Raw genomic sequence first — 57,671 nt, forward strand, 5'->3', positions numbered from 1 at the left:
TATTTTCCGCTTCAGCATGATCTTTTAAAAATATCTTCGGGCTTTGTGTCACTATTAGATAGAAATCTTCATAGAGCTCTTTTTTGAGATCATGTTTTTCATCATTAAGATTTCGTGCAAGATAAGAAAAAAGCTTATCAATGAAACCGGCATCTGTATAACGGAGGTCAGTTTCAGTGATACCAAGATCTTGAAGAGCAGTAATTATTGCATCTTTTTGAGCAGAAAAGAGTTTTTCATCAACATCAACAAATTTTGTTGATATTTTTCCAGACCCAATATTGTGTATGTTGAAAGACAATGCGAGAGAGAGCATGCCTTTTTTTTCATCATAAGAAAAATCAATTTTTTCTGAAAGATTAATGTGTTCAAAACCCATTTTTTTGAAGAGTTCTAAGTCTTTTTCTTCCATTTTTTTAGGCAAAATCGAAAGATTATTAAAAGATACTAAAAGATTCTTGGGTATAGGATGATTCCACAGGTTTTGTTTAAATTGAAATGATTCAAATGCTCCTTGAAACTGTGGCGTATAAATGGCAAGGTTACTCATTTCTGCATCAGCGAAGGTAATGGGGGATAGGCTATCTACGATAATGTCATATCGTGCTTTTTTTCCAGATTTCTGATGATTTTCTTTTTTTGTGTTAAGGTAATTTTTGATCAATTTTCCAGGCGTCTGTTCGGATGGTTTCATTTTCAAACCAGATGTTTTAAGTGAGCCAAGAGAGAAAGAGATATTTTTCTCTTCTCCTTCAAAAATATCGACCATTACGTTTTTAAAAGAAATGGGACCAATAATGTCTTTTCCTTGATTAATAGGATTATTTTTTCCCAAAATGACAGAATAGATGTAGTTAACGACGTAGTTAATGTCGATATCACGTGCTTCTATTGTACCACTTTTGGTTATAAAATTTACAGGTTTGGCGTCATTTTTATCTGCCATGTTAAAGTTCATGTTTTTGATGCTAACAGAACGAATGCGACCATTTTTAAAATCAGAAAGCTGAAAATCCTTTATCTCAAGTTTTTCAGTATGCTTGTCTCGATTCTCTACAAAAAGACGTATATCCGGGGCAACAATTGAAGAAAGCTCAATACGCATAATGGTTTGTAGAAGCTGTGATGCAATAGTTTTATTCTTTTCTTTTAAGGATACGCTCTTAAGAGAGATTTCAGGAATTTGTATATGAAGATCATCATACTCTAAATCAACATTATAAAGTGTAAAGCTTCCAGGGATGAAGAAAATAGGAGGGCGAGCAGAAATGGCACCAACTTTAAGTGAGGTGCCTGCAGGCGCTGGTAGTGTAACATTTGTTAAGTTGGCTTTGCCAATAATACTGATTTCAGATGTTTCTGCCTTTATAGAATAGCGGGCTATTTCTCGTTTTACAAAACTATCAAGGTAAGGTTTTGTCGCATAAAAACCACCAACAATTATAATCACTAGAATAACAATAAATCCAATAACACAAGTCAGCCAGTATCTTAGATGACTCCGATATCCACTGTTAAGATTATCCATCATTTTTTTCTTTCATTTTATGTTATTCTGTGATGAGAATGAAAATATTTTTTAACAACAACAAAGAAGATACCAACACTGTATACATCAGTTTCTACTTTCACCCTCATTTCATATATAGAATCATTGCCAATCTTTTTTGGCAATATGCTTTCATAAAATGTCAACAATTTTCCTTGACTTCAGCATCTTATAACAAACCCTATATAGGAGAGTATATATTGATCACAACTTGTATTGCTTTAAATCATTATAACGTTGTGTCCAATATATCTTGTCGCTGTTTGTAGAAATAGTTAAAACATAAAAGATAGTTGTTGTTCATTCTAGTCTAATGGGGAGAGATGGGTATCATGACAGAAAATCAAATAATGGCTTTTTCTATTATTGGTCTCATGATGGTCGTTTTTATTTGGGATCGATTTCGTTATGATCTTGTCGCTATTTGTACATTACTGATCTCTTGTGCTGTTGGGCTTGTCAGTCCGAAAGAGGCATTTAGCGGTTTTAGTAATGATATCGTTATTATTGTGGGGAGTGTCTTTGTTGTCAGTACTGCTGTATCACGTTCTGGTATAATGGAATTTATTATTCAACGGATATGGCCAGATGTCAAATCAGTGCGGCTTCAATTGGCTTTCTTGGTTACTTCTGTCGTGGTTCTATCAATGTTTGTTAAAAATATTGGTGCTTTGGCGATTATGATTCCAATTGCTTTTCAATTTGCTCGTCGTTCTCAAGTATCACCATCCGTCTTTTTGATGCCAATGGCATTTGGTTCTTTGCTAGGTGGCTTGATGACTCAGATAGGGACTTCCCCTAATGTTGTTATTTCAGCTATGCAAGAGCGTTTGGCAGGGGTTCCTTTTACCATGTTTGATTTTACACCAGTTGGTGCAGCTGTTGCTACTGTTGGCGTCTTATATTTGATTTTTTGTTCTTGTCTTTTACCTGCGCGTGTCCGTTCAGGGGTATCCTTTGATGATGCTATTGATATTCGTAACTATGTTTCAGAGGTGCATATTCCAACAAATTCACCGATTATAGGAAAAACCATAGTTGATCTTGTTAAGCCATCAGGTGGTGACGTCATGGTGGTTCAAATCATCAGAAACAAAACATCTATTTCGCCATTGCCAGACTTTATTTTATCTGAAAACGATATCGTTTTGCTAGAAGGTTCTCATACAGGTTTAGACAGCGTGATGAATTCTGCTCGCTTAGAATTTTTTACGGATCGAACTATTTCTACGGGGGACAAAGACAGCGATATGAATATTATTGAGGCCGTTGTTACACATAATTCGCCTCTTATTGGTATGAGTGCAAAGGAATTTTCATTATTTGATCGCTATGATGTGAATTTTCTTGCGTTAAGTCGTCAACATGAAAGAATACGGGGAAGGCTTGGTGATATTGTTTTCCATCTTGGAGATGTAATTGTTATGCAGGGGCAGGATATGATTATTCCAAATTTATTGAGGGAATTAAAATGTTTGCCTTTAGCAAAGCGTAACATTGTGTTTGGTAATTTACGGCATGGTTTTGTCTCTTTAGCTGTTCTTTTTATAGCGATTATTTTTACAGCTTTTCATATTGTTCCGGTTGCCTTTTCTTTTTTTTCTGCTGCAGGTGCAATGGTTGTTTTTCGAGTTTTGCCAGCACGTGATTTGTATCAGGCATTAGATGGTAAAATATTAGTATTATTAGCGACTCTTATTCCTGTGAGTGAAGCGCTAGAGAAGACAGGGTGCACAGATCTTATAGGTCAGTGGCTTAGTCAATTAGCAGTATTTTTCCCACCATCTGGTGCATTAGCACTTATGTTAGTTACAGCTATGTTGGTAACACCATTTTTGAATAATGCGGCGACAGTGATGATGGTAGCACCAATCGCGTCAAGTTTTGCTCATTCCCTTCATTATAAGCCTGAAGCTTTTTTGATGGCTGTTGCAATTGGTGCGGGGTGTGAGTTTCTTACACCTATCGGACATCAAAGCAATATGCTTGTGATGGCACCAGGAGGATATCGGTTTAGCGATTACCCACGTTTGGGGGCTCCATTGGCAGTATTGATAGTCATTGTTGCTGTTCCAATGCTTATGTGGATTTGGCCATTACAGTAAGATATTTTTAAAAATTGTAGAGACCCGATCATAAAAGATCATTATAGGAAGATAAGGTGAAGAGATATACTTTACATTAAATAAAGAGGCTTTTGGAGTTTTGGTTTTGTATGGTACGTTATCACAAAATAAAGAATTCCTTTTATTCTGGAACACAGCGCTTTTTTTTATTTTATTATAGATATTTTGAATTGTGAAACGTGAGCTATATTTGAGGATATTTTTAATAAATGCGCTTTTCAATATCGTAATACTGTACTTAGTATTTTGATAAAGACAATATAACCGTTTCTTTTAAGGTTTTTAAAGGTGGTTTCTTTACCCAATAATGAACGAGGGAAGGCTACAAGTAGTTCTTTAGATTACGGGATGGCATGCGTTGTGAGTATAAAGATTTATGATAACTTTTTGATAAAATTACAAGGATATAAAGACTGTAAGATGAACCAAAAGATAGTTACATCGTTGTGAGTTTGATATTGTTGCAAAAGCTTGAAAAATTCAGATACATATTGATTTTTTAAAAAATAAACTAGAAATTTTAGGTTTTTCGTGAATTAGGGCTACCATCTTTATTCATTTATGCGTAAAAGCACAGAAAGTAATTTTTTTCCAAGGTATGATATATGTCGTATGATAGTTTTATTGCTGAAGTTAATGCAGAATTTCGTCAAGAAAAGGCTCTTGCTTTTTGGAGACGTTATGGTTTTTCAATTATTGCTGCCATCATTGTTTTTGTGCTGATGATTGCTGCTTATCAAATTTATCATCATTGGCAAATGAAAAGAGCTGAACATGTTGGTGATACATTTGTCAAAAGTCTTAATTTTGCGGATACACACCATTTTGATGAGGCGATGAAACAATTAAAAAATGTTAAAGATTCTCATTTTGGAGGATATCCTTTTCTTGCTCGTTTGCGTGAAGCTTCTTTATTTATGGAACAAGGTAACGTTGTTAAATCAGTAGAGATTTTTGATTCTGTTGCAGCTGATGAAAAAGCACCACAAATTTTACGGAAAGTTGCCAAAATTCGTGCAGCTTATATTTTGGTTGATACTGGTACTTTGGAGGATGTCAAAAAACGTGTCAAAGATATGGCAAATGATATTGATCCTATGCGTATGTCTGCAAGAGAGGTTTTGGGTTTAGCTGCATATAAAGAAAATAAGATAGATGAAGCGGTTGATTATTTTCAGAAAATTTCTGAAGAAGGTGCTCTAGGGTTAAGAGTAACAGATCGGGCTCGAATTATGCTTGAGCTTATACAAGCCGAAGGCAGGGCAAATAAGGAATAAATTTATGAGCCTGACCATTGCTATAGTTGGTCGCCCCAATGTTGGGAAATCAACGCTGTTTAACCGTTTGGTTGGGCAAAAATTGGCTTTAGTTGATGATAAGCCAGGTGTGACACGTGATCGGCGTATTCACGCGGCAGAACTTCAAGATTTGCGTTTTGATGTGATTGATACGGCAGGGTTAGAAGAAGCGGGTGATCATACACTTGAAGGTCGTATGCTTTTTCATACAAAAGCTGCGATTGATGAAGCAGATCTTATTTTATTTGTGTTTGATGCAAAAAGCGGAATAACACCAATTGATTTAAATTTTGCCTCGCTGGTGCGTAAGGCAGGAAAGCCGATAGTGCTTGTTGCCAATAAGTCTGAATCAAAAGCGGCAACGGGGGGAGAATATGAGGCGTGGTCATTAGGTTTGGGTGAGCCTTGTCCAATATCTGCTGAACATGGTTTGGGGTTTGCGGATCTTCATGATGCAATTATAGATGCTATTGGTAAAGAGCGTGCTTTTGGCAACAAAGACGAAGAAGAATATATTTCTGTACAGTCTGCATCTATCGGTGGTGATGTGGATGAGTGGTCTGTTTATGATGAAACCAAGCCCATTCGAATTGCAATTGCGGGGCGTCCAAATACAGGAAAATCAACTCTTATCAACAGTATGTTAAAACAAGATCGGTTGTTAACAGGACCTGAAGCGGGGCTTACACGTGATTCTATTTCAGTAGAATGGGAATGGCGCGGTCGCCATATTAAACTTTTTGACACTGCAGGTTTGCGTCGAAAGTCAAAAATTCAAGAAAAATTGGAAAAACTTTCTGTTGCAGATACTTTACGTGCAATTCGTTTTGCAGAGGTCGTGGTAATCGTTTTTGATGCAACTGCACCTTTTGAAAAGCAAGATTTACAAATTGCTGATCTTGTAATTCGCGAAGGACGGGTTCCTCTTATTGCTTTTAATAAGTGGGATCTTATTGAAAATACTCAGGAAACATTGATTGATTTTCATGAAAAATGTAGTCGTCTTCTTCCTCAGGTCCGTGGTTTGAGAGCCGTCCCTTTATCAGGCCAATATGGTCAAGGGGTTGATAAGCTGATGGAAAATGTCATGATGATGCACCGTGTATGGAATCGCCGTATTTCAACAGGGAAATTGAATCAATGGCTTGAAACTGTTATTGCGCATCACCCGCCACCTGCAATTTCAGGGAGAAGACTTAAGATTAAATATATAACACAGGTTAAGACACGTCCTCCTGGATTTATGATTTCTTGTTCGCGACCAAAGGTAATGCCTCAATCGTATTTACGTTATCTTTCCAATGGATTGCGTGATAGGTTTGATATGCTTGGTGTTCCAATTCGCATATCGTTACGAGCATCGGATAATCCTTTTGCGGCACGTTCTAAAAAGAAATGATTTCTTCTGTTTTTTAGTAAATAAAATCTGCAGTAAAGATAAGTTTTTCATGAATCATTGTGTTTGAAGATTGAAAACCAATGAGTTGAATGATATCATGTTATGCATAAAACATAGAAAATCGATATGTTAATTGTATCTATTTTATATGAATCCATTTAAGAAATCACACTTTTGTATGTGATTGAATTGCTCCTGTATAAACAGGGTATAAAAAGCAAATTATGATGCCAATCTTATAATGCATGTAAACGTTTAAATGAAATGTAAAGATGCTATCATTCATAACATTTTATAATACATTATTTAGAATAAAACTCGATAGTTATTATTAGATACAATCGTTTGAAATTATCGATAATATAAATTGTATAGGTTTAAGATCACCTCTTGCTTTAATGATTGAAGTGTTAATTGCATGATAAAATCAAAATTAACGATCGCTAAAATTGGTGAACGTAAAGTAGAGAGTTTTTAGAACAGCATTATCATAACACCAAACGTTTTAAAAAAGCGAGCAAAAAACGTTTTAAGAGTTGCAGTTTAAAAACATTGGGCCCCAGATTTGAGGACACCTACTTTTAAGATAAGCGAATAGAAAAATCTTTGAATGTTTCTAAATGTTTGTTTGAAAAGTTTTCTTTTAATACCAAACAATCCAAATTTGGATTTGTTTTTTAGATAAAGTAGATAAATATTAAAGTTTCTCTCAAGATAACACTCCAGAATTTTGGGTAGTTAATTTTGCCAATACAAATATACAAAAGTTCATGTGCAAAGAAGTTGTTTTTTTGTAAAATGAAAGGGCGCTTATGAGAGCTTTTTTCAATGAATGTTTAAACGTTTAGAGCCATAAATGAGGTATGTTATAAAAACATTTAAAACTAATATTTTATAACAGTTATAATTTTATTATCCTTTTATTTGCTTTAAGAAGCATTTCACTTATGAAAAAAAGTAAAATCTAGATTTAACAGTAGAGCAAATTCAAAGTCTTACGTTTTATAAAAGCAGTTTTTTATTTGTCTTATGAAAAGCGGCTTTGAAAAACAGTCGTTATAAGCGTCAAAAGAACGTATTTTGTTACTTATTCACTCAGCATAATTTTGAGCTTAGTATTTTGAAATATTTTAAAAAAAGTATTTTGATAATGTACTTTGTTTCTTTAAGGATAGAAATGCTATAAGAGATAAAGGCGCTATAATTGATCGATTTTATAGCAAAGAATCATATGTATCATTTGCATTCCTTTTGATAACTTTTCATCTCTAGAATAGAGAGTTTGCGATATTGATACATTTTGTATACTAGAAATCCATTGTTTAGTTCATATTTAGTTATCATTTAAAAGCCGTGTTACGTCAATTGGTACAGCTTTCTTTTTAATTCTCTCTTTTATGATGGGTTTATAGTCATAAGAAAGGTATCTCCTATGCCTTGGGATAATATGAGATCTTTGCATTGCATAGACATGACTATAAATTTGAGAAAAGTGATATATTTTGTATTTTTATAAACCTGTGCAAGACCATACACACATGTATTATCATAAACCCAACAATTGTCTTCATGAGAGAGATTGCTTTTATTTTTAATACCTCCCCAAGGCTGCTAATCTTGATATCATCAAAATCTCTTCATGTAAGGATGCGATAAAGCTTTATAATATGCTTTGTAATCTTATTTTTCATTTGTTTGATTTCATCGGTTGATTCATATTTTTTAGTCATAATAAGGTCTCGCATAATCTCATGTATTAAACATTTGATAAAATTTGGAATGGAAAATTGAGATTGAGAGAATATTTCTAAAGTTGAGAAGAAGAGCAGAAATAGTTTGCTAAAAATAAGGCAGCAATGCATGATCACGCAAGCGATGATGATTATTTTAAGATGCATGAGTAATTGAAATGTATAAATTGGGAAAATACGTTATTTATGTGATAAATTGTGAGAGACTTCTTTTAGCGTCTTGACGAATAAATTCAGGAACAATATGATGCTTACAATTTTGTGAGATACGTCTTTATTCTGCTTTTTGACTAAGGAGCTGATTATGGCGAAGGGCGATGGACCCATTGTGCCACAGAGAGAGGCTGAAGAGAAAAAGCAAGGGGACTGTTTTCATTCAGAGGATCTAGAATGTCGTAGTCGAAAGTTAGGTTTGGCTTTAATGCGTAAAGAGGCATTAAAGAAGCGAGGTTATAAGAAGAGGGGGGGAGAACAGCAAGGGGGGCTTGCACGTGCAGTCAAGCTTTCTAGTGAGTTTCTAGCAAGTATTATTGTTGGTGTTGTTTTGGGGTTGGGGTTTGATAAAATAGCAGGTTCATTGCCATGGGGATTGGTGTTTTTTCTTTTTCTTGGATTTGCTGCTGGTGTATTAAGTATTCTTCGGTCTGTGGGGTATATTGCTCCCAGTCAATTAGGGCAAAAAGGCGTATTGCGCCAAGGCAAAGGAACCAATAAAAGGTTCGATAAATGAGGTTGATGTGACATCGTACGCTCCAGATCCTGTTCATCAGTTTGAGGTTTCACGGCTGATTAATATTTCTATAGGAAATATGGATTTGTCGTTTACAAATGTATCATTTTTTATTGTCGCTACAGTTGTTGTAACTTCAGTTTTTCTCTTTATCTCATCATCAAGTCGTGGATTAGTTCCAACACGGGTGCAATCTCTTTCAGAGATGGCGTATGAATTTGTAGCGTCAACTTTGCGAGAGTCAGCTGGCGTGCAGGGGATGCAATTTTTTCCTTTAGTTTTTTCTCTATTTACTTTTATTTTGGTTGCTAATTTTATTGGTCTTTTCCCTTATTTTTATACGATTACTTCTCAGATTATGATTACCTTTTCATTGGCAATGTTGGTAATTTTGACGGTGATTGGCTATGGTTTCTATAAGCATGGGGGCAGTTTTTTGAAACTGTTCGTTCCCAGCGGGGTGCCTGTTGTGATTTTGCCTCTTGTGACGATGATTGAGGTGATTTCTTTTCTCTCTCGTCCTATCAGTCTCTCTCTGCGTCTTTTTGCGAATATGCTTGCTGGTCATATTACTCTCAAAGTGTTTTCTGGCTTTGTTGTTTCAATGATTGGGGTAGGCATCATAGGTGTTGGCGGTTCAATTTTACCGCTTATCATGACCGTAGCGATTACTGCTCTTGAGTTTTTAGTTGCATTTCTTCAAGCTTACGTCTTTACGGTTTTAACTTGTATGTATCTTAATGATGCAGTTCATCCAGGACATTAATAAAATTGGCGGTTTCCCGTCGAATAGTGCAATTTCGCTTTAAAGGAGAATAATATGGAATTAGTGCTTGCAGCAAAGTATATTGGTGCTGGTCTTGCTTGTTTTGGTATGGCAGGAACGGCTTTAGGCCTTGGAAACATTTTTGGTAGTTACCTTTCGGGTGCATTACGTAATCCGTCAGCAGCCGATAGCCAGTTTGGTCGTCTTGTTTTTGGTTTTGCTGTGACAGAAGCTTTGGGTATTTTTTCATTGCTCGTTGCTTTGTTACTTCTTTTTGCGGTTTAATCAGCTTCAAAAGGGTATGGTGATTCTCTTATGAGAGGAAAGTATGCCCTTTTAGCTTTTAGCAGAGAGAGTTAGCCAATCATCATTGATTTTATAGGGGACCTTATTAAGTTGTTTGAAGGATGAAAGAGATGTTTATTTCTAGAGCTTATGCGCAGGCAACTGAGACTCCGGTAGGACATATAAAAGATGCGGTAGGGCATGCAGATCGTGTGTTCCCGCCTTTTGATTTTGTGCATTTTGGTTCGCATTTTTTTTGGTTAGCAATTTCTTTCGGGCTTTTTTATTTCTTTATTTCTCGAGTAATTGTACCGCGTATTGGTGGTGTTATTGAAACACGTAGAGATCGTATTGCATCTGATTTGGATCAGGCAATGCGTATGAAGCAGGAAGCAGATACTGTGGTTGAAATTTACGAGCGAAAATTGGCAGAAGCTCGCTCGCAGGCTCATATTATAGCGCAAGTGGCAAGTGAAGATTTAAAAGAAAAAGCTGAGCTTGAACGAAAGAAAATTGAAGAGAATTTAGAGAAAAAATTAACAGATGCTGAAAAGCAAATAACAAAAATTCGGGATAAAGCTATGCAAAATGTTGGTTCTATCGCTGAAGAAGTGGCTCTTGAAATTGTTAAAAAATTGATTGATGTCAATATCAGTAAAGAGGAAGTTCGTTTAGCTATTAAAGTTGCGGATTACTAAGGAATATAAGAATGACGGATACTTTTTGGGCTTTTGTCGGATTAGTTCTTTTTTTAGCTCTTTTGGTTTATTTCAAAGTTCCACAAATGGCTGTACAATATCTTGATGCGCGAGCGAAACGGATCAAGGATGAACTTGATGAGGCTCTTCGCCTTCGTGAAGAAGCGCAGGAAGTTTTGGCTGAATATCAGCGTAAACATGCAGAAGCAGAGAAAGATGCGCAAGAGATTATTGCGGCAGCTAAACATGAGGTTGCAGCTATTATCGCTGAGTCTCGTGTAAAAGCAGAAGAATATGTAAAGAATCGCAATAAATTAGCAGAGCAAAAAATTGCTCAGGCAGAAGCTGATGCAATACGGATGGTTTCTTCAACGGCTGTTGATTTGGCGGTTTCTACTGCTCGTACGCTTATTGCAAAAGAATTGGATTCTGATAAAGCGAATGAACTTGTTAAAGAGTCTCTTTGTGATGAGTCCCTTAACAAAATGAAAGCATATCTTAATTAATAGCATTTCGAGATGCTTAAGGAACGGATCTTTCAGTAGTGTAGTTTTTCTCCAAGATGGAGGAATTTTCTTTAGATGTTATTCTTTATAAGGAGGCATCTCTTAAGCTTGTCTTTCAGTGTTTTTTGTGAAAGCTATAATGAAAGATTCTACAGGGTGTTGCTATCTTAGCTTGAGGGTATAAGATTTCACCTTCATTTATTAATTATCTTAAAATATTAGGGCTGTTCTTATATTGAAATAGTTCATAAGAAGTGTGTTTGTACTTTTATTTAATATGTAAAACGATAATTTATTATTATAAATCAATATGCTATTGTTTAAAAAATACAAAAATTTTTAATTAATTCTTATAAATTTTATGATTCAATCGGACATTGATAAAAAATTTAGGATACTTGCTGAGGGACTAGCTCTATGGAGAAAACCATTTTACCCTTTAGAGGTGTCTTACAATTCTTGATTTGAGGATTATAATAATCCTAAAAAGTTTAAATAGTTTGGTACTTTTTACAGTAGTAGTAATACTAAAATGGAAACGGGAAGAATAGACAATATATCTGCTAATAAGGTCATTAACAAAGAAGATTTTTTTTGAAAATCAACATATTCCACACAAAAGAATATATAAAATATTTATTTTTATACTCTTTCAATAAATTAGAGTTCATTTCGCGCATACATAATTTAATCAAAAATAGGAAGACGATCGCAAATAACATAAACTGTAAGCGCATCATAACAATAATCTGATATGCAACCATATAATGTGTATGTAAAATACACACTTTATGTACATACGTAAGCATTTTTATAAGTGCTAGCAATTATATTATTATTCAATAAAAAATAGTTCTAGAAATCAATATTAGCATATCAATTTTTATATGATTTGTTTTCATACATACAATGATTATATCGACCATCAACATGACGAAATTTAGTTAAAATAGGTTTCTTGTATTTTCGAAAGATGTATGATTGTTATAAAATCATTCTGTTGTGAAATTTGGTTAATCTCTTGCTTATTGCATTTAGGAGTTTTTATTATAGGTTCTAAAGTAAATAGATTATTTAAAACTAAGAATATTAATTTATGCTGTTTTTTCATTATTTACGTTATGAATTTTATAGACGACTTAAAATTGTCTCATGCTTTAAGCTGGGGAACATAGTATTTTTTATATTCAATAATAAAAATACGAGAGAATAGAGAAATTCTATTTCTATTAGCTAATAAGAGCTAAGTTTAGATAATAAGTTTTGAAAAATCAGCGACTGTTTGTGTAAGGGCGTGAACGCGTTTGAGAAGAGCAAGGCGGTTAGAGCGAATATTGGCATCTTTGTCATTTACGAATACTTTTTCGAAAAATGCATCGATAAATTTTCCGAGTGGTGCTAGCGTGTCAAGTGCGTATGGTAGATTTGCTGTATTGATGTGATCACGAACCTTACTTTCTACCTCAATGATTGATAGATAGAGTTGTTTTTCTTCTGTTTCAATAAAGAGTTCAGGATTAATTTCGTTTTCTATTATTGTATTTTTTTGAAATTCATTTTCAAGAATGTTTACAATACGTTTTACAGCAGCTAAAAAACGGCTTCCATCACTTCTATTAATAAAAGAGATGACTGCTTCGACGCGGTGTGCAATTGATAAAAAATCATCAGAATTTTTGCTTAAGATTGCTTCAATAGCGTCATGACGAGCGCCTTCCTCTTTAAGGTAGATTTTTAAACGGTCATGAAAAAAAGATAGCAGATCTGATAAAATATGCTCTGTTTTTTCTGGAAGGAGATTCTGAGTATTTTCTATTTGAGATTCTTCACATTTATTTTTTTGTTGCAAGAGAAGATTTGTTGCCTGACGAAACAGTGGTATAAGATTGATCTGCCAATTATGCAAAAGTATAATCCTAATAACTCCCAATGCTGCTCGTCTTAATGCATAGGGGTCTTTTGAACCGGTTGGTTTTTCATGAATGAGCCAAAAACCAACAAGCATATCAATTTTATCAGCAAGTGCAACTGTTATGGCAAGAGGTTCTTTTGGAGTATGATCTGTTGGTCCTAGGGGCTTATAGTGATCTTCGATTGCTTCAGCCACGCGAGGATCTTCTCCTTGAAGAAGAGCATATTTTCGTCCTATTATCCCTTGTAGCTCAGGAAACTCTCCTACAACTTCTGTTTGTAAATCAGCTTTCGCAAGTACTGCGGCACGTTTAGCTAAGAGAGGATCTGCTTGAATGAGATGGGCAATTTTTTGTGCGAGTGTTGCGATACGTTCTACTCTTTCACCTTGAGTCCCTAATTTTGCATGAAAAGTTACGTTCAAATGATCAAGTCGTGCTATTCTTTGATCGAGAGGCTTCTTTAAATCAAGATCAAATTTTTTTACAGAAGATTCTAAGTTTTTGATATCGGGCAAATCACGTTGGTCTGTTTGCCAAAAATAGAGTGCATCGGAAAGACGAGCACAAACAACTTTACTATTTCCCTTAGAAATTTCTTTACCTTCATCGCTTGCAAGCATATTAGAAACGAGTACAAAATGATGAGAGAGCTTGATCTTTTCACTCTGTTTACAGGTTACAAAATATTTTTGATGTGTCCGAATGGTTAAGCGAATAATTTCAGGAGGGATATCAAGAAAAGATTGGTCAAAACTCCCCATAAGTACAACAGGCCATTCAACAAGTCCTGCAACTTCTTCTAAGAGAGCACTGTCTTGAACAAGTTCTAAACCGTTTGCAAAACAGAGATTTTGAGCATCAGCTAAAATAATATTTTTTCGCCTTTCGGCATCAAGAATGACTTTATGAGTTTCAAGTTTGGCAATATAGTCATCAAAGCGGCGGATTTGAAGTGGCTTTCCATCGCTTAAAAAGCGGTGACCATAGGTAATATTGTTGCTTGTAAGAGAACCAATAGTAAATGGAACAACTTGAGTTTCACCAATTTCTGGTCCAAAGATGCAGAGAATATTCTGCAAGGGGCGTATCCATTTTAGAGCTCCACTTTTGGCTGAATCTTTACCCCAACGCATAGATTTTGGCCATGGAAAGTTACGGATAATATCTGGTAAAATATCAGCAATAATTTCTTCTGCATTTCGGCCTTTTTTGATGGTTTTTGCGATATAAAAATCGCCTTTTTTCATATCATGTGCAATCTCTGCTTCAGAAATATCGCGCAATCCTGTTGAGCGTAAAAAACCATCAATCACATGTTGTGGTGATTTCGTACTAGGGCCTTTACGCTCTATATGAATATCTTTTGAATGTATAGAAAGACCGCGGATATCTAGTGTGAGACGACGGGGAGTCCAATATTCCCGAGCTGCTTTATATGTCAATCCTGCATTTACGAGTTGATTGGTAACAGATTTTTTGAGGTCTGCAGCAGCTTTTCGTTGCATACGCGCAGGGATTTCTTCACTGAAAAGTTCAAGAAGAAGATCAGACATTAGGCTTCTCCTTTAGGGTGCATTTGCCCAGCTTCTGTAAGCAAGAAAGCTTCTCCACAGCGGCGTGCGAGATCGCGAACGCGAAGAATATAACTTTGTCGTTCAGTTACAGAAATAACGCCACGCGCTTGCAAAAGATTAAAAATATGACTAGCTTTAATACATTGGTCATAGGCTGGAAAAACACACAGATGTGGGCCATTTTCTTTATTTGGTTTTCCAGCTTCAAGGAGTGCAATACATTCACGTTCTGCATCAATAAAATGTTGGTGTAGCAACTTGGTATCAGCAAATTCGAAATTATAGTATGAATATTCCTGTTCTGCTTGTAAAAAAATATCTCTATAACTTATCTTGTTTTCTCCATCTAAACCATTAAAGTTAAGATCATAAACATTATCAACACCTTGGATATACATTGCTAGGCGTTCAAGCCCGTAGGTAAGTTCTCCTGAAACTGGAGCACACTCAATGCCGCAAACCTGTTGAAAATAAGTAAATTGAGAAATTTCCATTCCATCGCACCAGCACTCCCATCCAAGTCCCCAAGCACCAAGGGTTGGACTTTCCCAGTCATCTTCAACAAAGCGAATATCATGAAGTTTTGTATCAAGTCCGATGGCTTGTAAAGACTTGATATAAAGTTCTTGTAAATTTGGAGGAGAGGGTTTGAGGAGAACTTGAAATTGATAATAGTGCTGTAAACGATTTGGATTTTTACCATATCGTCCATCAGTTGGGCGTCGAGAAGGTTGGACATAAGCCACTTTCCAAGGGCGAGGTCCTAGTGAACGCAGTGTTGTGGATGGATGAAAAGTTCCAGCTCCGACTTCCATATCGTAAGGCTGCAAAATTGCACACCCATAATGCGCCCAATAATTTTGCAAAGTTAAGATAAGTCCCTGAAAAGAATGTTTGGGATTGAGATGTTCAGGCAGTTTCACGCTTTATACTCTTTAAGGTTTGATCAATAAGCAGCAACTAAAGAAATTTTATCCTCTATACTTGTCTATTGTTTCGTGTGTTTATGGTCAAGCATTGTTATTTATCGCAAGCCAAATTTTAATTTTTTCTCTATACTTTTAGAGTCCTTTGCTTTTCCATCAATTGCATGATTCCACTGAAATATTGCTTCACGTTTGCGTCCAACTTGCCAATAAGCATCGCCTAAATGATCATTTAATGTTGGATCTCCAGGTTGAAGTTTGACGGCATTTTCTAGTATTTGAACAGCTTTATTATATTGTTTAAGCTTGTAATAATTCCATCCGAGAGAATCTAGAATGTAACTATTTTGCGGTTGTAGCGAAGAGGCTTTTTGTAGCATATGGAGCGATTCTTCAAGTTTTTGATTACGCTCAACAAGTGAATAGCCTAGATAATTAAGGACTTGTGGTTGATCAGGAAAAAAATCAAGTGCTTTTCGCAGGTCAACCTCAGCTTTTGTCCATTGATCTAAACGTTCGAAAGCGATACCGCGCTGATAAAAGAGTTTCCAATCATCGCGTTGAAAATTTTTAATCTGTGCAATAGCTTGATTCAGGGTTTGAGTGGCTTCGAAAAACTTTTTATCTTGCATATAAAAAGAGACAAGCGTTGTCAAAATGTAACGATCATAAGGAAATTTTTTCTTTAATGATGTAAGTAATTTGATAGCTTCATTGTAATTATTGTTATTTGCAAGAAGGAATGCAAGCTGAAGTTGTCCATCTTTATAATAAGGTGACTTCGGTGATAAGGCGTAATAAAGTTTAATTGCTTGGTGAGGAGCACCTAATTTGGCAGAAATATGTGCGAGTTGAAACAGTGTTGCATCATTTTGAGGATACAAAGCTAAAGATAATTGTTTGAAAATGCGTGCAATGCGTCCAGAGTTTTTGTGATCTAGAGTTGTTCCAAAGCCGTATAATACTTCGCCTACCCCCTGTTGAGGTGTTTTAACAAACCTTTCTAAGAAAGCACTTTTTTCGATTTTTTCTCGGACATTTTTGAGGACTTCTCGGCCTGACAACATTTGTTCGCCGTGCTTAATCGTTTGAATAGCTTGATTGCGCATGTTATGACGCAATTGGAATGAGGCGTATGCTAGGACAACACGTTCATAGGTATTGGGGGCCATAAGAGCTCCCTGCTTATTACTGAGTGCTTGAGTAAAATATTTTTTTGCATCTTTTGTACGGTTTGCTAGGTCATTCATAAGTGCGAGATGATAATGTATAAAAAGGTTATACCAGGCAGGTCCTTTGATCTTTTCAAGATTAGCGATTGCTTGAGATCTCTGTCCAGACCCGAATGTGATCCAAGCACCGATGAGTTCAATGACTGGATTATTGAGTTCAGGGGGAGCTTTTAATTGCAAAAGAAGCTTGGCATTTTTATAGTCTTTCGTAATGAGGCTTTCTATTGACAATGTGAGGGAAACAAAAGGGGTTATGATACCTTGTTTTTTTAGCTTTTTTGCTTGTTGAATAGCTTCTCTAAAGTTTCCGATGAAGAGCATAGCTTCAAGGAGATCTTTTTGTATTTCAATGTTATCAGGCTTATAAGTGAGTGCTTGTTTAAAATAATCGATGGCAAGATCTGTTTTGTTTTCATGATTCGCGGCCTTTCCAGCGAGATATGCACCTGTAAATGAGGTTGTATTTATCGCGGTATTTATTTTGCTGTAGGCAGCTGATGGCATCAGTATGATACCCGCGATAAAAAGAGTAAAAAAGCGGGATACCGTTGCACTGCACATAGAGCTAATCCTTTTCAAGATAATCAATTGACTGTATAGTTTATAAATCATATCCTATTACTTTATTGAAAAATATTGAATTTTTGCAAATTATCAATTTACACGCGCGATACAAAAATCAACAGTCTTGATAAGGGCATTGTGAGCAGGATTTTTATCCATTGTAGCAAGAGCATTGGTTGCACGTTGCCCATAAATGCGTGCTTGTTCTATAGTATCTGTAAGACTATCATATTTTTCTATTAAATGTTGTGCGTGAGCAAAAGCTTCCTCATTGTTATTACCATTTTCAAGAGCTTGTTTCCAGAATGCTTTTTCTACCGTATTACTACGTGCATATGCAAGGATAACCGGCATTGTGATTTTACCTTCCCTAAAATCATCCCCTATATTTTTCCCCAAATATTGAGTAGTACCACCATAGTCAAGTACATCATCAACCAATTGGAAAGCCAATCCTAGAAATGTTCCATATTCACGCAATGCAGAGCGTTCTTTATTTTTACGACCAGCAAGAATGGGGCCGATTTCAGCGGCAGCTGAAAACAGTGCTGCTGTTTTTGCGTTGATGACTTTGAGATAATCTGAAGTACTGGTTTCTATATTTTTTGCGGTAGAAAGTTGCATAACTTCTCCCTCAGCAATGATTGCAGCAGCATTTGCTAAGACAGAGAGTGCTTCTATAGAACCAACATCGACCATCATTTTAAAAGCTTGTCCCAAGAGAAAATCACCAACAAGTATGCTTGCTTGGTTTCCCCAAATCATTCGTGCAGTAGATTTTCCGTGTCGTAAATGACTCTCATCAATTACATCATCATGCAATAAGGTTGCTGTATGCATAAACTCAACAGCTGTTGCGAGTTGTATATGTCCATCACTTTGATAATCAAACATACGAGCGGAAGCTAATGTAATCATTGGGCGCAACCGTTTTCCACCTGATGAAATAAGATGGTTAGAAATTTCAGGGATCATCTCAACCTCTGATTTTGCCATAGAGAGAATCAACTGATTGACACGATCCATATCACTTTGTGTGAAACTGATGAGGGATTGAAGAGGCATTTGATTATGTCTTATTTGATCCGGTTTTGTGGCAGCATTCAATGTGGTTACTCCTGAAATTTTGCAATGGATAGAGACGAATTTTATTTTATCCAGTAGCATAAAGGGGGTTTTGTTTTGATACAAGCTTTTGATGCGGCTTTAAAGTGGAAGTTATTGTTGATATTGGCAAGGAATATTTTTAAAAGCTTGTGTAATGTGGTTGTTAGGAAATGATAAGAAAATTGCGAAAACTTTGTTTTAAGAACAATGAATAGGGAAAAGAGCAGTTTATCAAGATAAACATTAGGCTTTAAATGGATGAAATGACGAATCAGAATGATGAAACAATTGATAGTTTTCATCGTGGGAAGTTTTATTTGGTTCAGCCACGTAAACAGGGTCATCGTTCTGGTATGGATGCTATGTTATTAGCCAGTCTTGTTCCCAATAATTTAAAGGGAAAAGTTGTTGATCTAGGTGCAGGTGCAGGTGCGGCAGGGTTGGCAGTTGCTTCGCGTTGTCTAAAAGCTCATGTGACATTGGTTGAACGATCAGCTTTTATGGCATCTTACGCGCATAAAACACTCATGCTAAAACAAAATAAAAAGCTTGCTGAACGAATTTTTTTGCTGGAAGCAGATGTTACTTTGAAGGGTAAGGATCGTTTAAAAGCAGGGTTGGCGGATAACTCTTTTGATTTTGCAATTATGAATCCGCCTTTTAACAATCCTGCGGATCGCAAAACACCTGATAAACAAAAGTCTGAGGCGCATGTTATGCCTGAAGGGATGTTTGATCATTGGTTGCGGAGTGCAGCAGCAATCGTTAAGCCGGGCGGATATTTGGGGCTCATTGCACGTCCGCAATCGCTGAATGATATCTTACATGCTTTAGAAGGGCGCTTTGGTGGTATTTGTATCATACCAGTTCATGCACGCTCTACAACAGTGGCAATTCGTATTTTATTTTATGCAAGACGAGGAAGTAAAGCGGCTTTATCCGTATTACCGGCATTGGTTATGCATGAGAGTGATGGTCATGCTTTTTCACCGAGGATTGATGCCATCAATAATGGATGTATAAGCTTTTGGGAATCTTTAAAGTGATGTTTTATATTTTCCAGTTTATTATTAAAACTCAGAATAAAATTTTGTTTCTTAAGGAAGGAGTGTAATTTTGTCTGAAATTTTATTTTTGATTGTAATATGGGGGTTGATTGATGGTTTTGGATGTTATAGCGTTTTGCCTTTCTGTTGCTCTTGCTTATTTGAGTTATTTTAATAAGGAGATTTCGTTTTGATGAACGTTATCAAAAATCTTATTCCAAGTCGTTTTTATTCCAATAAACTTGAAATTCCTGTTGTACGCCTTCATGGAACAATTATGGCTTCGGCTTCGCCGGTAGCGTGTACGCTTTCATTAGCTAAATGTGCAAATCTTTTGGAAAAGGCTTTTGCGTACAAAAAAGCACCGGCTGTGGCGCTTATTGTCAATTCTCCTGGTGGTTCACCTGTGCAATCTCATCTTATCTTTAAGCGTATTCGTGATTTGGCAAAAGAAAAAAATAAACAGGTTTTTGTGTTTATTGAAGATGTAGCCGCGTCTGGTGGCTATATGATCGCTTGTGCTGGGGATGAGATTTTTGCTGATCCTTCTTCAATTGTTGGTTCTATAGGAGTTGTTTCAGCATCCTTTGGATTTCCGGAGCTTTTGAAGAAAATTGGTGTTGAGCGGCGTGTTTACACAGCAGGAAAAAACAAGGCTACATTAGATCCATTTCAGCCTGAAAAGAAGGCAGATGTTGAGCATTTGAAATCTCTACAGCTGGGAGTCCACCAAACTTTTATTGATTTAGTTAAAGAGCGTCGTGCAGCAAAATTATCAGATGACTCGGATATTTTTACAGGAATGTTTTGGAGTGGAAAGAAAGGTGTTGAACTTGGTCTTATCGATGGATTGAGTGATGTGTTCTCTGTTCTGAAGGAACGGTTTGGGGAGGATATAAAGCTTCGATTAATTGCACCTTCAAAAGGTCTTTTAGGACCTAAAGTTCCTTCAGGAGTTACTGCTCAGGCGGTTTATACGGCAGTTGATAGTGCATTTATGGTAGCAGAAGAGCGTTCACTTTGGCGACGTTATGGTTTGTGATTGATCGTATAGTTTGATAGATATTCAATAGAGTGGATAATTTTATCTAAAAACTGTTGTGAGAAGGAAAAAGCTTAAAATGATACGGATGGTTGCATTCAGTTTATTGTGTATGATAGCTCTCTATGCTCATTGTGTGTTTAGGAAAAGATTACAAGATATGTATCATCCAAAAGCTAAGAAACATATGGGCAAAAGGAGCACATTAATAAAAGATCCCTGTACAGGTGAATATTACGTCAGATGACCTCAGAAGTACAAGCTTCATTCAAAGAGCATTCTCGCGTATTTACACCTGTTAAGTTAAATTTAGCTTTGCACGTTGTAGGGCAGTGTGCGGATGATTATCATTTAATAGAAAGTTTAGTATATTTTAGTCTCAGCGGTGATTGTCTAAGCTATGCGCCTTGTGAACGTGACCATTTTATTTTAACGGGTCCATTTTCGAAAGGGTTTGTTTCTGACACAAACAATTTGGTTATTCATGCACGTGATTTTATGCAAAAGTCATTTCCTAAAAGTGCTAAGCCTGCTTTCTTTCAACTTGTTAAGACATTGCCTATCGCTTCAGGTATTGGTGGTGGTTCAGGTGATGCTGCTGCTGTTTTGAGTATATTGCGTCGACAGTGGGATATTGATTGTTCTTGCGAGACATTAGCGAAGATGAGCTTGGTGCTTGGAGCTGATGTGCCGATGTGTCTTTTTGCATTGGAATATCAGCAGCCGCTTTTGGTGAAAGGAATTGGTCAAGATATGATACGACTAAAAGAGGCTTGTTCTCTTGCGATAGTATTGGTGAATCATGGACAACAGATTGAAACAAGAGCTGTTTTTAAGGCTTTGGAGAAGCGTGATCATCCTTCTTTAAAAATTGATACGGCAGCGTTGAAGACGGTTGATTCTTTGGTGGAAGCTTTAAAAGAAACGCGGAATGATCTCTTTGCTCCCGCATTAAAAATTGCACCTCAATTAACTGAAGTCTTATCTACATTAGATGAATGTGGTTCTCTTTTTTCCCGTATGTCTGGGACAGGAGCGACTTGTTTTGGTATTTTTAAAGATCAACAAGCAGCGAGAGAGGCGGCTCTTTTTATTAAATCAATGCATCCAAGTTGGTTTGTAAAGCCTCTTATGACTTTAGGAAAGATTTGATAAAGAAACATATAAAGTATAAAATTCTATTTGATAACAATTCTATCATGTGCAATGGAGATATTAAAGGATACTATTAGGTGTTTTCTGTATTTTTTAGATCAAATGCACACATACAAGGATAACATTTTAGCAGAGAAAAAAGATAGCAGTGCGAAATACTCTATAACTTGGTTCTTTTGTTTTTGTGCTTGTGCAAAAATTCACTAGAATTTTAATAGGTTATTTTTATGATAGGGTTTGCAGGGAAGAGACGGTCAGAGAAATTAAGTGTATTTTTCATTGTATGTGCGATTTATCAAAAATGTTTAATTTATCACTTCAGCCAGATTTTGCATGTGAATTGGATTTACAGAAACAAGGTTTTTTAAATATAGCGGGTGTTGATGAAGTAGGACGTGGGCCTCTTGCTGGACCTGTTGTCACAGCAGCCGTTATTTTGGATAAAGATCGTATCCCTGAAGGGCTGAACGATTCAAAAAAACTCTCAATCCAACGACGTAATGAACTTTATGGTGAAATTTTGCGAAGTGCATTAGCAATTTCGCTTGCTAGTCTTTGTGCGCGTACGATCGATCAGTCTAATATTAGAAAAGCAACTTTAGAAGCAATGTGTCGCTGTATTACAGGACTGGCAATTCCAGCTCACTATGTATTGGTTGATGGACGTGATATTCCTTTTGGGCTATCATGTCCGGCAACTGCTTTGATTAAAGGTGATCAACGTTCGGTTTCAATTGCGGCAGCATCTATTATTGCCAAAGTAACGCGGGATCGAATGATGGAATGTGCTGGGCAGGTTTATAAAGATTATGGCTTAGAAAAGCATGTAGGTTATGCAACGTTAGCACACCGTATCGCTCTTGATAAATACGGGCCAGTTGTAGGATTACATCGTTATAGTTTTGCACCACTCAAAGAGCACTATAGGGATGATTTATCATGACAATTCTTCCTTTCAAAAGTGCTTCGATAAGAGAGGCAATCGCACTTCTTGAACAGGGGAAGTTAGTAGCACTGCCGACAGAAACCGTTTACGGTTTGGCGGGTGATGCAACCAATGGGAAAGCCGTATCCTCTATTTTCTCTACAAAGAGGCGTCCTCAATTTAATCCTCTTATTGTGCATGTAAGCAGCATCATTATGGCGGAACGCTACGTTGAAATTGATTCTCTTTCATACCGATTAATGGAGGCATTTTGGCCAGGCCCCTTGACATTTATTCTCCCTTTAAAGGAACAGCATAATATCCATCCTTTAACCACTTCTGGTTTGAATACGTTAGCTGTCCGTTTTCCCAATAGTTGTTTTGCAGAGGTTGTACAATGTTTTGGTCGACCTCTTGCTGCTCCTAGTGCAAATCAATCGGGACGTCTTAGTCCTACTTCGGCTGAAGCTGTTTTGGAATCTTTAGGAACGTCTGTTCCTTTGATACTTGATGGAGGACCTTGTAAAATAGGGCTTGAATCAACGATTATCAAAGTTTGTGGTAGGAATATTTATCTTTTGCGTCCTGGCGGGCTTGCGGCTGAAGAAATTGAAAAGGTTGCAGAACAATCTCTGAAACGGATAGATCAGAGGGCTGCAATTGAAGCACCAGGTATGTTAAAATCGCATTATGCACCTAATGCTGCACTTCGTTTGAATGTACAAAAAGTGGAAAGTGGTGAAGCACTTTTAGCCTTTGGGAAAAAACGCATTACAGGGATTGAAAATGCTATTTCTGTTTTAAATCTCAGTGAGAATGGACAGTTAGAAGAGGCTGCTTCTCGCTTATTTCAATATATGAGGCAATTGGATTCATTGAACGTCAGATCTATCGCAGTAGAACCTATTCCTCAATATGGATTGGGAGAGGCTATTAATGATCGTCTCATACGTGCGGCAGCTCCAAAGGAGGAATGACGATGGAGCAGGAATTAATTGAAAGTTTTAGAAAAATTGTTGGTACGGCGTACGCTATAACAGATCAGGCATTGATTGCACCTTATTTGCTTGAAGAACGTGGACAGTTTCATGGAAGAACACCATTACTTTTACAACCATCTTCTACTGAACAGATATCGTCAATTATGCGGTTAGCAAGTCAAACACGCACACCAATTGTACCACAGGGAGGGAATACAGGTCTTGTAGGTGGTCAACAGCCAGATGAGAGTGGAAATGCCGTTCTTTTATCCACTAAACGATTGAACAAAATTAGATGCATGAATCTTGAGGGTAATTTTGCTGTTGTGGAGGCTGGTGTTATTTTGAAAGATTTACAGAAAAAAGCAGATGAATCAGATCGTCTTTTCCCTCTTTCTTTGGCTTCAGAGGGTTCTTGTCAGATAGGAGGAAATCTTTCATCTAACGCTGGAGGGACAGCGGTTTTATCTTATGGTAATATGCGGGAGCTTTGTCTTGGTTTGGAAGTTGTTTTGCCTGATGGGCGTATTTTAGATGATTTACGTTTTGTAAAAAAAGATAATAGCGGTTACGATTTGAAAAATCTTTTTATTGGTGCTGAAGGCACTTTAGGAGTCATAACAGCAGCAGTTTTAAAGCTTTTTCCAAAGGTTAAAGGAAAAGCAGTTGCTTTGGTCGGTTTATGTAGTCCAGCTAAGGCTCTGGAATTTTTTTCTATTGCTCAATGCCATGGAGGTGGAAAATTGACGGGCTTTGAGCTCATGGGACAACTTAGCTTGAAAATGGCTTTAGACTATAAGAAGTGTGAAAGGTCTCCTCTTGAACAGCAGCATGAATGGTATGTACTAATTGATATTTCATCATTACAGGATGAGGATGATGCGTTATCAGTGCTTAGTATTATTCTGGAAAAATCTTTAAAGGAAGCTGTGATAGAAGATGCAGTTGTTGCGCAATCCTTAAAGCAGCAAGATTTTTTTTGGCAATTGCGTGAAAGTATATCACCTGCACAGAAGCTAGCAGGAGGGTCTATTAAACATGATATTGCAGTGCCCATTGCTTCTATTCCTAATTTTATTGCTGAAGCAGCACATATTGTTGAAGATATTATTCCAGGTGCGCGGATAGTTTGCTTTGGTCATATGGGAGATGGAAATTTACACTACAACATTACGCAGCCTATCGGAGCTGATTCGTCTGTATTTTTGCAGTTATGGTCACGAATCAGTCGTAGCATTCATCGTTTAGTGATGCATTATCAAGGTGCATTTTCCGCTGAGCATGGAATCGGTCAACTGAAACGTGAGGAACTTCACACTTTCAAATCAGCTGTGGCATTGGATATTATGCAAGAGATTAAGAAAATATTCGATCCTTTAGGGATTATGAATCCTGGAAAAATATTATAATTCAACAGAGATGAATTTTGTCATGTATTTTTGTTTAGATTTCAATAACCAAAAAAGAAACCAGTTGTTTTTTATTCAATCTTTTAATAATTCGATGAGGAAAAGCTGTTAAAGGGTGTAGAGATTAAAAATAAATTGGGACACTGTGTATGGCTAATCAATGCTTTAATCAGGCAAAAGCGGTGCTTGAGTTTCGGTTAAATCCGTGTCATTTGCCACAAACAACAACATATTTTTCATCAAAAACGGGCAATAAAATAGTGTGTTCGTTAAGTGAGCGTGGTGTTTTTTTTAAAACAGATACGCTCTCAAGCTTATCACGTTTAATGCCATCTTATCATTTCAGAGGAATTGTAGCACGTACTGTAAAGACGCATTCAGGAGAGAGAGCTGTTGCGTTAGAGTTGCTTCATGAAGATGAGGAAGCTTGCATTCCGCTTTTAGTTTCTAGAGATTTGAATAATGTGCTTCTGGATTGGAGATTATGGGCGGATATTTATAACCTTCCTATGCTTATGATCAATGAAGACAATCGTATTATAGTTGTCAAAGATCGTTCTGATTTACGTCAATTTTTTTCCACGACATCACATTCTAAACAAAAGCGCTTTTTGCTTCGTTACAGAAGTCCATTGGGTTTGCGTTTGGTGATCACGAATCGGGTTGCACTACAGTAGTATGAGTGTGCGTTCATTTCTTGTGCGGACGGATGTATTTATTTCTACGGTACTCTGCATTTATTGATTGTGGGTAAGAATTTTATCTAACTGCATATGTTTCCAGTAGGATTTAATTGCGTGAGATACTTTTCTTATTATGATGATAAATAATTCGAATAGTTACTTTGTCTAAGGGAGTTAATCTTCCATCTTTAATGGCAATAGGAACAGCTTGTAGATGAAATGAGTCTTTGATTTATAGCATTATTCAAGTGTGTGGAGAGCACAATAGGAGAGATTTATAGTATTCTTCTATAAAGATAAGATGTTGATTTACAAATATAATTCATTTTTTTATCATGTCGATAAAAACTTGAGTATCGTGAGCATCTTTCATTTTAAATTCTTTTTGTGATGAATCATAAAAACTTTGCCTTTCATAAGTGAGATTAGCTGGTAGGAAAAAATATTGCAGAAAAGAACAAAAATACTTTTTATGACCCATATCAATGCAAGAGATGTCATAGTATTTTGAGCTGGAGAATAAAATGGTGGTGCTAGCTTGTGTTTTTGTATGAGTAAAAATGCGGGTGTGCAATAGATTTTTCGTATCGTCTTCACAGGTTCTTACGAAGTAGGACATTTAAAAAAAGAGAGATATTTCTTTTAAAGAAAATACGTGAAGGAGCAATATAAAGGCATTCTTTTTTGCGTGAAGGGATAATTCGTTAAGGATGTAATAATAATGAAGCCGGTAAAAATATGCTCTTTATTTTCAAATTTGGGTAAAGCAAGAGTTTATTTGTCAGAAGTGATAAGCAGATACGTTTTTAATAAATAGATTCATAAAATCATCAGATAACTGCGATCACAATTTTATATTTATAAAACTTTCTTGTTTTTTAGATGGATATAAAAAGCGCGTCTATAGTATTTTGTTTTTCAAAGAAAATTTAATATTCAAAATCATGAGTCACAGAAAATTTACATAAAACAATGAGCATATTCACGTATTCCACCGTTATGCTGCATCAACAATGACATTTATAATAATATTTATGTTGTATCAATAATGATCATTAAAAACGCTTCAAAGAATTAGCTTTCTCGTGCGATGGCACGCCATCCAATATCGCGACGAACAAAACCTTCTGGCCAATCAACACAATCGACAGCTTCATAAGCGCGTTTTTGAGCATGTATCACAGTATCTCCTGTTGCGGTTATATTTAAAACACGTCCACCATTCGCAATGAGTTTTCCATTACATAAAGTTGTCCCTGCTTGAAAGACTTTCACCTCAGGGAGAGTATTGACCTTATCAAGGTTGCGGATAATAGTCCCTTTTTGGGGAGAACTTGGGTAACCTTTAGCAGCCATAACGACAGTTAAAGAAGTTTTTTCAGACCATTGAAGTTTTCTTTGTTCAAGTTTTCCTTGAGCTGCAGCAAGAAGAAGTGGAAGAATGTCCTCTTGTAGGCGCATCATTAAAACTTGACATTCAGGATCACCGAATCGCACGTTAAATTCAATGAGTTCAGGACCTTTTTGTGTTATCATTAATCCGACGAAAAGAATGCCTTTAAAGGGGGCTCCCATTGCGCTCATACTGTGTAATGCTGGTTCAACAATTTCTTTGAGGGTACGATGAATCATTTCTTCAGTCATGACGGGCGCTGGTGAGTAGGCTCCCATGCCGCCGGTATTGGCCCCAGTATCACCATCACCCACACGTTTGTGATCTTGTGCTGATCCAAAGGGAAGAGCGATTTTGCCATCACAAAGGCAAAAGAAGCTTGCTTCTTCACCTTCAAGAAAAGATTCTACAACAATTTTTTTCCCTGCGTCACCAAATGCATTTTCAAAACAGTTATCAACAGCATCGAATGCTTCTTCCATTGTTGTTGCAACAGTAACACCTTTACCAGCCGCTAAGCCGTCGGCTTTAATAACAATGGGAACACTTTGTTGACGAATGTAGGCTTTGGCTTTTATAGCATCATTAAAGCATCGGTAAGTTCCAGTAGGAATATTACTCTTGTAACATAGATCTTTTGTGAAAGCTTTTGAACCTTCTAGTTGAGCAGCTTTTTGAGTTGGTCCAAAGACACAGATATCAGCCTTATTAAGCGAGTCTGTTATACCTGCGACAAGTGGTGCTTCTGGTCCGATAACCACCAAGTCTATAGAATGTGTTTTACAAAATTCAATGATAAGAGGATGGTCATCAATGTTCAAATCGACATTTTCACCAAATTCCACTGTTGCAGGATTTCCAGGAGCACAATATAATTTTGTTAGCAGTGGTGATGCTGCTATTTTCCATGCTAAAGCATGTTCTCGTCCGCCTGAGCCGATAAGAAGGATGTTCATTGTTTGCTCCTATCATAGAAGATAATTAAATGTATTTTCTTGTCATAAGAATGAAATGCCTATATCGCAAGACTAAAGGTAAAATTATTTGATGAAAAAAAATAAAAATATTGCACATATTCAATCATGCGAGCATCAGGGACGGGTTTTTGATGCATCCTCCAAGCAATGGGTCTACCAGTTTCTTCCTTCTTCTTTGTGGTTTTATGCTCAATTGGCACGTTGGGACCGTCCTATCGGATGGCAGTTATTGATGTGGCCTTGTTTTTGGTCAACAACAATGGCTTTTCTTTCTTACGAAATGCACTCATTGCCTCTTTTATCAATGTTATTTCATTGGTTTTGGTATCTCTTTCTTTTTTTACTAGGTTCTATTGCTATGCGGGGTGCAGGGTGTACTTGGAATGATCTTATCGATCATAAAATTGATTCTCAGGTGGAGAGAACACGTTCTCGCCCATTGCCTACAGGTCATGTGAGTCGGTTTCAGGCAAAAATTTTTATTTTAGTGCAATGTTTGGTTGGTTTAGGCGTTTTATCACAATTTAATAAATTTAGTTTTTTCCTAGGGATATCGTCATTGATAGCGGTTGCTCTCTATCCTTTTATGAAACGAGTAACATATTGGCCGCAGCTTTTTTTAGGTATTGCGTTTAATTGGGGGGCATTAATGGGGTGGGCAGTCGTATATGAAAATTTAAGTTGGGCACCGATTTTACTTTATGCAGGATCAATTTTATGGACAATAGGGTATGATACAATTTATGCACACCAAGATAAAGAGGATGATGCGACTGTTGGTGTACGTTCCACAGCACTTCTTTTTGGTAAAGGTACTAAGCGTGCTTTGGTATTTTTGTACAGCGGCTTTATAATATTCGTTAGCTTAGCATTTTATTTGGCAAAGGTCCCAATTATGAGCTTTTTAGGGATTTTTGTAGCGAGTGTTCACTTGTTCATTCAAATTAAAGTCATTGATATAGATGATAATGCACAATGTCTAAAGCTTTTCAAATCAAATTCATTCATTGGTTTTGTGATTTTTGCTAGTTTGGTGTGTGGCGGTCTATGGATGATACTTTATCCTGCTGTTTAAAATTAAAAAAATAAAATTATACGTTATGTATGTGATGCTGAAATGGACCTGTATCATATGATGGGTGAAAGTAAGTGAAATGAAAATCGAAGAACAATTTCATTCTTTTGTTCTTTGTAACTTTCATAATCTGTTTGCAGTTTATGATTGAGATTTTTTATCACAACCTTGGAGTTCTTCTCCTATGTTTTCCATGGAATATTGCAATGAGGTTAAATTTTATCTATTTCCAAGAATGAACGAAAACAGATTTGAGTGAGGATATCTGAACCAATCATTTCTCTTTTTATGAAAATTATACCTTGTCACTTATGTTATCAGAACTAAGATATGAAAGATCATTTTACTTTTTAAAATACTGCGGATTACTTTGATTAAGGGAATACTAGATATAGTTTTTGCAGTTGATTCAGCTTTTATAGCTGTAACCTTTCTTCCAGTGGTGCTGGAGAAAAGGACTACAATTTGAAATTTTACATAGAAAATAGAATTCTTTAGTTTAGCTGCAATTTTGCAATTTAAAGATTTCTTTTTGGTTTTGCAAAGATTTGTCAAATCTTTATGAATATTAATTCTCATGCTGTTAATCTTGAAAGATTAGGGATAGAGCTTTTGTATTTGCCAATCATTTTGTTCAACAGAATTGCGTGTAAAGAGTAAACGATCATGTAAACGGAATGGACGGTCACGCCAGAATTCAATAGAAAGGGGTTGGACTCGAAATCCGGACCAATAAGGTGGACGCGGGATATTTCCGATTGCATAACGCATTGTATATTGAGCAATTGCTTGTTCGAGAATAAAACGATTTTCCAATGGTTGGGATTGTTTGGATGCCCATGCGCCAATTTGATTGCCGCGTGGTCGGGATTGGAAATATGCATCTGCTTCTTGAATGTTGACTTTTTTGACAATCCCCCGAATCCTGATCTGACGGCGAAGTGATTTCCAATGAAACCCTAAGGATGCTTTCATGGATTTTAAAATTTCTTGTCCTTTTTGGCTTTCATAGTTTGTATAGAAGACAAAACCTTGAGGACTGTAATCTTTAAGGAGGACCATACGAACATTAGGCAAGCCTGTTTCATCGACTGTTGCTAATGCCATAGCATTAGGATCATTTATTTCACTTACTGTTGCCTCTTCAAGCCACTTTGCAAAAAGTGCAAAAGGTTTTTGTATTTGCATAGAATCATCTTGTACTTTATTACTCATAGTATCTCCGAGTATCAGTGCACATGAGTGATGAAGCTTTTTTATTTGCTTTATCATCAAGAAACAACGTGCTGTTTTTCTTATTTCAAAAAGCCAATATTGTCACATACCATTAACGCCATTATATTACTATGATGGTATTAAAATCATTTTTATTTTTAGCATAAAATGCAATGAACTATGAAATAAAATACCTATTTATCTGGTATTTTTACTTCTTTATAGACATATAATTAAAAGAGAATAGTCATTCTTAAAAAAACTAATGGAGATATGAGAGAAATAACATATCAGTTGATATTTTGAAAATGAAAAAATTGAAAAGAGGATAATATGCGTGATCCTTACACGATTTTGGGTGTAGCACGTACCGCAAAACCACAAGAGATTAAATCGGCATTTAGAAGGTTAGCAAAGAAGTATCATCCAGATCACAATACGGGTGATACAAAGGCTAAAGAAAAATTTTCTGAAATTAATCAAGCTTATGAAATTATAGGTGATAAAGACAAAAAAGCACAATTTGATCGTGGTGAAATTGATATGGAAGGACGACCACTTTATCAAACCTATGGTGCGGATGAAAGTTTTCGCAAGAGATATCATTCTTTTTCAGGAGGTGCGAAGGGATTTGATTTTGGTTCTTCAGGCGGTGCAGGTTTTGATGCGAGCGATATTTTTCGCGATTTATTTGGTAGAGGAGGGGGGGGGTCAAATTCTACACAACATAATCGGTCTCAACAAGGAGCTCATGTTCGTGCTCATCTTTCTGTTACATTGGAGCAGTTGGTTGGTGCTGAAAAGGTAGAAGCTGTTTTTCCTAATGGAAAAAAGTTAAAAATTAAGCTTCCAGATTACGTTGAAGATGGCCAAATCATTCGTTTAAAAGGCCAGGGAGAAGAAGTTGCTTATGGTCAAGCAGGAGATGCATTGGTAACCATTCAAATTCAAAAACATCCTCGTTTGCGGGTTGAAGGAAGGGCTCTCCATCTTGATTTGCCAGTTTCCTTGAAACATGCTGTTTTGGGGGCAAAGGAAGAAGTGGAAACTTTGGAAGGTCGTGTGGTTTTAACTATTCCTGCTTGGTCGAGTTCTGATCGCGTTTTACGGTTGAAGGAAAAAGGACTTCGTTTAAAAAATGGCAAAAGAGATGATCTTTATGTGCATGTTCGTATTATGTTGCCAGAGGGTAGAGATGCTGCCTTAGAACAATTCTTGCAAATGCAAAAAAGTTAGTTTTTGGATGATATAAAAGCATAGTTTTTGTTTGATTTTAAACCAATTGCTTGAAGAAAGAGTTGACCTATGCCATAGGGCAGATAAATAATATTAATTTTAATAGTAACAGGGCAGTGCTAATGGCTAAAGATAATGGTTTATTGTACGGCAAGCGTGGTTTAATTTTGGGATTAGCTAATAATCGCTCTATCGCGTGGGGGATAGCAAAGGCGGCTAGTGCGGCTGGAGCAGAGCTCGCTTTTACCTATCAGGGTGAAGCGATGAAAAAGCGTGTTCAGCCTTTGGCTGCAGAAGTACAAGGGTTTATTTGTGGTCATTGTGATGTTTCTGATAGTGCATCTATTGATGCAGTTTTTAAAACGATAGAGGAGAGATGGGGAAAGCTTGATTTTTTAATTCATGCAATCGGTTTTTCTGATAAAGATGAATTAAGCGGTCGTTATATTGATATCAGCGAATCGAATTTTATGATGACCATGAATATTTCCGTTTACTCCTTAACAGCTTTAGCGAAGCGTGCGGAAAAATTAATGTCGGATGGCGGTTCGATTTTAACACTGACCTATTATGGTGCAGAAAAGGTTGTTCCCAATTATAACGTGATGGGAGTTGCAAAAGCGGCTCTTGAAGCAAGTGTAAAATACCTTGCCGTAGATTTAGGTCCTAGAAATATTCGTGTTAATGCTATTTCTGCTGGACCAATCAAAACGTTAGCTGCTTCTGGCATTGGTGATTTCCGTTATATTTTAAAATGGAATGAATATAATGCTCCTTTACGTCGTACCGTGACAATAGAAGAAGTAGGTGATTCTGCTCTTTATTTCCTTTCAAATTTGTCTCGTTCTGTTACAGGTGAAGTGCATCATGTGGATTCAGGTTATAATATCATAGGTATGAAAGCTGTTGATGCACCAGACATTTCTGTCGTTAAATAATGAAGTTTGATCTATAGACTCGCTTCGACAATGGTGATTTGACCGAATTTAAAACAGTCTACTATATTTTGAGAAAGGCTGTTTGTATACAACTCAATATGCTTTGTGGTTTGCATATATTTGACGAAGAAATGGTTTATTTTTCATGTCGCATAATACATTTGGTCATTTGTTTCGTGTAACAACATGGGGAGAAAGTCATGGTGTTGCTCTTGGTTGTATCATTGATGGTTGTCCTCCAGGAATTGTTTTCACTCTTTCAGAAATTCAATCTTATCTCAATAAACGTCGACCAGGGCAGTCCAAATATACAACACAGCGTAAAGAGTTAGATCAGGTAGAGGTTCTTTCAGGGGTTATTGTTCAAGACGATGGAATAACATTGCTAACAACAGGAACACCAATTTCCCTATTGATACACAATGCAGATCAGCGTTCTAAGGATTATGATTCCATTGCTGATCAGTATCGTCCTGGTCATGCAGATTATACTTATGATGTTAAATATGGTATTCGTGATTTTCGAGGTGGCGGACGTGCTTCAGCGCGTGAGACAGCAGCGCGTGTTGCGGCAGGTGCTATTGCGCGTAAAATTGTTCCTGATTTGATCGTACGAGGAGCTGTGATAGCCATTGGCTCCCATAATATTAATCGCGATCGTTGGAATTGGTCAGAGGTTGATAACAATCCTTTTTTTACACCTGATGCAGAGATGGTGCAGGTTTTTAGTGATTATATAGAGAAAATACGCAAAGATGGTTCGTCCATTGGGGCTGTTGTTGAAATTGTTGCAGAAAATGTTCCAGCAGGTTTAGGAGCACCTGTTTATGCAAAACTTGATCAAGATATAGCGTCATTACTTATGTCGATTAATGCGGTAAAGGGGGTTGAAATAGGTGATGGTTTTGCAGCAGCTTGCTTGACAGGAGAAGAAAATGCGGATGAAATGCGGATGGGAAATGATGGGAAGCCACTTTTTTTATCCAATCACGCAGGTGGTATTTTAGGTGGAATATCGAGTGGGCAGCCAATTATCGCACGCTTTGCTGTGAAACCTACTTCATCAATTTTAACAGCTCGTCGTTCGATTGATATTAATGGTAATGATGTAAAGGTTATAACAAAGGGACGCCATGATCCTTGTGTGGGAATTCGTGCTGTTCCTGTTGGTGAAGCGATGGTTGCTTGTGCTATCGCTGACCATTATCTAAGGCATCGCGGTCAGGTTGGGTGATTCGAGAGGTGAATAATGGTATATGACGAAAAAAATATTGTTTCTGCACTTCGGGCTTTTGAACGCGGTGAAATCGTTGTGGTTACCGATGATGATGACCGTGAAAATGAAGGTGATTTAACGGTTGCTGCTACCCATTGTACAGAAGAAAAAATGGCGTTTATCATTCGTCATACAACAGGCATTGTTTGTGCTCCTATGCCAAAAGAAGAAGCACAACGGTTTAATCTTGTCCCTATGGTGTCTGATAACCATTCTGCGCATCGTACTCAATTTACAGTTACAGTTGATTTTAAACATGGAATAACAACGGGAATTTCAGCACATGATCGCACATTAGCAGTGCGTAATCTTGCTAATTCAAATGCTGGTCCGAACGATTTTATTCGTCCAGGACATATTTTTCCTTTGATTGCGCATGAAGGGGGAGTTCTAATGCGTTCAGGCCATACGGAGGCAGCCGTTGATTTATGTAAATTAGTTGGTTTGCCGCCAGTTGGTGTTATCGGTGAGCTGGTCAATGATGATGGAAGCGTTAAATGTGGAGATGAGATTACAAAATTCGCGCAAGAACATCGATTGCATAAAATAACGGTTGCAGATTTAATAGCTTATCGCCAGCGTAAAGAAATCTTAATCAAGCATGTTGGAGAAATGCCTATTGAAACATCAATAGGATCAGCCGTTGTTCACAGTTATCAACTTCCTTGGGAAACAGTGCAACATATTGCAATCGTTTTTGGTGATATCTGTGAAGGTGAGAATATTCCTGTCTGCTTGCAGCATGAAAATGTTTTAAATAATGTTTTGGGTCAGTCTTCAGATATTACGACTATCATGCAACGTATAATGGAAAAAGAAAAGCGCGGCGTGTTTGTTTATTTGCGTGAAGGGGCTGTTAGTGTACAATCAGCTTTTGGCATTCAGGGTGTGGTGAGAGAAGGTTTAGAAAACCACGCTCAGGCAGTTAAACGTGAAGAAGAGTGGCGTAAAATTGGTTTAGGATCACAAATTTTAAAACATTTAGGGATTCATTCTGTTATTGTTTATGCTCTCAAAGAGTGCCATTTCATGGATTTAGAAGGTTTTGGAATTCATATATCCAGAACAGATATTTTGTGAGAATTGTATGAAAAAAGAAGTAGAAAATGATGATATTGCGTCTTTAAGTTTTGAACAAGCACTTAAGCAGCTTGAGGATATTGTTGAAAATTTGGAACGTGGAGATATTCCGTTAGAACGATCAATTGATATTTATGAGCGCGGTGAAGCTCTTAAAAAGCATTGTGAGCGACTTCTGAAAGTGGCTGAAGCTAAAGTTGAGAAGATTCAACTTTCAGATGAAGGGCATCCAGAGAGTGTAACGCCTCTAGATTCTGAGTAATCTTCAGTAGTTTTGGGGTATTTGTTCAAGATAAGAGACGCAATAATGTCATTAAGAAGACGCATTTTATTGGTTTCTTTTGTATAAAATAAGTTAGAGATGGAGAAAGTCATAGAGTATCGCTTACAGAGAATATTTTTTAGTAAAAACATGCAAAGCGATAAATGAGAAAAACATATTTTTACCATTTCACTTTCTTGATGAGATCATATTGAGGAGTTTTTTTTGTCTGGGACATTGACGCCATTACTTGACCGTATTTGTTTACCGCGTGATTTACGGGCATTGCCTGAGTCCGATTTGGCAATATTAGCTGATGAACTGCGGGCGGAAACAATTGATGCGGTTTCTGTCACGGGTGGTCATCTTGGTGCGGGGCTAGGTGTTGTTGAACTCACTGTCGCGCTACATTATGTTTTTAATACACCTGAGGATAGAATTATTTGGGATGTTGGTCATCAAGCCTATCCGCATAAAATTTTAACAGGTCGTAGAGATAGAATTCGTACATTGCGTCAAGAGGGTGGGTTATCAGGTTTCACGAAGCGTTCAGAAAGTGTGTATGATCCATTTGGTGCTGGTCATTCTTCTACGTCTATTTCAGCGGGTCTTGGCATGGCAGTGGTGAGCGCTTTGAAAGCAGAGAAAAGGCGAAATATTATTTCTGTGATTGGTGATGGTGCTATGTCTGCTGGTATGGCATATGAAGCGATGAATAATGCTGGTGCTTTAGATGCGCGTTTGATTGTTATTCTTAATGATAACGATATGTCTATTGCCTCTCCTACAGGTGCTATGAGTGCGCATCTTGCACGATTGGTTTCCCGTCCTGCTTACCGTAGTTTGCGTGAACGGATAAAAATGTTTAGCGAAAAATTGCCAAAGTTTTTTCTGGAAAAAGCGCGTCGTTCAGAGGAGTTTGCACGGGGTTTGTTGGTTGGTGGAACCTTGTTTGATGAGCTTGGTTTTTATTATGTTGGGCCAATAGATGGTCATAATTTAAGGCATTTGTTACCTGTTTTAAAAAATGTTCGTGAATATCCTCATGGTCCTGTTTTGGTACATGTGGTTACGCATAAAGGGAAAGGATATGCACCTGCGGAAGCATCATCTGATAAATATCATGGTGTTAATCGTTTTGATATTATAACAGGTAAACAGGTGAAAGCGCGAAGCAATGCTCTTCCTTATACGAAGGTATTTTCTAAGGCTTTAATGGAAGAAGCTATGCATGATGATAAGATTGTGAGTATAACGGCAGCTATGCCAACGGGAACAGGTCTTGATGCTTTTGCTGAAAAATTTCCTGAAAGAATGTTTGATGTTGGTATTGCTGAGCAGCATGCCGTAACTTTTGCTGCTGGTATTGCTTGCGAAGGGTATAAGCCTTTTGTTGCGATTTATTCTACTTTTTTACAGCGTGCTTATGATCAGATTATCCATGATGTATCGATTCAAAAATTGCCTGTGCGTTTTGCTATTGATCGAGCGGGTTTTGTCGGGGCAGATGGTGCGACGCATGCTGGTAGTTTTGATATTGTTTTTTTAGCTACTCTTCCTGAGTTTGTTGTTATGGCACCTTCTGATGAAGTTGAATTGATGCATATGGTACGTACTGCTGCAGCTTATGATAAGGGACCAATTTCTTTTCGTTATCCACGTGGTGAAGGTATTGGTATGGATTTACCACAACGCGGTGAGTTACTAGAAATTGGAAAAGGGCGTGTTCTACGTGAAGGGAACAAGGTAGCTTTGGTTTGTTTTGGAACGCGGATGTCGGAAGTCTTGGTGGCTGCTGATACGTTGGCATCGGAAGGATTGTCAACAACGGTTGCAGATGCACGCTTTGCAAAACCTTTAGATAAGGATTTGATGCGTCATTTGGCTCGTGAGCATGAAGTATTAGTGACAATTGAAGAAGGGGCAATAGGAGGATTTGGAGCGCACTTATTACAATTTTTGGCGCAAGAAGGACTCTTAGAACATGGTTTGAAAGTCCGCACATTAAAATTTCCTGATGAATATTTGAATCATGGTTTACCAGAGAAAGTTCTTTCACGTGTTGGGCTTGATGCTGTTGGCATTGTCAACACGGTTTTCGCTGTTTTGGGACGTAAAATGCAAACAGTGCAGAAAATTTGAGTATAAAATGGCCGCTAAAAAAAGGTTTGATATTCTTTTAGTTGAAAAAAACTTTTTTACCTCACGATCACGGGCACGTGATGCGATTATGCGCAAAACCGTTAAGGTTAATGGTGAAATTATTTTCAAGGCTGGGCAAATCATTTCTGATGATGCAGAGATTATCGTTTGTGATCCGGCACAAAATTATGTTTCACGTGCAGCATTAAAGTTAATCAGTGCACTTGATGCGTTTCCTATTGTAACGGATAAAGTGACTGCCATTGATATTGGCGCATCAACAGGTGGTTTTACACAGGTTCTTTTAGAACGTGGAGCGGCTCATGTTATTGCTGTTGATGTAGGTCATCATCAATTGGATGCGCGTTTATCTAGTAATAGTGCGATAACTTTATTAGAAGGTTTAAATGTTAGAGATTTAAAACAAGAACATTTAGGGGGACGGAAAATTGATCTCATTGTTTCAGATGTCAGCTTTATTTCTCTCAAACTTGCATTGCCTCCTGTTTTGTCTTTAGCCAAGAAAGGAGCTCAAGCTGTTTTGTTGGTAAAACCTCAATTTGAGGTTGGGCGTGGTCATTTGGGCAAGGGAGGAATATTAAAAGATCCATCCATGGCGAAAGAAACTGCTGAAAAGCTTTTTGATTGGTTAAATTTGCAAAGAGGATGGAGTGCAAAAGATATGCTTCTCTCACCTATTGTGGGTGGTGATGGTAATTTGGAATATTTGTTATTCGGAGAAAAACAAGAGTGAATGACAATGTCAGAATTGATCATATTGGGGTGAATGGTAATGGTATCATAAAGACATTGCATGGCCTTGTTTCTGTTCCTTTCACCTTACCAGGAGAATGTGTCGAAATTGCCATTCATGGAAAAAATGCTACACTGATCGCATTAAAGGAAAAATCACCAGAACGCATTGATGCTCTTTGTCAGCATTTTGGAGAATGTGGAGGATGTGCACTTCAGCATTGGCATGCTGATGCTTATCGCGCATGGAAACGACAACTGGTCGTTGATGCACTGAAAGAATATGGACTTGATCATGTTGTTTCGCCTTTATATGAATGTAAGCCTTATAGCCGCCGGCGAATGACTTTAACGGCATCCATGACACCACAAGGTTATAAGATTGGTTTTAATCGTCATCTCATCTCATGATGTTGTGGCTCTTAAGGAATGTCCAGTAAGTCAGTCAGAAATTATATCTAAATTGAATGATATTAGAGTGCTCTGTGCTTTTCTCTGTAATCAGGTGACATCCGCGTTGAAAATGGTTTAGATGTTGCTCTAAGTGGCTGTGTTATACGCCATGAGTCCATTCGTCAAAAAATGATACATGCAGCTCTTTTGTGTGGGATTACGAGGTTGTCTGTTGAAGGTGAAATTTTGGTCGAACGAGAAAAACCATTGGTTTGCTTTGCAGATATTTATGTCGAATTTCCATCTGGTGGTTTTCTTCAAGCGACGTCTGAGGCAGAAAACATCATGGGTGATATTATTTTGACTCATTTAAAAAAGGCAAGAAATGCTGTTGATTTGTTTTCAGGGATAGGAACATTTACTTTACGGATGGCTAAAAAGGTGAATGTTCATGCGGTAGAAAATAATGAAGCGGCGTTAGCAAATTTAGATTCAGCAGCACGTTCCACGACTGGTTTAAAAACAGTGACTTGTGAAAAACGTGATCTCTTTCGTCGTCCGCTTTCTGCAAAGGAGCTTGCGTATTTTGAGTATGTTGTTTTTGATCCTCCACGTGCTGGGGCAGAAGAACAGGTGCGTGAACTAGCGAAAACAAAAATTCCATGCATGATAGCTATTTCATGCAATCCTGTTACATTTGCACGTGATGTGTCTCTTCTTGTTGCAGGTGGTTACACAATAGAACAGATTATACCGATAGATCAATTTTTATGGTCACCACATGTTGAAGTTATTGCTGTTTTAAGGAGACGAAAGGGAGCTTTCTGATCGCTTTATTAGATACAATTCCAAAATCTTCATTTGAAGAAGGTGAAGTTCCTATTGTTTTCAAGAGTAATAAACGTCGTGCTTGTGAAATAAAGCGCTGTGAAACATGTGTAAGTGTATTGTTTTTACATCTCTATGATATTAGTTTGATTATTATGTGCGATTCTGCCAACTTCAAGCAGTGCTAACTAGTGCGTAATATTGATAAGGATATCACAACAGCTTGTGGGATCAATGTACGTATTTTTATTATATGGTATTATGAACTTACACGAAAAGTGGATGAAATATTGGTTCTCGTAGGAAGAAAGAAGAGCCTTAGCGATGTTTTCGTGGATTGGCTCGGTAAATTAGAGTATCTTATGAGTTTAAAAAACAAGGCGTTATGGTTGTAAAATCTTTTGAAGAAGGCATGAAAATAAAAAAAGCATAATTCTAGTATTCGCATGTGTTTAGCGGGAGGTTTTATTGTTTCTCTAAGAGATAAAGATAATAATTTAAGCACGCTTCGGATGGTCAATTCTAATTTCAAATCTTTTATGAAAGACGGAAAAAACAGGAGTGTTTTACCATTGTTGGTTCTGGTGGTAGAGAGTCTGCTCTTAATAATGATTTAGAAAAAATTTCCTATTGCAAAGGTAAAGCAAAGACAAGTTGGATACTCTCGTATAAATCAAATTTTTTGAGTGTCGTTGAAATTTAAAATTAAGTTAATTTAACATTATGATAGATGCCAACAAGCAACAAATTAATTTACAATGACAATGTATCGATTCTCAGGTTGGATTAGGGCACTATATTCACTAATAATTTTTTATTTTTAGCTATCTTAATTTTAAGAAAAAATATTGATTAGCACATTAATAGGAGTGGTATATGTTTAAAAAGTATCACTCTATAGCCATCATGAATTCTTATCGTACAAGAGAAGATACAATATTAAAAATAGGTAACTATAAGGTATGTGTTTATAAGTGCACCCCTCCAATCGTCATATTATTCATTCGTAGATGAGGTTGCCCAACACCAACAGGAACATTTTGACCAGCTTTTCCACACATACCAATACCATTGTCTAATTTGCTATCATTGCCGATCATTGTAATACGTTTCATAGCATCTGGTCCGTTTCCAATAAGGGTTGCACCTTTAATTGGTGCGACAATTTTGCCATTTTCTACTCGGTAAGCTTCTGTACATTCAAAGACAAATTTCCCAGAAGTAATATCAACTTGCCCTCCACCAAATGAGACAGCATATATGCCACTTTTAAGTGAGGATAGAATTTCTTCAGGTGTTTTGTTTCCTCCTAGCATCATAGTATTAGTCATTCGCGGTATTGGTGCGTATGCATAGGATTCACGTCGTCCATTTCCAGTTGGATTCATTCCCATGAGTCGGGCATTGAGTCTATCTTGCATGAAACCGACAAGTTTTCCATCTTCAATAAGAACGTTATATCCTGATGGAGTCCCTTCATCATCAATGGTAAGTGAGCCGCGGCATTGAGGGATTGTACCATCATCGACAATTGTTACGCCTTTTGCAGCAACTTGTTGACCTAAAAGTCCAGAAAAAGCAGATGTTTTTTTGCGATTAAAATCACCTTCTAAACCATGTCCTACAGCTTCATGAAGCATAACACCAGGCCATCCATTGGCTAAAACAACATCAAATGTTCCTGCTGGTGCAGCTTCTGCTTCTAAGTTTGTTAAAGCCATACGTAAAGCTTCATCAGCAGCTTTTTTCCAATTTTCTTCGTGAATGAATTGGCTAAATGTTTGTCGTCCACCGCATCCATAGAAGCCATTTTCACGTCGATCACCTTTCGCAGCAACGACAGATACAGAAAGTCTAACAAGAGGACGAATATCGCGAACGATATGCCCATCTGCACGTAAAATTTCCACGTGTTGTAATGATCCGGAAAGTGAAATAGTTGCTTGGTGTACCTTATCATTTTGGGTACGTAAATAGGCATCAATTTTCTGCAAAAGTGCGCTTTTTTCTTGGAAAGATGGAGCATCAAGAGGATTATGTGGTTGATAAAGTTTTTTATTTGTTTGTTGAGGTGCTACGCTATAGGGGCCTGCTTGATTGTTATAGGTAACAGCTTTTGCTGCTTCACTAGCACGTTTAAGAGCAGCGGCTGATAATTCACTAGAATGCGCATATCCAGTAGCCTCTCCAGCAACAACGCGCATACCAAATCCCATATCTTGATGGAATGAGCCATTTTTAAGCTGTCCATTATCAAATAAAAGAGCTTCGCTTTCTGTATATTCAAGATAAAGTTCACCATCATCAGCATGATGAAGCGTTTCTTGTACAAGTGATTGCACTTTAGAGGAAGCAATATCAAAATGATCAATCAGCGATTTCATAGTGGATATCCTATTTTCACGAATTTTTAAAAGATTTCCATTTACTTTATTTGAGAATTTATAAAGTACGCAAGAGATTCACATAGTTCAATGTGTACACATGATTATTCTGTTGGCAGGGTTGCATAGGCATCACTAAGACCATAGAGATCTACAAGTCCTCCAATTGCTTGCTCTGGAGTTGTAAAAATAAAGTATGTTGCCATTTTACCTTTTAAAAAGAGTTGTAGGACTTCTTCTTTAAGGAGAGCTTCAGCAATACAATTGTCACCAATACAACGGCGATATTCTACCCTTCCTATATCTTTCTCGTCAATTTTAATTCCAACACCAGGGCGTAGTTCGACGCGGATTGGAACAAAAATACGCATCAAATCTCCCTGATTTTTAGGAAGTTTATAAAACATAATACGCAGAGTAATGTCATGACGATCTTTTATGTGTACATTTTGCACAATTTCACATTGCATATTGGGTGTGCCTGGTGGCAAAGAACAAACTTTTGTCCATGCACCATAGGTTTGTGGAGCAGGAACATCTTGTATATTGGATGTTTGCGCAAATGCATGATTGATAAAAATATTATAGAATGCGTAAAGAACTGCACAAACAAAGAAAGTCTTTTTTAGCAATTGATAAAATACCACAGAAAATCCTAATCATCCCACCGCTATGCTCTCATGCATAGCCGTGTATAAAAATAATATCAAGCTGGAATTGTAACACAAAACCATTATCTATTTAATCATATTAATTCGTATGCACAACATAAAAGCAAAAGTAGAAAAAACAGTGTGTCGTAAATACAGTAAGATCCTTAGAGTTGCTTTTATGGTGTGTGGTGTATTTTTACGATAGTTTGTAATGTAAGAAGTAATCACTGTTAAAAAAGTGTGTTTTTGTTGCAAATATTTCCATCTGTTTTTAGAAATGATGGGTAAGAGAAGTATCCTATATGTTCTTAAAAACACTATGATATGAGATATCAACGGGTTTATGTCCTAAATAGTTTTTGTTATGGGTAACAAAAATAGAAAGGTTTTTTGATTGGGATGTCTATTTCAGGAAAAATATCGGTTGCAGATGATAAGTCAATTCCACCAAAAGCGAGTATTGGTGATTACATTACATTATTGAAACCACGCGTTATGTCTCTGGTTGTGTTTACAGCTTTGGTAGGATTTCTTGTGTCGCCTGCACATGTGAGTCCATTTTATGGTTTTTTAGCAATTTTGTGTATTGCTGTAGGGGGAGGTGCTGCAGGGGCACTTAATATGTGGTATGACGCTGACATTGATGCGGTGATGGAACGTACTAAAAATCGCCCCATTCCAATGGGTAAAATTAGCCCTAAGAAGGCATTTATTTTTGGTATGGTTCTTGCTACGCTATCTGTCTTGGTTATGGGGTTCTGCATTAATTGGTTTGCAGCGCTTTTTCTTGCGTTTACAATTTTCTTTTATGTTGTTATCTATACAATTTGGTTAAAGCGTTTAACACCACAAAATATCGTTATTGGCGGTGCATCTGGAGCTTTCCCACCAATGATTGGATGGGTTGCGGCAACGGGCACGGTGAGTGTTGAGTGCTTTTTATTATTTTTAATCATTTTTATGTGGACCCCACCGCATTTTTGGTCTCTTTCTTTATTTTCATCTCTTGATTACGAGGCAGCAGGCGTTCCTATGATGCCGAATATACGAGGTGAAAATTCAGCGAAAAAACAGATCTTATTTTATACTGTTCTTATGGTAATATGTGCGGTAGGGCCTTATATTATCGGTCTTGGAGGGGTTTTTTATGGGATTTTTTCGACAATTTTAGGTATTATTTTTATTCATTTATCTTATCGTTTGTGGAAAGCTGATACGCATGATGCAACTATTTTAATGGCGAGAAAAACATTTTTCTTTTCATTATTTTATTTGGCTGCTCTCTTTGGAATTCTTTTGATTGAATTTTTATATGTTTTTTTACGATCTCTCTCTTAGCAAACAGCTAACAATCAAAACAATAAATTATCATAAGGATAAAGCATTATACAAGTATTGATTCTATTGCATTTTTTGATATTCATTCCAGCTGTTTTTGAATCTTTTTATTGATTTAAAAGTAAGTTTTTTACGGTGTGCACTGTTTTGTATAAAAAATAGCATTGTTAGTTCAGAAAAAGAGTATTCTCAATGGTTGGATATTTAGGGATTTGTTTGTGGCTTTTCGGAGAAAAAATTTCATCTGTGATGGTATTTTCAATACAGAGAAATGAAATTACAAGCTTAAAAGAGCTTTGCTTAAAAAAATGCTATAAGAATACGCTATATGGTATGTTCTTACAAAAGAAGGTGGTATTGTGCATTTTTCTCTTTGAACTGTTTTTTTGTAATGCATAACGATGGCTTGTTTAGAACTATGAGAAAATTTATAGATATTAAGGATGGTTTATGTCTGTTCTTCCTCCTTTAACAATACGTCTTTGCTGTCCGCGTGGGTTTTGTGCAGGAGTTGATCGTGCTATTCAGATTGTCATTCTTGCTTTGAAAAAATACGGGGCTCCAGTATATGTGCGCCATGAAATTGTGCATAACCGCTATGTGGTTGAAGGATTGCAACAACGTGGAGCCATTTTTGTTGAAGAACTTGCTGAGATTCCGGAAAAATACCGCAGCCAACCTGTTGTATTTTCTGCCCATGGTGTGCCAAAATCTGTACCAGAAGAGGCGCGTCGCTATAATTTGTTCTACCTCGATGCAACATGTCCGCTGGTTTCTAAAGTTCATAAACAGGCGATAAGACATCAACGCTATGGTCGTCATGTTATATTGATTGGGCATTCTGGTCATCCTGAGGTAGTGGGAACAATGGGACAGCTTGAAGAAGGGGCTGTGACCTTGATTGAAACGATCGAAGATGCTTTACATTATCAACCGGATGAACCGGATAAATTAGGATTTGTAACGCAAACGACGCTTTCTGTTGAAGATACAGCAGGGATTCTTGAAGTGTTACAACAACGTTTTCCCTCCTTAGAAGCTCCAGTTGCTGAATCGATTTGCTATGCGACCACAAATCGACAAGATGCCGTTAAGGCAGCAGCGTTGGGGAGTGATTTATTTTTAATTGTTGGGGCACCAAATTCTTCTAATTCGCGACGTTTGGTGGAAGTTGCTGAAAGATTTGGTGCAAAACAAGCTGTTTTAGTTCAGCGTGCTGATGAAATTGATTTTGATCGTCTAGGATCTCTTTCCGTTGTGAGTCTTTCAGCAGGTGCGTCTGCACCAGAGATTATTATTGATGAAATCATTTCAGCTTTTCGTAAGCGTTATAATGTTACGATAGAATTAGCTGAAACAGTGGTGGAAACGGAAAAGTTTTTGGTTAGCCGCGAATTACGTGACGTTACTTTAACTCCTCAAGACATGTTTTTTGTTAATGGTCGAGCTGAAACACTGAGAAATGAAACTGAGGAGATGCATATATCTATAACGAAAGCAAAATAATGGCAGTTTATACAGATATTCATCCAAATGATTTAAAGATATTTTTGACACATTATTCGATAGGTTCACTTTTATCTTACCAAGGCATAGTAGAGGGAATCGAAAATTCTAATTTCATATTATATACAACGGAGGGGAAGTTTATTCTCACGCTTTATGAAAAACGTATTTCAAAAGATGATTTGCCTTTTTTTTGTAACCTTATGCAATATTTGGGGCAGCGTGGAATCCCTTGTCCTCAACTCGTAGAGCAAAATGATGGGACAACGATAGGTGAATTAGCAGAACGTTCCGCAGCTATTATTACTTTCCTAGAAGGAGTGTCCGTTGATCATCCCGATATATATCATTGTGGTGAAGTAGGTTCTAGTTTAGCGCAATTGCATTTAGCAGGGAAGGATTTTACACTGAGGCGTAAAAATACTCTTTCTGTTGTAGACTGGAAGTTATTGTGGGAACATTGCCAAACAAGCAAAGATGCGTTGTTAAAAGAGTTTGGGCAAAAAATTGACAGGGAACTAGCCTTTTTACAAGAAAATTGGCCAACAAACTTACCAACAGGTATTATTCACGCTGACTTATTTAATGACAACGTGTTTTTTTCAAATCATCGTCTTTCAGGGATTATAGATTTCTATTTCGCTTGTAATGATTTTTTGGCTTATGATTTAGCGATCTGTTTGAATGCTTGGTGTTTTGAACAGGACCATTCCTATAATCTTACCAAAGCACGCAAATTATTAGAAAATTATCAAAAAATAAAACCATTACTTCCCTTAGAATTGAATGCAATGATTTTACTGGCACGTGGTGCATCTTTACGCTTTTTACTCACACGTCTTTATGATTGGTTTAATACACCATCAGAGAGCTTTGTTGTTAAGAAAGATCCATGGGAATATTGGCACAAGCTTTGTTTTTTTAGTAATATAGGTTCACTGAGTAAGTTGGGTTTTTAAATTGTATGTTAAATCAGAAAAAAGTCGTTAAAATTTATACAGATGGTGCTTGCTCTGGAAATCCTGGGGTTGGAGGTTGGGGGGCAATTTTGCGTTGGAATGGTCACGAACGTGAACTTTATGGTGGAGAAGCATACACGACCAACAATCAAATGGAATTGATGGCAGCAATTTGTGCGTTAAAGGTACTTAAAGAACCTTGTTCGGTCGATCTTTATACAGATTCAGTTTATGTACGCAACGGTATCTCTACATGGCTTGAAGGTTGGAAGAAAAATAATTGGCGTACTACATCAAAAAATCCTGTAAAAAATATGGAATTATGGCAAGCTCTTGAAGATATCTGTTCTTATCATACTGTCAGATGGCATTGGGTAAAAGGGCATGCAGGGCATGTTGATAATGAACGTGCAGATGCTCTTGCACGAAAAGCAATCACTGAATATCGTGAGAATGGATATTTTTCAAAATAATCTTTTTACAGGCTTTTCCTTATTATGATCATGGAAGTAAAAGGGAATCTGGTTGCATAGAGAGTAAAAATGTCCCACTGAAAGCATGATCTTTAAAAGGAACTGTATAAAAAATTGAGTGTTTTTTTTCATCTGGGATAAAGTAGAGTGGAGCACTAAAGAGAGTATATTCTACTGTTTCATTTATTTTTTTTGCTGGTCCAATCTGCATTTCTCCCCCATCTAAAAAGAGGGAAGAAGGTGGTATTTCATTATTATTTTGAATTTTTATAATGAGGGTATCGGTTTTTTTTTCAGCGCTGATTGTAAATTTATGATCTGTGGTATGGGGTAAAGTATCTTGAGCCTTCTTTAACAAAGATAAAGGGAGAAGTTCGTTTTTTTGAACAGATGGAGAAAAATCAAAATCAACAGTGATTGGAAGACAGATTTTATGACATAAACCAAGAGTTAAAGAACCACTTAAATTTTTATTTGAACCAGCAATACGAAAAGGTAATACGACTTTATCTTTATAGCCTAATGACCAATCATTTTCTGTTTCATAAAGTTGGGGTGTGGGATAAAAGATTTCGTAAGAAACCTGTTGGTTAAAATTAAAAAATGGTGCTATGCCTGAATTACCTGGATTACGCCAGTAGGTTTTCCATCCTGGTTTCAGAACGACTTCAATAATGCCATCTCTTATTCCAGAAGAAGAGGGGGGCGTCATTGCTAATCTAATGCGTCCACCATCTGTTTCATGCCAAGAAGTTGCAAAAAGATATATGTTTTGTGTTGTTTGAGCTCTGGCAGAAATATGAAATAATTCTAAAATTATGTATGTTAAGCTTAAAGTAACGAAAAGTTTTTTATAAAGACAAATGGCAATATTATGTAAATTTGTAAATATTTGAATTTTTTTCATTGGAGATTTATTTTCCTGTTGTATTAACGAACATGAATTTTACCATGGAAATTATGGAGAATATAGATTGATGAAGCAGTGTAATGGTTTTTTAGGCGGACGATTACTCATAGCAATGCCAGGAATGAATGACAAACGCTTTATTCGTTCCGTTATTTATATTTGTGCGCATTCTGATGCTGGTGCTATGGGAATTATTCTAAATCAATTGCATCATATTGATTTTCCAGAGCTTTTACTTCATCTTGGTGTCATAAACAGTAGTCAAACGAAATATCTTTCTGAACCCATAAGAAACTTTCCAGTACGATATGGCGGACCTGTTGATTCTTCGCGTGGTTTCGTTCTACATTCTGATGATTATGCTTGTGAAGAAACTGTCTTTATTGCGGATAAGATCTGTTTTACTGCAACGATTGATATATTAAAAGCAATCAGTTGTGAACAAGGTCCCCAGCATGCGCTTATAGCATTAGGTTATGCTGGATGGAAAGCTGGACAGCTCGAAGAAGAGATTTCTACAAATGGTTGGTTGATTAGCTCTACATCGCCGAGTTTCCTTTTTGAAAGCGATTTAAGTCGCAAATATGATGAAAGCTTAGTTCGCATGGGGATCAACCCGATTTATCTTGTTTCTGAAATGGGGCATGCGTAATAAAATTTCACTTTCTTGATCCAACACAATGTTTTTTCCATTTGTTTTGCGTATTTGTTATGTCTTAATTGAATGAGGAAAATGATTTTGAATAAGAGTGATTAATTCTTCGATGGCGATAGGCTTAGTCACGAGTGTACTTTGAACATATTTACAGCCTGCTTGGCGTAGGAAAATCGCTTCTTTTTCATTTTCAACGCCTTCTGCAATAATTTGCAAATTAAGATCAGTTGCCATATTAATAATAGACTTGAGAACAAGCCTTTTCTTGGGAGAGTCGATTGAGATAAGCGAACGATCCAATTTAACCATGTCGAATGGATAACGCACGAGATAAGCAAGTGATGAATAACCTGTTCCAAAATTATCGAGTGCAAGATTCATTCCAAGTGCTTTAACTTGTTCGAGAAAATGCGCTGATTGTTCAGGATTTTTTCTTAAGACACATTCGGATATTTCTATCATCAGGCTCCCTTTGCTGAGTGGATGGCGAAGCAAAGCAGAACGTAATTGACTGACAAATTGAGGATGAACCATTTCGGTGCTTGGTAAATTAATTGAAATGAAGAAAGACTGTTTGGGGAATTTTTCCTGCACATTCGTAAGATCAATAACAACATTATTGATGATGAACTGTGCTAAATCCATAACAATTTGTTCATTTTCTACGATCTTGATAAAATCAGAGACATTTAGATTTCCATAATTTGGATGATGCCATTCTACAATTGTTTCAAAACCAATAATGTGTCCATCTGATAAATTAAGGATAGGGTGGTAGAGAATTTTTATTTCATGACGTTTTATAGCATGATGAATATCTTTTCCCATAGTATTGTACTCAATGCTTAACGTGCGAAAATTAGGGTAAAAAGGTTCAATATGGTTTCCACCCATTTGTTTTGCGCGGATCATTGCGAGTTCGCTATCATTTAAAATATCTTTAGCGGTCGATCTATTTTCGCTCCATGTGACCAATCCAATTGATATTGAAAGTGTTATCTTTTTTTCTGTAAGTGAAATAGGTGCTGAGATTTTTTTGTGCAGATGATTTGCAAATGTTGCAATTTTTTGTGGTTCAGTTTCACTCAGTAAAATGATTGCAAAACGGTCTGCCGAAAGACGTGACAAAGTATCTTGAAAATTAATAAGACGGTTCAAACGGCGCGCTATGATAAGCAATATAGTATCACCAACAGCAATTCCTAATTTATGATTAATTTGATGAAAATTATCCAAATCAATCATTAAGACGGTTGGTTTAACTTTGATATTTGCTTTAGCCAAAGAGGTATAGCTTTGTAATCTATCGAAGAAAATTTGTTGATTAGGAAGTCCCGTTAAGCTGTCATGAATTGCATCGTGCAATAAGCGTTCTTCAGCTTTTTTATGGTTAGTGATGTTGGCAATTGTTCCTATAACGCGCGTAACTTTTCCATCTTTTTGCATAGCTGGGCGCGCACGAAGAGAAAACCAATGATAATAGCCACCACCGGAAGAAAGTCGAAAAATTTGGTCGATGCGTCCTTTTTTGTTTTTAATAATGATATCAAGGATGGCTTGAAAGCGCTCACGATCATCATGGTGTAAGGCTGAAATCCAATTGCGCATAGGACCATTAAGCTTATGGGTTTCTGTACCCAGAAGGGGTGCTAGGTTTGGATGTACAACAATACGGTCACGTTCAACATTCCAGTCCCAAATAATATTTCCAGCTCCTTTTGCTGCCAGCACTTGTTGTTCAAGGTCGGAAAATATTCCTTCATGAAAGGCATCATTAGAAAAAGTTTGCTGCATGACAGTAAAACTGATGAGGAGAACAATGAGCACCAGCCCTCCTGCTAATGCTGGTTGGATAATATCATTGTTTAAATAGCCTGCTATACAAGCATAGGCTCCAATACACCAGAAGCTAATGAGTAACCATGTTGGGATGATCATGATAGCGCGGTCATAGCTTCGTATTGAAAAATAGCTGATTAAAACGATACCAAGCACAGCAGTAAGACCAAATGATAGACGTGCAATTCCAGCGGCTCTGATTGGGTCATAAATAGCAAATGCTCCAAGACTACAAAAAGCGATGGTCCATGCAATTGCTCCGTAACTAAAGTGATAATGCCAGCGGTTCAGGCATAGATAGGTAAAAAGAAACATGAAGAGTGTAGCAACAAGCGCTACTTCTGTACTTGCACGCCAGATTGGTTGTGTTGTTAACGTGACTGAAAAGAACTTATTCAGAAAGTTAAAATCGATGCCAATATAAAAGAGTACAGCCCAAGCGACAGCAGCTGTTGCTGGAAAGAGTCCTGTGCCGCGCACGACGAAGAGAACCGTTAACAAAAGAGCTAAAAGACCTGATATACCGAGAAGAATACCATGATAAAGTGTATAAGAATTGATAGCATCCTTATAGGCTTCAGGTTTCCATAAATAGATTTGTGGCAGATTTGCAGAGTTAAGTTCGGCTACAAATGTAATGACAGCACCAGGATTAAGTGTAATACGAAAGATATCAGAATTTGCACTGGCTTGACGATCAAGGGAAAAACCTTCACTTGGAGTTATGGATTGAATGCGTGCTGATCCAAGGTCTGGCCAAAAAAGTCCTGAATGTGTCATGCGATAATGTGGTGCAACGATGAGACGGTCAATTTGTTCATCTGTTGGATTTGCAAGAGAAAATACAGCCCAGTTTCCAGAAAATTTTTCATTTTTTGCCTGCACTTCAATACGCCATACAATACCATCTGGTCCGGGTGCTGTACTTGTTTGAAAGATTGCGTTATTTGTATGATAAATTTCTATTGCTTTTGAGAGATCAAGAGCCGCATCCTGAGAAGAAATTTTAACAGGCTCAATCGCTTGTGCTGACGTGAAAGAGACAAAAGAACTAATAATTATAATGAAAATGATGTCAATGATTTTACGCAAACTCTTCACGATGTCCCACTCTCAGTTTTTTAATGTTTAATTTTTGTTTAGATTTTCAAAAAAACTCTACCCTTTATTCAGTTGTTTTACATAACAAGCAGTTATCATTTTCTTTCGAAAAGTTGTGTGACTTTACACAAAAATAAATCAGATACCCACTTGTTAAAGTTTGAAGCTGATAGAAATTTATATTTTGTAGGACAAAATTAAACCATGAGTTTCTAAATTTCACAAATATACTTTCGTTTATCAGATTCTTTATCATATGAAGCGAGAATTCGGTAGTTTTGTACATCTCTTTTATAGATATTTTCCAAACTTATTGAGCAAGAAAGGTTTTACGGTAAATTCTATCATAAAACTTATGCATTTTATTATTTTTTGCTTTTTAAAAATTTTTTATATTTCAATATGTATGAAAAAAATTGGAAAAAATTTTGTTTAAACTTGCTTCATTTTATGTGAAAGAATTGATGTTAAATCATCAAAATTCATGAGAGGACCAACAGGTCCGACAGCAGTTAATGTTGGAGTAGAATTTGTAAAAAGTCGATGCGCTAAATCTGTTAATCGTGTCGGAGTAATAAGATCTAAGCGCTCAATTGTTTCAGATATTGGAATTGGTCGACCATAAAGAAGTATTTGGCGTGCAATAAGGTGCGCTTGACTAGATGGATTTTCCTGCGACATTGTGAGGTTAGCACGATATTGTGCTTGTGCTCGTTGAAGCTCATTGGGATGAATATTTTTACTTACCTTAGAGAGTTCATCAAGGATCATAGGAAGCAATTCTTTTAATCCTTCTTGTCCAGTAGCAGCATGCACACCAAAAAGTCCGGTATCGGAAAATCCCCAATGAAAGGCGTATATAGAATAGCATAATCCACGTTTCTCTCTCACTTCTTGGAAGAGGCGTGATGACATGCCTCCACCAAGAATAATTGAAAGAATTTGAGCAGCGTAAAAATCACGCGCATGATATGCGCGTCCTTCAAATCCGAGAACAACTTGTGTATCCATTAAATCGCGATATTCACGAAAATCACCACCGACGTAATTTGCAAGGTTTATGAGGGGGGCTGTTGAATGGGAGCGAAAAGTGCTAAGACGGTTTTCAACTTCTTTCAGAAAACTTTCGTGTTGTACAGCTCCTGCTGCAACTACAACCATACGATCTGCACTATATTGTTGATTCATAAAATTATGGAGATCAGCCGAGGTAAACGTCTGAATTGTTTCAGGGGTTCCTAAAATAGAGCGCCCAAGAGACTGATGGCGAAAGGCTGTTTCAGTAAAGTGATCAAAAACAATATCATCGGGAACATCATGAGCAGCGCCAATTTCTTGAAGAATGACCTGTTTTTCTCGTTCTAATTCGTTTTCATCAAATTTTGAATGCATCAAAATATCAGCGAGAATATCAATAGCGAGTGGGATATCATTTTTGAGCACGCGCACGATATAGGCGGTTGTTTCCGTACTGGTTGTGGCATTGATTTCACCACCCACATCTTCAATATTGGTTGCAATCTGAAAAGCCGTACGGTTTTCCGTTCCCTTAAAAGCCATATGTTCAAGAAGATGGGCAATACCATGTTGTGTGAAGGTTTCATTCCGTGAGCCAACTTTAACCCATATTCCGAGTGCTACACTGTCAATTTGTTGCATTGTATGTGTAGCGATAGTCAAACCATTACTAAGGTGACTGATATCTACACCCATGTGTTTACAACTCCGTTAAATAAGTTAAATGCCTCATAGTGGGACATTACAATATTCCTCATCTGAATAAATGCAGCTAAATTTAATAAGATGCACGCGATTTTAAAGAAATATAATTTTTTACTATTTTTTCATCATTAGCAAGCCCTATAATACGTTCTTCACGTTTCATTAACTCATTGAGACAAGATGGCAGTGGAGCATTTTGTTCATAGGCATTTTTAACGGTATCAGGAAATTTGGCGGGATGAGCCGTAGCAAGAACAATCATTGGGATATGTGGTTGTTTGTTTTCGCGAGCGACTTTAAGTGCAACAGCTGTATGTGGATCAGCGAGATAGCCACTTTCTTTATAAACACTATCAATTGTTTTTGCTGTTTCATCCATGTTGCTTTTCCCAGCAGAAAACAGGGAGCAAATATTCTTAAGTTGTTTTTCATTAAGTTTAAAACGTCCTGATTTTTTTAGATTTTCCATCGCATTGCGAATCCATACTGGATCACGATTGCCGCTTTCAAACAGCAAGCGTTCAAAATTAGAAGAAATTTGAATATCCATAGAGGGTGAGGTTGTGTGGATGATAGGCTGTGTCTCATAAACACCATTGGTTAATGTGCGTGCGAGAATGTCATTATCATTGGTTGCAATAACGAGTTGCGCAATAGGTAATCCCATACGAGCAGCAACATAACCCGCAAAAATATCACCGAAGTTTCCTGTAGGAACAGTAAATGAGACAGTTCTATCAGGAGCACCTAAAGAAAGTGCGGATGAAAAATAATAAACAATTTGCGCCATGATACGCGCCCAGTTTATAGAATTAACGCCTGAAAGTGCTTTTTTTTGTCGAAAATCATGATCATTAAACATTGCTTTGACAAGTGCTTGGCAATCATCAAAATTCCCTTCAATAGCGATGGCATGAACGTTTTTGCTTTGATTGGTTGTCATTTGCCGTTGCTGAATGGGTGATATGCATCCCTTAGGAAATAAAACAAAAACATCTGAGTGTTCTCTTTCAGCAAACGCTTGAATGGCTGCTCCACCTGTATCCCCTGAAGTGGCAGCAATAATGGTTGCCTGTCTCTTTTTTTGAGTGAGAATGTAATCCATGAGTCTAGAAAGAAACTGCATTGCGACGTCTTTAAATGCCAAAGTAGGTCCGTGAAAAAGTTCAAGAATAAATTCGTCTGGACCAGTTTGTAGCAATGGACAGGTTGCTGGATGACGGAAGGTAGCGTAAGATTCAGCAATTATATTTTCAAAAGAAGCATATTCGATTTCATTATTTACAAAAGGCCAAAGAATGGTTTTAGCAATTGTTGTATAAGATTGACCACGCAGTGCTCGTAATGCATCGAATGATAACTGAGGGAATCTTTCTGGAAGGTACAGTCCACCATCACTGGCTAGACCAGTCATGATAGTTTCAGTAAAGCCTAAAGCAGGAGCTTCACCTCTCGTGCTAATGTATTTCATAAGTTTATTCCTTTGTTTATTGTCGGCAAAACGGTGAAGTTATTTATTTCATTTTTTTATAATATTTAAATTATTAAATGGATAGAATTTTGTTTTCTTAACTCTTAGCCAATCATAAAAGTAATGAAATTGACTCTTTCGGATATTAAGGTACGATGTATTGGATATTTAATGAGAAGTTCGCTATAGTCGAGAAACTTTTCTCATTACTCGTTCGCTTATCTTACGATCCATACCAATTTATGCGGTTGTCTAAACATTGAAATTATATCAGGATAGTCTTTATAGAAGACTTTATCTTGCAACAAGCAGTTATTCAGATAGATTTTCTATCCTAGATAATCTAAAACTCTTATGATATTGATCTCTTTCAAATAGAGATGTTATAATCCATATTGTAGGTGTATAAGGTGATTCCATGGCACTTGGTTTGTAATTGCATATTTTAAAATAATCTGCGTTTTGTATATTTTGTATAAATGTTTAGTTTTTATACTCAGAGGCATTATATTTGTACTATGCAGTATATGTGAAGTTATCCGTGAAAACATACAAAACAGTCTACCTAATTATTGAGGCGGATTATGCTTAAAACATAAGGTTAAAGCTTATGAGGTCTGAGGACATAGGTTAGTTTTGATAAGAAGTCTGAATCTTATGAATCACGCCATATTATTGCATTTTTTAACTCTAATTTTCCTAGTCCCATCCTATTATTTGGGGAAACAGCTTCATAGCAATACGGGTCAAGATTCTATAACTTGTTGCTTCTATTGAACTCAAAGTCCCTAGTGTAATAGGTTTAAATACTTTCACAACTTTTTTCAATGTTATTTTCACTTTTTGCATTATAACTGAAATTTGATGCATAGAAAGCAACTATATCAATTTCTTCCTTTTATTATTACTTTGTTAAAGAAAAAAGGAATATTTTTTATAAAGATATTCTTTAAAATACTTTTCATTAACATTTGTAAATTGTAAAAGAGGAAAATTAATGAATACAAAAGTGTTTACTATGTATATTTTAAATATTTTTGTCGTAATTTTACCTAAAATACTTTCTATCATTGGTATTGGTAGGTAAGTATTGGCTTTATGAATGTAGGGAAGTAAAATATTGACGTTAAAGAAAAAGGTTCATCATGTGTTTATTGGTAATATCTAAACACACAATAAACCTTTTGGGGGTTGTGGAGATTAGTGAGTATTTCTAAAGATTGAGGTTATATCTTTTATTACTCCCAATATAAAGCTTATTGCGTATCCTGCAAACAATATTCCTAATCCAATTGTCACAGGTTCAACTACTTTTTCAACTTTTCCTTCAGATGCATCGCTACTTTCTGCTGTATGATTTACAGCTGGAACATAGAAAGCAGTTGCATTTGTTGCTATAGACGTTGTGTTTTCTACTTGTGGTGTCACATAATCAGAAATATTCTCTTTTTGAGAAGAATAGTTTGCGTTAGCGCTTACAGCTTGCGAAAAAATAAAAGTAGTTACTACAAGAAGATTAAGCATATAGTTTTTAAATATTTTTATCATAGTTTTACCTCAAATATTTTTTTATTTTATGAACACGTAATAGATAAGTACATTCGGATATGCTTACTTAGTACATAACAATAAATACAAAGTGAGCCCAAAAGTTACAATATCAATAACATTATACTACGTTACGAGTTTATATTCAATAATAAAATATAATCATTATGTATTTTTTTTATTTGTAAATATATAAAAACTTTAATTTATAATATTTTATACAAGTATATTATATATTTTATGGAAATATGTTATCTATTAAAATAATTATAAGCTACATCTATATAAGCTACTAAAAATAATGTTTTTAAATAATATTCATATAAATTATTATATTAAATGAAATATGTTATAAAGTAAGTAAGATGTTTTACTATTTTTATGTTAATATATTTTTGTAAGTTTTTGTACTTTATATATAAATGTATAATATGCTACGTTAGCCAATTATAATATTAAAAAATAATAACTCTAAATAATAAAATATTAATAAATATCATGGTGTCATATTTTTATAATTTTATACTATTTAAAATGGAAAGTATGAAATTATGTTTTTATGATTATGATGTATTTTAGATATATTCAAAGAAAAAGTTCTTATAGATTGTACTTCACAATCTTGATGAAATAAATTTATGAATATTCTTCTTGATTCTCCGGTATGTAGTTAAGTTAAACTATGAGACCATAGGATTTTTCAATATTAAATACTAAGTTTATCGATGAAATTTTGTTTATGGCAATAGTTTCTGTGAGAGATTCTTGAAAAAATTATTTCAATCTTGTCCGATTATTATGTCTGCTAATGTTATTATCTCTGAAAGGAGAGTACAGTTCATTATTGTGTAGATTTCAAATTATATTATAGTCGTTAGAAATATATATTTTTTATATAAACAAAGCTTAAATAATATAGAAATTTTATGAATTATGATAAATCTCGCCATATTGACATTGCCTCTAAAACTTTTTCCAAATGAGCATATTTGGCGATAACCGTTTCAGCACCAGCTTCTGCAAGTACATTAGAGTGGCCAAGATAACTATGTGATCCTCCAGTAAAGCCTATGATGCGCATACCTGCCATTGATGCAGCATGTACGCCATGAAGTGAATCTTCTATAACAATAGTGTTTGTTGGATTTGCATGTAATTGTTGCGCCGCAAAAAGAAAAACATCGGGAGCAGGTTTAGTTTTTTTCGTTCCAATTTCAGAAGCCGAAAAAATTTTATTTTTGCCATCAAAGAAATCATAGAGATCAACGGTAGTGAGCATCTCTTTTATATCTACACTTTTTGCATTAGAGCAGATACAGTAAGGATAATGATTTTGGATGATTGCTAATACTTCTCTTATACCATCGATAGCACGTAATTCAGTTTTTATTTGTGCTCGAAAAAGATTTGACATTTGATCTATGAGATGAACAGAAATTGGTTTTCTTGTCTCTTGTTCAATTTTTTTAAGAATATCAATAAAGACTAATCCTGCATAACGTTCACTCAATTCTTCGGGAGATATTTCATATCCTGTTTGTTTAAGTAATTGAGATCCAATTTTTGCTGCGAGATATTCAGAATCTACCAGAACTCCATCACAATCAAAAATAATAAGATCTATTTGAGGCATAAGATATTCCTTTACGGGTCATTTATAGCGTAAGAGCTAGCGTGAATGAAGATTCTATTTCACAAATAATAAAGATATTTTGAAAATGATTCTTATTCGCTTTATGTAAAAAAGAATATGTGAATAGCAGGTTGAAGGGAAGAAAAACAAGAGTTTGTTAGTATGAAATTTCTTTACTTTTCCTGAAAGAGTAAAAACGAGTATTAATTTTGCAGAAGTTTAACGATACGTTTACTCTAATTTTGTA

General features: G+C 36.4%; 45 protein-coding genes and 1 pseudogene (1 of these 46 only partly in view). 31 read left to right on the forward strand and 15 right to left on the reverse strand.

Translation table 11 applies throughout. The features are described 5' to 3' along the window. On the reverse strand, positions 1–1,528 hold the 5' portion of the coding sequence (locus ABID39_RS01865; RefSeq protein ID WP_354185625.1) for an aq_1923 C-terminal domain. The gene continues 173 nt to the left of window position 1, outside the view; 1,528 of the gene's 1,701 nt are visible here — the first part of the coding sequence; it begins with the start codon at positions 1,526–1,528; its stop codon lies off the left edge, out of view. 353 nt (positions 1,529–1,881) lie between these two features. On the opposite strand from ABID39_RS01865, the gene ABID39_RS01870 reads away from it, so the two are divergent. From ABID39_RS01870 to ABID39_RS01905, 8 genes are all read left to right on the forward strand, one after another. Then, on the forward strand, positions 1,882–3,654 hold the full coding sequence (locus tag ABID39_RS01870; RefSeq protein ID WP_354185478.1) for an SLC13 family permease: 1,773 nt from the start codon (positions 1,882–1,884) through the stop codon (positions 3,652–3,654). Positions 3,655–4,280: 626 nt separating this feature from the next. Then, complete coding sequence (locus tag ABID39_RS01875; protein WP_354185480.1) at positions 4,281–4,952, forward strand: DUF2659 family protein; 672 nt, start codon at positions 4,281–4,283, stop codon at positions 4,950–4,952. 4 nt (positions 4,953–4,956) lie between these two features. Then, entirely contained in the window at positions 4,957–6,372 is a 1,416-nt protein-coding gene (gene der / locus ABID39_RS01880; RefSeq protein ID WP_354185482.1) for a ribosome biogenesis GTPase Der, read from the forward strand. 2,055 nt (positions 6,373–8,427) lie between these two features. Then, on the forward strand, positions 8,428–8,853 hold the full coding sequence (locus tag ABID39_RS01885) for an AtpZ/AtpI family protein (protein ID WP_354185484.1): 426 nt from the start codon (positions 8,428–8,430) through the stop codon (positions 8,851–8,853). A gap of 7 nt (positions 8,854–8,860) precedes the next feature. Continuing rightward, the gene (locus ABID39_RS01890) at positions 8,861–9,619 is read left to right on the forward strand and encodes a F0F1 ATP synthase subunit A (RefSeq protein WP_354185486.1); all 759 of its coding nucleotides are present in this window, start codon (positions 8,861–8,863) and stop codon (positions 9,617–9,619) included. Between the two features lie 54 nt (positions 9,620–9,673). Further along, positions 9,674–9,904 (forward strand): F0F1 ATP synthase subunit C, encoded by a 231-nt coding sequence (locus tag ABID39_RS01895; RefSeq protein WP_004855165.1) that lies wholly within the window; start codon positions 9,674–9,676, stop codon positions 9,902–9,904. Positions 9,905–10,035: 131 nt separating this feature from the next. After that, positions 10,036–10,602 (forward strand): F0F1 ATP synthase subunit B, encoded by a 567-nt coding sequence (locus ABID39_RS01900; RefSeq protein ID WP_354185490.1) that lies wholly within the window; start codon positions 10,036–10,038, stop codon positions 10,600–10,602. A gap of 11 nt (positions 10,603–10,613) precedes the next feature. Further along, entirely contained in the window at positions 10,614–11,108 is a 495-nt protein-coding gene (locus tag ABID39_RS01905) for a F0F1 ATP synthase subunit B (RefSeq protein ID WP_354185492.1), read from the forward strand. Positions 11,109–12,357: 1,249 nt separating this feature from the next. Here ABID39_RS01905 and glyS read toward each other — a convergent pair. The 4 genes from glyS to ABID39_RS01925 all read right to left on the reverse strand — a co-directional run bounded on the left by glyS (position 12,358) and on the right by ABID39_RS01925 (position 18,424). Then, positions 12,358–14,574 carry a glycine--tRNA ligase subunit beta gene (gene glyS, locus ABID39_RS01910; protein WP_354185494.1) on the reverse strand — a complete coding sequence of 739 codons (2,217 nt, stop codon included), beginning with the start codon at positions 14,572–14,574 and terminating at the stop codon, positions 12,358–12,360. Continuing rightward, positions 14,574–15,518 carry a glycine--tRNA ligase subunit alpha gene (locus ABID39_RS01915; protein WP_354185496.1) on the reverse strand — a complete coding sequence of 315 codons (945 nt, stop codon included), beginning with the start codon at positions 15,516–15,518 and terminating at the stop codon, positions 14,574–14,576. Before ABID39_RS01915 ends, glyS begins: the two co-directional genes overlap by 1 nt. A gap of 101 nt (positions 15,519–15,619) precedes the next feature. Then, positions 15,620–17,314, reverse strand: a complete 1,695-nt coding sequence (locus ABID39_RS01920) for a tetratricopeptide repeat protein (protein ID WP_354185498.1) — start codon at positions 17,312–17,314, stop codon at positions 15,620–15,622. 93 nt (positions 17,315–17,407) lie between these two features. Continuing rightward, a complete protein-coding gene (locus ABID39_RS01925; RefSeq protein ID WP_354185500.1) occupies positions 17,408–18,424 on the reverse strand; it encodes a polyprenyl synthetase family protein in 1,017 nt (338 codons plus the stop codon). 254 nt (positions 18,425–18,678) lie between these two features. Here ABID39_RS01925 and ABID39_RS01930 point away from each other — a divergent pair, with 254 nt between their 5' ends. The 7 genes from ABID39_RS01930 to ABID39_RS01960 all read left to right on the forward strand — a co-directional run bounded on the left by ABID39_RS01930 (position 18,679) and on the right by ABID39_RS01960 (position 25,658). Next, positions 18,679–19,470: a tRNA1(Val) (adenine(37)-N6)-methyltransferase gene (locus tag ABID39_RS01930; RefSeq protein WP_354185502.1), complete on the forward strand. Its 792-nt coding sequence runs from the start codon at positions 18,679–18,681 to the stop codon at positions 19,468–19,470. A gap of 193 nt (positions 19,471–19,663) precedes the next feature. Then, complete coding sequence (locus ABID39_RS01935) at positions 19,664–20,512, forward strand: S49 family peptidase (RefSeq protein WP_354185504.1); 849 nt, start codon at positions 19,664–19,666, stop codon at positions 20,510–20,512. 243 nt (positions 20,513–20,755) lie between these two features. Next, positions 20,756–21,664 carry a 4-(cytidine 5'-diphospho)-2-C-methyl-D-erythritol kinase gene (locus ABID39_RS01940; RefSeq protein ID WP_354185506.1) on the forward strand — a complete coding sequence of 303 codons (909 nt, stop codon included), beginning with the start codon at positions 20,756–20,758 and terminating at the stop codon, positions 21,662–21,664. 286 nt (positions 21,665–21,950) lie between these two features. Next, positions 21,951–22,610 carry a ribonuclease HII gene (gene rnhB, locus ABID39_RS01945; RefSeq protein ID WP_435521298.1) on the forward strand — a complete coding sequence of 220 codons (660 nt, stop codon included), beginning with the start codon at positions 21,951–21,953 and terminating at the stop codon, positions 22,608–22,610. Further along, a complete protein-coding gene (locus ABID39_RS01950) occupies positions 22,607–23,569 on the forward strand; it encodes an L-threonylcarbamoyladenylate synthase (RefSeq protein WP_354185510.1) in 963 nt (320 codons plus the stop codon). The genes rnhB and ABID39_RS01950 overlap by 4 nt, the downstream gene beginning before the upstream one ends. A 2-nt stretch (positions 23,570–23,571) precedes the next feature. Beyond that, entirely contained in the window at positions 23,572–24,981 is a 1,410-nt protein-coding gene (locus ABID39_RS01955; RefSeq protein ID WP_354185513.1) for an FAD-binding oxidoreductase, read from the forward strand. A 149-nt stretch (positions 24,982–25,130) separates the two neighbouring features. After that, entirely contained in the window at positions 25,131–25,658 is a 528-nt protein-coding gene (locus ABID39_RS01960) for a DUF6101 family protein (protein WP_354185515.1), read from the forward strand. A 1,080-nt stretch (positions 25,659–26,738) separates the two neighbouring features. On the opposite strand, the gene purD is transcribed toward ABID39_RS01960, so the two are convergent. Then, positions 26,739–28,013 carry a phosphoribosylamine--glycine ligase gene (gene purD / locus ABID39_RS01965; RefSeq protein WP_354185517.1) on the reverse strand — a complete coding sequence of 425 codons (1,275 nt, stop codon included), beginning with the start codon at positions 28,011–28,013 and terminating at the stop codon, positions 26,739–26,741. A 91-nt stretch (positions 28,014–28,104) separates the two neighbouring features. Here purD and ubiA point away from each other — a divergent pair, with 91 nt between their 5' ends. After that, on the forward strand, positions 28,105–29,109 hold the full coding sequence (gene ubiA, locus ABID39_RS01970; RefSeq protein WP_354185519.1) for a 4-hydroxybenzoate octaprenyltransferase: 1,005 nt from the start codon (positions 28,105–28,107) through the stop codon (positions 29,107–29,109). Positions 29,110–29,706: 597 nt separating this feature from the next. Here ubiA and pdxH read toward each other — a convergent pair. Then, entirely contained in the window at positions 29,707–30,324 is a 618-nt protein-coding gene (gene pdxH / locus ABID39_RS01975) for a pyridoxamine 5'-phosphate oxidase (protein WP_354185521.1), read from the reverse strand. A gap of 333 nt (positions 30,325–30,657) precedes the next feature. Between pdxH and ABID39_RS01980 the strand changes: the two genes are divergently transcribed. The 10 genes and pseudogenes from ABID39_RS01980 (at position 30,658) to ABID39_RS02025 (ending at position 39,627) form a co-directional block, all read left to right on the forward strand. Next, entirely contained in the window at positions 30,658–31,560 is a 903-nt protein-coding gene (locus tag ABID39_RS01980) for a DnaJ C-terminal domain-containing protein (protein ID WP_354185523.1), read from the forward strand. A gap of 122 nt (positions 31,561–31,682) precedes the next feature. Then, positions 31,683–32,498, forward strand: coding sequence for an enoyl-ACP reductase FabI (gene fabI / locus ABID39_RS01985; protein WP_354185525.1), 816 nt, complete (start codon positions 31,683–31,685; stop codon positions 32,496–32,498). Positions 32,499–32,643: 145 nt separating this feature from the next. Continuing rightward, the gene (gene aroC, locus ABID39_RS01990) at positions 32,644–33,732 is read left to right on the forward strand and encodes a chorismate synthase (protein ID WP_354185527.1); all 1,089 of its coding nucleotides are present in this window, start codon (positions 32,644–32,646) and stop codon (positions 33,730–33,732) included. A gap of 15 nt (positions 33,733–33,747) precedes the next feature. Beyond that, entirely contained in the window at positions 33,748–34,854 is a 1,107-nt protein-coding gene (gene ribB, locus ABID39_RS01995; protein ID WP_354185529.1) for a 3,4-dihydroxy-2-butanone-4-phosphate synthase, read from the forward strand. Between the two features lie 7 nt (positions 34,855–34,861). Beyond that, a complete protein-coding gene (locus ABID39_RS02000) occupies positions 34,862–35,116 on the forward strand; it encodes an exodeoxyribonuclease VII small subunit (protein ID WP_354185531.1) in 255 nt (84 codons plus the stop codon). A 225-nt stretch (positions 35,117–35,341) separates the two neighbouring features. Next, positions 35,342–37,258, forward strand: coding sequence for a 1-deoxy-D-xylulose-5-phosphate synthase (gene dxs / locus ABID39_RS02005; protein ID WP_354185533.1), 1,917 nt, complete (start codon positions 35,342–35,344; stop codon positions 37,256–37,258). Between the two features lie 7 nt (positions 37,259–37,265). Then, on the forward strand, positions 37,266–38,012 hold the full coding sequence (locus ABID39_RS02010; protein ID WP_354185535.1) for a TlyA family RNA methyltransferase: 747 nt from the start codon (positions 37,266–37,268) through the stop codon (positions 38,010–38,012). Then, positions 38,009–39,232: pseudogene (locus ABID39_RS02015) on the forward strand (class I SAM-dependent RNA methyltransferase). Before ABID39_RS02010 ends, ABID39_RS02015 begins: the two are co-directional and overlap by 4 nt. Before the next feature lie 17 nt (positions 39,233–39,249). After that, positions 39,250–39,420, forward strand: coding sequence for a helix-turn-helix domain-containing protein (locus tag ABID39_RS02020; RefSeq protein WP_354185627.1), 171 nt, complete (start codon positions 39,250–39,252; stop codon positions 39,418–39,420). A gap of 3 nt (positions 39,421–39,423) precedes the next feature. Then, the gene (locus tag ABID39_RS02025) at positions 39,424–39,627 is read left to right on the forward strand and encodes a hypothetical protein (protein WP_354185537.1); all 204 of its coding nucleotides are present in this window, start codon (positions 39,424–39,426) and stop codon (positions 39,625–39,627) included. 573 nt (positions 39,628–40,200) lie between these two features. Here the strand turns inward: ABID39_RS02025 and tldD are convergent. Both tldD and ABID39_RS02035 read right to left on the reverse strand, forming a co-directional pair. After that, positions 40,201–41,616, reverse strand: a complete 1,416-nt coding sequence (gene tldD / locus ABID39_RS02030; protein ID WP_354185539.1) for a metalloprotease TldD — start codon at positions 41,614–41,616, stop codon at positions 40,201–40,203. Positions 41,617–41,720: 104 nt separating this feature from the next. Then, positions 41,721–42,263, reverse strand: a complete 543-nt coding sequence (locus ABID39_RS02035) for an invasion associated locus B family protein (protein WP_354185541.1) — start codon at positions 42,261–42,263, stop codon at positions 41,721–41,723. A gap of 405 nt (positions 42,264–42,668) precedes the next feature. On the opposite strand from ABID39_RS02035, the gene cyoE reads away from it, so the two are divergent. The 4 genes from cyoE to rnhA all read left to right on the forward strand — a co-directional run bounded on the left by cyoE (position 42,669) and on the right by rnhA (position 46,545). Beyond that, on the forward strand, positions 42,669–43,607 hold the full coding sequence (cyoE, locus tag ABID39_RS02040) for a heme o synthase (protein ID WP_354185543.1): 939 nt from the start codon (positions 42,669–42,671) through the stop codon (positions 43,605–43,607). Between the two features lie 450 nt (positions 43,608–44,057). Further along, positions 44,058–45,113, forward strand: coding sequence for a 4-hydroxy-3-methylbut-2-enyl diphosphate reductase (ispH, locus tag ABID39_RS02045; protein WP_354185545.1), 1,056 nt, complete (start codon positions 44,058–44,060; stop codon positions 45,111–45,113). Then, positions 45,113–46,072 carry a homoserine kinase gene (locus ABID39_RS02050; RefSeq protein ID WP_354185547.1) on the forward strand — a complete coding sequence of 320 codons (960 nt, stop codon included), beginning with the start codon at positions 45,113–45,115 and terminating at the stop codon, positions 46,070–46,072. Before ispH ends, ABID39_RS02050 begins: the two co-directional genes overlap by 1 nt. A gap of 5 nt (positions 46,073–46,077) precedes the next feature. Then, on the forward strand, positions 46,078–46,545 hold the full coding sequence (gene rnhA / locus ABID39_RS02055) for a ribonuclease HI (protein WP_354185549.1): 468 nt from the start codon (positions 46,078–46,080) through the stop codon (positions 46,543–46,545). Positions 46,546–46,573: 28 nt separating this feature from the next. Here the strand turns inward: rnhA and ABID39_RS02060 are convergent, their stop codons facing one another. Then, on the reverse strand, positions 46,574–47,452 hold the full coding sequence (locus tag ABID39_RS02060) for a protein-disulfide reductase DsbD domain-containing protein (protein WP_354185551.1): 879 nt from the start codon (positions 47,450–47,452) through the stop codon (positions 46,574–46,576). Between the two features lie 70 nt (positions 47,453–47,522). Between ABID39_RS02060 and ABID39_RS02065 the strand changes: the two genes are divergently transcribed. Next, positions 47,523–48,107, forward strand: coding sequence for a YqgE/AlgH family protein (locus tag ABID39_RS02065; RefSeq protein ID WP_354185553.1), 585 nt, complete (start codon positions 47,523–47,525; stop codon positions 48,105–48,107). A gap of 57 nt (positions 48,108–48,164) precedes the next feature. On the opposite strand, the gene ABID39_RS02070 is transcribed toward ABID39_RS02065, so the two are convergent. From ABID39_RS02070 to ABID39_RS02090, 5 genes are all read right to left on the reverse strand, one after another. Continuing rightward, complete coding sequence (locus ABID39_RS02070) at positions 48,165–51,050, reverse strand: EAL domain-containing protein (RefSeq protein ID WP_354185555.1); 2,886 nt, start codon at positions 51,048–51,050, stop codon at positions 48,165–48,167. A 432-nt stretch (positions 51,051–51,482) separates the two neighbouring features. Then, a complete protein-coding gene (locus ABID39_RS02075) occupies positions 51,483–52,763 on the reverse strand; it encodes a M16 family metallopeptidase (protein ID WP_354185557.1) in 1,281 nt (426 codons plus the stop codon). Between the two features lie 82 nt (positions 52,764–52,845). Further along, positions 52,846–54,243, reverse strand: coding sequence for a threonine synthase (gene thrC / locus ABID39_RS02080; protein ID WP_354185559.1), 1,398 nt, complete (start codon positions 54,241–54,243; stop codon positions 52,846–52,848). Positions 54,244–55,443: 1,200 nt separating this feature from the next. Further along, positions 55,444–55,791 (reverse strand): hypothetical protein, encoded by a 348-nt coding sequence (locus ABID39_RS02085; RefSeq protein WP_354185561.1) that lies wholly within the window; start codon positions 55,789–55,791, stop codon positions 55,444–55,446. A 931-nt stretch (positions 55,792–56,722) separates the two neighbouring features. Continuing rightward, positions 56,723–57,424, reverse strand: coding sequence for an HAD family hydrolase (locus ABID39_RS02090; protein ID WP_354185563.1), 702 nt, complete (start codon positions 57,422–57,424; stop codon positions 56,723–56,725). Positions 57,425–57,671: the final 247 nt, after the last annotated feature.

Source organism: Bartonella japonica, from assembly GCF_040545385.1.
Lineage (GTDB): Bacteria > Pseudomonadota > Alphaproteobacteria > Rhizobiales > Rhizobiaceae > Bartonella > Bartonella japonica.

Coding starts and splice junctions, on each gene's coding strand:
- ribB (WP_354185529.1), top strand. CDS start 33,748: ATGGTATATGACGAAAAAAATATTGTTTCTGCACTTCGGGCTTTTGAA.
- ABID39_RS01895 (WP_004855165.1), top strand. CDS start 9,674: ATGGAATTAGTGCTTGCAGCAAAGTATATTGGTGCTGGTCTTGCTTGT.
- ABID39_RS01930 (WP_354185502.1), top strand. CDS start 18,679: ATGGATGAAATGACGAATCAGAATGATGAAACAATTGATAGTTTTCAT.
- rnhA (WP_354185549.1), top strand. CDS start 46,078: ATGTTAAATCAGAAAAAAGTCGTTAAAATTTATACAGATGGTGCTTGC.
- ABID39_RS01935 (WP_354185504.1), top strand. CDS start 19,664: ATGAACGTTATCAAAAATCTTATTCCAAGTCGTTTTTATTCCAATAAA.
- ubiA (WP_354185519.1), top strand. CDS start 28,105: ATGAAAAAAAATAAAAATATTGCACATATTCAATCATGCGAGCATCAG.
- cyoE (WP_354185543.1), top strand. CDS start 42,669: ATGTCTATTTCAGGAAAAATATCGGTTGCAGATGATAAGTCAATTCCA.
- ABID39_RS01885 (WP_354185484.1), top strand. CDS start 8,428: ATGGCGAAGGGCGATGGACCCATTGTGCCACAGAGAGAGGCTGAAGAG.
- ABID39_RS02050 (WP_354185547.1), top strand. CDS start 45,113: ATGGCAGTTTATACAGATATTCATCCAAATGATTTAAAGATATTTTTG.
- ispH (WP_354185545.1), top strand. CDS start 44,058: ATGTCTGTTCTTCCTCCTTTAACAATACGTCTTTGCTGTCCGCGTGGG.
- ABID39_RS01875 (WP_354185480.1), top strand. CDS start 4,281: ATGTCGTATGATAGTTTTATTGCTGAAGTTAATGCAGAATTTCGTCAA.
- ABID39_RS01940 (WP_354185506.1), top strand. CDS start 20,756: ATGACCTCAGAAGTACAAGCTTCATTCAAAGAGCATTCTCGCGTATTT.
- ABID39_RS02075 (WP_354185557.1), bottom strand. CDS start 52,763: ATGGGTGTAGATATCAGTCACCTTAGTAATGGTTTGACTATCGCTACA.
- ABID39_RS01950 (WP_354185510.1), top strand. CDS start 22,607: ATGACAATTCTTCCTTTCAAAAGTGCTTCGATAAGAGAGGCAATCGCA.
- ABID39_RS01870 (WP_354185478.1), top strand. CDS start 1,882: ATGACAGAAAATCAAATAATGGCTTTTTCTATTATTGGTCTCATGATG.
- ABID39_RS02060 (WP_354185551.1), bottom strand. CDS start 47,452: ATGAAAAAAATTCAAATATTTACAAATTTACATAATATTGCCATTTGT.
- ABID39_RS01980 (WP_354185523.1), top strand. CDS start 30,658: ATGCGTGATCCTTACACGATTTTGGGTGTAGCACGTACCGCAAAACCA.
- ABID39_RS01920 (WP_354185498.1), bottom strand. CDS start 17,314: ATGTGCAGTGCAACGGTATCCCGCTTTTTTACTCTTTTTATCGCGGGT.
- pdxH (WP_354185521.1), bottom strand. CDS start 30,324: ATGAGTAATAAAGTACAAGATGATTCTATGCAAATACAAAAACCTTTT.
- ABID39_RS01905 (WP_354185492.1), top strand. CDS start 10,614: ATGACGGATACTTTTTGGGCTTTTGTCGGATTAGTTCTTTTTTTAGCT.
- tldD (WP_354185539.1), bottom strand. CDS start 41,616: ATGAAATCGCTGATTGATCATTTTGATATTGCTTCCTCTAAAGTGCAA.
- ABID39_RS02090 (WP_354185563.1), bottom strand. CDS start 57,424: ATGCCTCAAATAGATCTTATTATTTTTGATTGTGATGGAGTTCTGGTA.
- ABID39_RS02065 (WP_354185553.1), top strand. CDS start 47,523: ATGAAGCAGTGTAATGGTTTTTTAGGCGGACGATTACTCATAGCAATG.
- thrC (WP_354185559.1), bottom strand. CDS start 54,243: ATGAAATACATTAGCACGAGAGGTGAAGCTCCTGCTTTAGGCTTTACT.
- rnhB (WP_435521298.1), top strand. CDS start 21,951: ATGTGCGATTTATCAAAAATGTTTAATTTATCACTTCAGCCAGATTTT.
- purD (WP_354185517.1), bottom strand. CDS start 28,013: ATGAACATCCTTCTTATCGGCTCAGGCGGACGAGAACATGCTTTAGCA.
- ABID39_RS02010 (WP_354185535.1), top strand. CDS start 37,266: ATGGCCGCTAAAAAAAGGTTTGATATTCTTTTAGTTGAAAAAAACTTT.
- ABID39_RS02085 (WP_354185561.1), bottom strand. CDS start 55,791: ATGATAAAAATATTTAAAAACTATATGCTTAATCTTCTTGTAGTAACT.
- ABID39_RS01955 (WP_354185513.1), top strand. CDS start 23,572: ATGGAGCAGGAATTAATTGAAAGTTTTAGAAAAATTGTTGGTACGGCG.
- aroC (WP_354185527.1), top strand. CDS start 32,644: ATGTCGCATAATACATTTGGTCATTTGTTTCGTGTAACAACATGGGGA.
- ABID39_RS01900 (WP_354185490.1), top strand. CDS start 10,036: ATGTTTATTTCTAGAGCTTATGCGCAGGCAACTGAGACTCCGGTAGGA.
- ABID39_RS02000 (WP_354185531.1), top strand. CDS start 34,862: ATGAAAAAAGAAGTAGAAAATGATGATATTGCGTCTTTAAGTTTTGAA.
- ABID39_RS01960 (WP_354185515.1), top strand. CDS start 25,131: ATGGCTAATCAATGCTTTAATCAGGCAAAAGCGGTGCTTGAGTTTCGG.
- der (WP_354185482.1), top strand. CDS start 4,957: ATGAGCCTGACCATTGCTATAGTTGGTCGCCCCAATGTTGGGAAATCA.
- glyS (WP_354185494.1), bottom strand. CDS start 14,574: ATGTCTGATCTTCTTCTTGAACTTTTCAGTGAAGAAATCCCTGCGCGT.
- fabI (WP_354185525.1), top strand. CDS start 31,683: ATGGCTAAAGATAATGGTTTATTGTACGGCAAGCGTGGTTTAATTTTG.